Below are 57,671 nucleotides of genomic sequence, written 5' to 3'. Positions count from 1 at the left end.
ATATCGTGTATTTTCTCCTCTGTTGTTGTGTATTTTTGATTTACCGTAGGCGAGTATGACAACCTTAATACATGTACTGGGATCTGATCTCCCTCACCATAATCAAACGGTGCTGACGTTTTTTAATAATGTGATCTGTAAAGAAAAAGCAGTGTCACAGAAACCCCATTTTATGGTGGTGAGCCTCGATGATCAGATGGCCAATGCTTATCCCGAGTTGGATATCGAAGTCTTTGACAGCAAAAAGGCGATCGCAGATGCAGTGATTCGTCGGGCAACATCCAACCGAAGAGAACGTTTTTTCTTCCATGGCCAATTTAATGCACCTATTTGGCTCGCTTTGCTGTTTGGCAAAATTAAATCACACCAGTTTTGGTGGCATATTTGGGGTGCAGATCTCTACGAAGAGTCTAATTCAATAAAATTCAAATTGTTTTATGTATTACGTCGTTTAGCACAAAAGAAGGTAGGGCATGTTTGCGCGACCCGAGGTGACTTGTGTTACTTTCAGCAATTTAACCCTAAAGTCCCTGCATCGGTATTGTATTTCCCAACACGCATGGACCCTGCACTCACCCTAAGTGAACGTCCAGCACGTCAGGGCGATACATTGACAATACTATTAGGTAACTCAGGTGATCGATCAAATCGTCACACAGAGGCGCTGAGAGCGATTAAACAGCAATTTGGTGAGCAGGTCAGCATTATCGTGCCTATGGGTTACCCTGCAAATAACCAAGCTTATATCCAACAGGTCGAAGAAACCGCACAAACACTGTTTGCGGCGGGTCAGGTGAATATTTTAAAAGAACGTATGGAATTTACGGATTACCTGAATTTATTGAAAACCTGTGACTTAGGCTATTTTATTTTTAATCGCCAACAAGGTGTGGGAACGGTGTGTCTGCTGATTCAATTTGGGGTCCCATTTGTCATCAGTCGACAAAATACATTTTGGCAAGATTTGACGGCACAGAATGTCCCTGTATTCTTCTATGGGGATGAACTATCGTTGGAATTAGTTGATGAAGCACAGCGCCAGATGGCGTTGCTGGATAAGCAACATATTGACTTTTTCGCGCCTAACTTTACCGATGGTTGGAAAAAAATCTTAGGTATTGCGGAGGAGAAAGCATGACCTTAGCCGAGTTAGGCGGCTTATCGCTTGTCTACCTGATTTCCATCATTTTTATGGGCACGTTACTCTATAAAGAGTTCAGACGTGTGCGCTTCAATTTTAATATTTTCTTTTCATTACTGTATTTATTGACGTTTTATTTTGGTTTTCCATTGACGTGTGCATTGGTATTTCAGTTTGATGTGGCAGTCGTGCCTGCGGAGTACTTATTGTATGCGCAGCTTGCAGCGACAAGTTTTTATGCCATCTATTATGTAGCCTATAAAACACGCCTAACAAAAAGCGCCACTGTCGCTAAGCGGCCACTGTTCACGATGAATAAAGTTGAGACTCACTTAACCTGTTTATTGCTGATAGCTGTTGCCGTCGTGACAGTGGGTATTTTCTTCTTACAGAATGGCTTTTTATTATTTAAGCTTCAATCATATAGTCAGATATTCTCCAGTCAGGTTTCAGGCGTTGCATTAAAGCGTTTTTTCTACTTCTTTATTCCTGCAATGCTGATTGTTTACTTCCTACGCCCATCCCAGAAACGTTGGGTCTTCTTTCTTGTCAGTACTGTGGCATTTGGTTTTTTAACCTATGTCATCGTGGGCGGAACTCGTGCAAATATCATCATCGCGTTCGCACTATTCTTATTTATTGGTATCGTAAGAGGGTGGATCACGCTATGGATGCTAGTTGCGGCAGGGGTTGCAAGTATTGTCGGCATGTTCTGGTTAGCGCTAAAACGCTATGGTTTGGACGTGAGTGGTGCCGAAGCTTTCTACACCTTCTTGTATTTAACCCGAGACACATTTTCGCCTTGGGAAAACCTTGCCTTGTTATTGAGTTACTACGACAAGATTGAGTTTCAAGGGCTGGCACCGATTGCACGTGATTTTTATGTGTTTATCCCATCGTGGGTATGGCCAGATAGGCCTGATACCGTACTGAACTCAGCTAATTACTTTACTTGGGAAGTCCTTAATAACCATTCTGGATTAGCCATTTCTCCGACTCTCATCGGCTCATTAGTCGTGATGGGCGGTGTGCTATTTATCCCTTTAGGGGCAATTGTCGTTGGGTTAATTATCAAATGGTTTGACTGGATTTATGGTATGAGTCTGAAAGAGTCAAACCGCTATAAAGCTGCAATTATGCAAGCGTTTTGTTTTGGTGCCATTTTTAACATGATTGTTTTGGCACGTGAAGGCGTCGATTCTTTTGTGTCACGAGTGGTCTTTTTCTGCCTGATTTTCGGACTTTGTTTGATTTTGGCGAAATTACTGTACTGGTTATTTGAAAGTGCGGGGCTTATTCGGGCAAAAGCATCTTCTTATCTAAGAAGCCAACGTCGCGAAGACCGCTAAAGGAGCATTATGGAACAGCAATCTATTCCGCAATATAGTATCAGAGGCCACCAAATTTGGGGGTTTAAAGATATGGCACATTTTCTGGATCATCTGTTTGCTGATGGCGAGACTCAGTCAGGGACTCTGGTTGCAATCAACGCTGAAAAAGTCATGACAGCGGAAAAAGATGCGGCATTAAACACCTTGCTTGGCCAAGCCGAATACCTATATGCGGATGGTATTAGTATTGTGCGCGCTATTCGCCGTAAATATCCACAGGCTCAAGTTTCTCGTGTTGCAGGCGCTGACCTTTGGGAGGCGTTAATGGAGCGAGCAGGGAGGGAAGGAACGCCGGTTTTCTTAGTCGGAGGCAAACCTGAAATTCTTGAACAAACAGAAGAAAAATTACGTTCTCAATGGAATGTGAATATTGTTGGTTCACAAAATGGTTATTTTACAGCAGAAGACCGAGATGCTCTGTTTGAGCGTATCCGAGCCAGCGGCGCGAAGATTGTGACAGTTGCGATGGGGTCGCCAAAACAAGAAATTTTCATGCGCGATTGCCGTAAAGTTTACCCTGAGGCATTGTATATGGGGGTCGGTGGTACTTATGATGTTTTCACCGGTCATGTGAAGCGGGCGCCCAAAATATGGCAAAACCTTGGGTTAGAGTGGCTGTATCGCCTGCTAGCACAACCCACACGTATTAAACGACAATTTAAATTATTAAAATTTTTAGCTTATTACTATGGTGGTAAGCTTTAAAGAGCCTTCACGCGCCATGGTATAAGATGCCGTGGCGCGTTTTCTCATCGTTCTTATCAAAAATATCAGACTAACTGCTATTTTATCTTTGTAATAACAAAAACGTTACTTCTGGCCTCTTCTCTCAATTATTTTTATAATCCATCAAAAATATATGCAATGCATGGGCTTTTAGCTTAGTTTAATGCTTATATCATGTTTTTCGGCTATTAAAATAGTCGTTTTATGAAGATAAAATCATACTTATTACTATAAATACTCATAAGTCGTGATTTGTTTTTTGGGTAACGACAGGGGGAATGAATGGAAAGCTCACAACAAGAACGACCTCAAGGATTGCAACGAGGCTTAGAAGCGCGGCATATCGAGCTCATTGCGCTAGGTGGAACAATTGGTGTTGGCCTATTTATGGGCTCAGCCAGCACATTAAAATGGGCAGGGCCATCGGTTTTGCTCGCTTACATTATTGCCGGTATTTTTGTGTTTTTTGTCATGCGCTCAATGGGCGAAATGTTATTTGTTGAGCCAGTAACAGGTTCTTTTGCCTCTTTCGGCTATAAGTACTTAAGCCCATTTTGGGGCTGCTTAACGGCATGGGGCTATTGGTTTATGTGGGTTGCTGTCGGTATCTCTGAAATTACGGCAATAGGTGTCTATGCTGAGTATTGGTTCCCAGACGTCCCTCAATGGATATTTGCGTTGATCGCGGTGGTTTCCGTTGCACTTGCAAACCTTGCGGCAGTTAGGCTCTATGGAGAGCTAGAGTTTTGGTTTGCTATGATAAAAGTCACCACGATTGTGGTTATGATACTGATTGGGTTGAGTCTCATTTTTTTAGGCATTGGCAATAATTTTGAACCGATTGGCCTTGCGAATTTGACGGATCATGGCGGGTTCTTTGCGGGTGGCTGGAAAGGTTTTTTATTTGCTTTGTGTATCGTAGTTGCTTCTTATCAAGGCGTCGAATTAGTCGGGATCACCGCGGGTGAAGCGAAAAATCCACAGGTGACATTGAAAAAAGCGATCAATAATATCTTATGGCGTATTTTAATTTTTTATGTTGGCGCTATTTTCATTGTTGTTACGCTGTTTCCGTGGACGGACGTTGGGCAACAAGGTAGCCCGTTTGTATTGACCTTTGCTAAGGTAGGTATCGCGTCAGCGGCGGCGGTGATAAATTTTGTGGTGCTGACTGCGGCGCTATCAGGCTGTAATAGCGGTATGTACAGTGGTGGCCGTATGTTATATGCGTTAGCCCAAAATAGACAACTCCCCGCCTCACTATTAAAACTGACACGTAATGGCGTACCAGCGCGCTGTGTTGGCTTGACTATCTTATGCTTATTGGTAGGCTCGAGCCTAAACTATATCATTCCTAACCCTGAACAAGTTTTTGTTTATGTGTACAGCGCGAGTGTTTTACCTGGCATGGTGCCTTGGTTAGTGATATTGACCAGTCAACTGCGTTTTCGGCAGCAGAACCAAGACAAGATTGTTGGACATCCGTTTAAATCGATTCTGTTTCCATGGGTGAACTACGCAACGTTACTGTTTTTAGCTTGCGTGATAGTCGGCATGGCGATTAACCCTGATACCCGCTTGTCGTTAATTGTTGGTGCGATCTTTTTATTGACGGTTTCTGCGCTTTATTTCTTACTGCGCACACGCAACCGCGCGAAGAGTCAGTGCTAATTCGCTATCATCATCACGCTGTTGATTGACCAATATTGCGATAAAGAGAGAAAAAATGCTCTCTTTATCGACGAAATGCGCAAAAGGCAAGCAATCGAAAATTTTATTGAAAAAAGGACTAGACAGAACCTCATTAAATCCGTACTATCCACACCCGCAACGGCGTTAAGCGCCCGTAGCTCAGCTGGATAGAGCGCTGCCCTCCGGAGGCAGAGGTCTCAGGTTCGAATCCTGTCGGGCGCGCCATTAAATTAGCGTGCTGCTACGGTTGGCAAAACAAAGTTGTATGTAGTATAATAGCAACGCTTTGAATAAAGTGAAGTTATGGTGGCTATAGCTCAGTTGGTAGAGCCCTGGATTGTGATTCCAGTTGTCGTGGGTTCGAGTCCCATTAGCCACCCCATTCTTTTGTGACATTGCGAGGGTGGCGGAATTGGTAGACGCGCTAGCTTCAGGTGTTAGTGTCCTCAGGACGTGGGGGTTCAAGTCCCCCCTTTCGCACCACGAAAAGAATGTAAAGTAGATATACCCTATCGGCGAGTAGCGCAGCTTGGTAGCGCAACTGGTTTGGGACCAGTGGGTCGGAGGTTCGAATCCTCTCTCGCCGACCAAATTTAAAGAACCCCGCTTTAATCAGCGGGGTTTTTGCATTTAGAAGCGCGCAAAATCAGCTTATTCATTGGTACGAGCTACCTTTGGCACGGGTGTACCAATCATCAATCATTATTCAAAACCCAAAACCCAAAACCCAAAACCCAAAACCCAAAACCCAAAACCCAAAACCCAAAACCCAAAACCCACACCTTCGACATTAACTCCAACGTCAACTTCAAGTGCCAAATAAACGGTAAGCATGACTGAACGTATTTAAATGTCTGTGCGTTAAGAATGACCGTTTATGGTTCCCGATATACTCATTGACTGGTTATCTGTTAAAACAAATGAGACTGAGGGCTTTATGAAGAAAATCATAGCTAATAGACTGTTTATATTTGTTATTTTTTCTATGTATTCGTCTGTGTCGCAAAATAGATACAAACCAGTATCTCAGTGTCGTCAAATGGAGACATATAATACATTGATTTTTAATAGTAAATTATCAAGGTGATTTTGATGTCTCTGAATTGAGACAGCTTTGTTGTTAAAAAAGGATGCTAACACAGCCTCATGTAAGGCAGAGGGAAAATGGCACTATATAAAAACGGCTAGGATTGCGTTAGGCGTGTTTTTTCCGATGAAATGGGATAATAGAAAGAAAAAAGGCCATTCAAAAAAAGTTGGCACGCATTCTGCATTATCTATTGTGTAGATGCTCATTCCACTTATTATGACAGCAATGCTTCATAAACCCAGGAATGATGCAAAGCCGATTATCGGTGCCTATTGTCCAATATAGATGAACAAGAGCTAATCCTCTTCTCATCAACCCGTGGACGAAACGTTGAGTGAGGCACCATCCGTCTGTAGACCTGATTGTATATTTACACCTGCCTTGCTGGCAGGTGTTTTTTTTTATATGAACTCATCGACTAGAGCGATTTCCCTCTGTACAGCATGATGCTGTTACGGAAGGAAATCAGAAATTCATTTGTATGACATTAATTTTTGCGATTACAAAACCACTTGCTGAACCAGCGAGTGAGGTAGGTATAACACAAAATAATAAATGTAATGATGAAAACGTCTTTATTTAGATCAACAGTATCGAAACCAATGATAGAGATAAAAACAAAAGGTGACAGAATTAAAAGTAGCAGGTCGAAAAATACTTGTAGTCGATTCGGGGTTGAAATGATCCAGCGCCAAATAGTTTTAATTACATTCATGTAGATGTCCTGAGTTCGATTAAATCAAAAACAATGTATTATTTATACACTATGTAAATGGTATATTACAGAACAACCGTTATTTTGTTTGATGTTATACAACAATTAGGCGTTTTTCAGTCTAATTTGTGCTTTTTAAATATCATGGCGACTGATAACAGCCGTCAATATAATGTATTTAAATAAGTTTAATTAGGCTAATACTGTTAATCATATTATGAGTGATAAAAATGTTTGATTAAATATGATGGTATTTAGAATAAAAATAGCGGATAAAAAAACTCCACTTATAAAGTGGAGTTTTTCGTTTATATATTTCAAAATAGTTTTTAAGAACGTTCTTTTTTGAGTGAATGCAGTAAGGCTTCTTGACGTATTTTAGCGGCTTCCTCTGCTTTGTGCAGTTTATCGAGGGCATCGGCTAACCAAGCGGCATCATGAGCATCAAAACGTTGCGCTAATGCGGCTTTGAAATAAGTCTCTGCGTGTTCCCATTGCGCATGCTGTAATGCGATTTGCCCCATTGTACTATTGAGTAATGGTGTTGCTCCTGACTGCTTAACCAGTTGCTTTAATACTTTCTCAAGCTGTTCTGGTTTATCGCTACGGAGTCTTGGTGCGAGGAGTAATAAGCGCTCATCATATTGCTGTTTCAAACCATCAATCACAATTTTTTCAGCACTTTCGATATCATCACATTCAATCAAATGTTCAGCTAAGAAGGACTGTAAAGCCGTTTCATGACGGATTTTTCGTGGCTGAGCTTTCCACCACTGTTTCAAGCCTTCACTACCATTTTCAGCCATACATTGATTCATCAAGCCCTTATAAGCTTTCAGTTTTAATGCCTCTAACTCATCTTCGTTATGAAGTTGTGTTTTCGCCATAATCGGTAGCAGTTCAATCAGTGCCTGATAAGCCCCTGAACGTAAGTAGGCTTGTTCAGCAAGACGTAGTACTTCAGGGTGGCGGGGTGCTTGATCGAGAAGTTTATCGACCCCCGTTCGAGCCGCATACACTTCGCCTTCAGCCAATTGAATACGAACACGACTGATATCGACGGGAAGTTGGTCGTTGCCGGCAACTTCGGCGGCTCTATTGAGGTATTGATGAGTTCGATGCTCATCTCCACGCTGTTGTGCCGCTTCAGCGGCAAGTAAATAGTTAATCACTGGCTGCTGAGAAAAATCCGCGTGTTTACTCATCAGTTTTTCAACTTGGTCGAAATCGCCTTCGGCAAGTTTGAGTAAGGCTTTTTGTGTTTGTGAATGCGCTTTATGGTACTTACGCCCACTGACCCAGCCTTTAGTTCGTGAAGTGGTGCTAATAAAACGACGGTAACACCAGCCAAGGAACAGCAGGACAAACTGGAGCAACACAAAGCACAGCACTAAGTTAGTGACACTGGTGGTGATATCATAATCATCTGTACGGATGAAAACATAACCTTGGTGGCCCGCTAAGAGAGGGCCTAAGATAATACCAGCGATAAGCACAATAAAAAGGATCAGTACTTTAATCATAATTACCCCTTCTGCTCATTGGCTGGTGCATCAAGAGGTGCTGCCTCTGAATCTTCAGGTTTTGCGACCGCTTTTTCAGGCTGTTTTTCTTCTGTTGGTGCAGCTTCAGCAGGCGTATTAGCCACTTCTTCTGACTGTGCCAAAAGATTACGAACGCGTGTTTGCATTACTTTTTCAAGTTTAGGTTGGCTTTCTAAAGCATCAGGCATCTCAGTCGCGATCGGTTGATTTATTAAATCATCAACTTCAGCTAAGAAGGCTTTTGTTGCCGGAGCGTTAACATCAAAATAAGCACGAACCCAAGTAGAAACTTGTTCGAGTGACTGTTTATAGGTTTCTTCTTGATATCTAGGCACCGCTTGTGCAGCGATCAACAATTGAGAACGAATGTTTTCACGTAGATAGATATCTTGATTTGGGGCCAATAATGGGGCTTCTGAACCGTCACGAGCACGTACGGTGATAAAATCATTAGTAAAGTTTTTCCAACTCCGTGATAGATTTTGCTTCCAATCCGCGATATCGCTGGAGACTTCTCCTTCATCTTCAGCTTTCACATCACCGCTGTTAATCTCATTGAGGCGCAAGTTATCGACTTCATTACTCAATTGATTCAAACGAAGAATAATACCGTCATAATCGACTTGATTGATCGCCGCTAAGCTAGCAATATCATTTTTAATGGCTTTACGGATATCAAGCAGGCTAGGGTCATTCATTTCAGCAAGACTAGAATCCGCACTTTTTAAGAGTACCGCGGCCGTGACTGGGTCGTGATCATTCCATAATTTTCTTCCTGCCATTTTGACCATAAAATCAGCCTGTGCCAGCAACCAACTTTTAACATCTGAGCTTGAGAGCGTATTAACATGTGCTTGTAGCTCTTGCATATGACGGTTGAGCTGCTCTTCATATTCACGAGTCTGTGTTTTGATTTCTGACTGTGAGGCGAACAGCGCATCCAAGCGCTGGCGGTCAACTTTTTGCTGTTCGGCTAAATCATTCAACTGTTGCTTCAATTCGTTATTTTCATTCACGAGTTGCGCATTACTTTGTTGAGTAAAATAATAAATACCACCACCAATGGCGATGTTAATTGCGATAGCGATGGCACTACCGATGAGACCAGAACGTTTTTGCTCCGAAGACGGCTTAGGTTGGCGGTTTTTTGGGGTTTCCGCGACAGTTTCATTATTAACCGTTTCGGTAGAATTATTTTGTTCCGTCATAAATTAGCATCCCATGTCGGTTGAAAATAAGGCGTCCAATAAAGCATTATTTTCTGCGCTATTTGCCACACAGACCTTTTTCCAACCATTTTGGCGGGCTTGGTCTGCAATCCGTTCGCTGACAACTAATAAGCGGCGATTGAACCACCATGCTTTGGTATTTTCAGCGATTAATTGATTGAGTAAGGCTAACATTTGACCACTACTGATCACAATATCAGTAATATTTGCATTAACCCATTGTTGATTAAACTCTGTTTTATCGTATAAAACAGGGTGTCTCGCATAACATTCACAATACTCAACCTCTGCACCTCTGGAACGTAATGTTGAGGCTAGGAGCTCCCTTCCTCCGTTTCCGCGTAATAGAAGTGCACGTTTACCTTCAAGAAATTGCAATTCAGGAAGGCTAAGTAATGCTTCACTGGTCTCTCCGTGCTCTGGCCAACGGATAGTGCGACCTGTTAACGCCTCAAAATACTGGCCGGTTGAACGACCTATCCCATAGTAGGATAACTTATCTGACCAGTTGCGTCCTGCTTGTTTAAGGGTTAAATGTGCATACCAGACCGCATTTTTAGATAAAAGAAAGACTAAATCGTGTTGATCAAGCTGCTGAAGGCGTGATCCCAGTAAATTTAATTCAGCACCCGGCGCAATACTAATGAGCGGGGAAGCGAAAGCATCGCCTCCCTTTGCTTTGATTGCTGCGATGAGTTCGCAACCAGCTGGCTCAGGCCGCGTGACTAGTACTTTCATGCCGGTGGATTCCCTTGGTAAACCACAGAGAGAATTTCGCGGGCGCCTTTATCGAGTAATTCCTCAGCAAGAGAGATCCCTGCTTGTTTTGCTTGTTCTGGGGCGATTAAACGCTCGCCACGAATGACTTGGCTACCATCTGGCGCCCCCACTAAAGCACGTAGCCAAATTTGGTTATTTTGCCAAATCGCATAGCTCCCAATAGGTACTTGGCAACCGCCTTCAAGGCGCATATTCATAGCACGTTCCGCGAGAACACAGATGGCTGTTTCATCGTGGTTAAGTTTTTCGAGTAGTTGACGAGTACGCTCATCCTCTAAGCGGCACTCAATACCCACCGCACCTTGTCCCACGGCTGGTAAGGATTGTTCAGGCGCTAATGCAGTACGAATTCGCGCTTCTAAACCTAACCGTTTCAGCCCCGCGACGGCCAAAATTATGGCATCGTATTCGCCATTATCCAGTTTCGAGAGCCGAGTTCCCACGTTTCCGCGTAGATCGCGGATAATGAGGTCTGGGCGTAGTTCTCGTATTTGGCATTGGCGGCGTAAACTGGACGTTCCCACTATGCTACCGCTAGGTAGAGCCTCAAGGCTGTCAAAGTGATTAGACACAAAAGCGTCACGTGGGTCTTCACGCTCACAGATCGTGACTAAACCGAGCCCTTCTGGAAATTCAACGGGAACATCCTTCATTGAATGCACTGCGATGTCTGCGCGTTTTTCCAGTAAAGCTAACTCTAATTCTTTAACAAATAGACCTTTTCCACCTACTTTAGCTAAGGGAGTATCTAAAATAATATCGCCTTTAGTCACCATCGGTACCAGTTCAACCTGCAAACCGGGGTGTAGTTGTTCGAGCTTCTCTTTAACAAAGTGTGCTTGCCACATAGCTAAAGGGCTTTTACGTGTTGCAATACGGACGATATTTATTGAAGTCATTTCGTTGCTTTCTCAGGCATAAAGGCCATAGATTAACCATACAATTATCCCTAGTTTTAACATTTTAGCGATGGATTTTCCAGTTAACGACGCTAAAGCTAACGATTCATTAATTGCCTTATTAATAGAAAGCGTCTCTTTTTGATAAGGTTGCTGCGACATAAATCATCAAAAAAAGAAAGTAATGCAAAGGATTGTTTAGCTATTTGTGCGGTTAAAGTCGTAAACAAATTTCAATTTAAGTCAATTTAGTGGTGAAGCGTTCAAGCACAGGCCTAATGCGAAATACGTTTGTGATGGATGCTTGGTGTGTTTTTTTTGAGCAATCAGATGATTTGTTATTATTCCATTGATAAACAAGGGATATTCAGTCGCTATAAAAAATAAAAAGCCTTTTTATACAATATGTTGAAAATTAATTTGTATCAAAAATACACAGATAAAATTATGTGATCTACTTTACCCTTTTGCCGCAAGGTGTTAAATTGATCACGTTTCCGACAATTCATTTGAAAATAAATTTAAACTTACTTTTAATTAACGCGAGATGTCGCTAGGCGGCAGGTCGATAAGTCGCTAGGCGTTGTAAAAACCAGGTAACTAGCGCAAGTAAGCATCGTTAGTAGCGCTGCAACTTGAAGTATGACGAGTAGATATTTCTCTTTATTGGGTGCTGGGTATTCCCAGATTTGTCGTTAAGTTCATTCAGCCAGGCGTATCCCTTGTATCTCTATATTGAAACTCTAAAACAGAGACTTGATGCGATAAACCAACTTCGGTTAGATCGTGCGACAGCGTCAATGGATGAAACCTTCTGTAAGGTTTACAGCCTGCTGCCTGTCTTATTTCATTATCATCACCCAATGATGCCTGGCTATATTGAAGGAAACGTCCCTCATGGTGTGTGTTTCTTCACGCCTGATGATGACCAACAAACATGGTTGTCGCAATTTGAAAAATATCTTCCCTCAGCAGATAAAGCGAATGGTGAACTTCCTATCACAGGCATTTATTCCATGGGGAGTACATCATCGATAGGTCAAAGCCAATGTTCAGATATTGATATTTGGGTTTGTCATCCCTCTTGGTTGGATAGTGAAGAAAAGCGCCTATTACAGAAAAAATGCACATTAATCGAACAGTGGGCCGCTTCTCTTGGCATTGATGTGACGGTTTTTTTGATCGATGAAAATCGTTTTAGACACCATGCGAGTGGCCATATTGGCGGAGAAGATTGCGGTTCAACACAACATATTTTATTGCTTGATGAATTCTACCGTACCGCGGTACGTATGGCAGGTAAAAGGCTGTTATGGACCATGGTACCCGTCGAAGAAGAACATCATTATGATGAATATGTGATGTCGCTGTATGCTCAGGGGGTATTAACGCCAAATGAATGGCTAGACCTCGGTGGATTGGGCGAACTGTCTGCCGCTGAATACTTTGGTGCAAGTTTGTGGCAATTATATAAAAGTGTCGACTCACCTTATAAAGCGGTTTTAAAAAGCTTACTATTAGAATCTTATTCGTGGGATTATCCAAAAGGCAAATTGCTCGCATTAGAATTTAAACGCCATCTCCACGCTGGCGAGATAGTTTGTTACGGTTTAGATTCTTATTGTTTAATGTTAGAACGTGTTACCCGCTATTTAATCGAAATTAATGATACTACTCGCCTTGATTTAATTCGTCGTTGTTTCTACCTCAAAGTCTGTGAAAAACTCTCCAAAGATACTGAAGATGAATGTTCTGGCTGGCGCCGTGATGTACTTTCACAGTTAGTTGAATCATGGGGGTGGGGTGCTGAACGTTTAGAGATGTTAGATTTGCGCAATCAATGGAAAATTGAGCGTGTTCGTGAAGCCCATAATGAGTTACTCGACACGATGATGCAAAGTTACCGTAACCTGATCCGCTTTGCTCGTCGTAATAATTTAAGTGTTAGTGCTAGCCCACAAGATATTGGCGTATTAACCCGTAAGTTATATGCTGCTTTTGAAGCGCTACCGGGTAAAGTGACACTTGTTAACCCGCAAATCTCTCCAGACCTCAGTGAGCCACATCTTACGTTTATTTATGTTCCTTCTGGCCGCGCGAATCGTAGCGGTTGGTATTTGTATAACCAAGCACCACATATTGACACCATTATTGGTCATCAACCGCTCGAATATAACCGTTATTTGAACAAACTGGTCGCTTGGGCTTACTTTAACGGATTACTGACTGAAAATACTCAGGTGTATATGCATCATGGTCAGTCTCAATGTGATGAGAAGAAGTTACTTGAATTGATGCATGACGTTTCGGGGCATTTTCCGATTCGCTTACCGGCCCCAACGCCAAAAGCCTTGTATAGTCCTTGTGAAATCCGCCACTTAGCCATTATCGTCAATTTAGAAAAAGATCCGACACAAGTTTATTCAGACCAAGTGGTACATTTTGATTTCAGAAAGCTAGACGTGTTTAGTTTTGGTGAAGAACAACGTTGCCTAATTGGTAGTATTGATCTGCTGTATCGCAACTCTTGGAATGAAGTGAGAACACTTCACTTTAGCGGCGAACAATGCATGTTAGAGGCACTCAAAACCATTTTAGGTAAAATGCATCAAGATGCTGCGCCGCCAGATGCGGTGGAAGTCTTCTGCTATTGTGAGCATTTACGTGGCCTAGTGAGAACACGTGTACAACAGTTGGTTTCAGAGTGCATTGACTTGCGTTTATCAAGTAATCGCAATGACCCCGGTCGTTTCAAAGCGTTACGGATTGCTGGGCAAACATGGGGCTTATTCTTTGAACGGTTAAATGTTTCAGTTCAGAAACTGGAAAATGCGGTTGAGTTCTATGGGGCCATTTCTCACAATAAATTACATGGTTGGCCTGTCAAATTAAACGCCAAAGAAAATAACCATTTACCCGCCGTTGTTGACGGTTATGCAAGTGAGGGTATCGTACAGTTTTTCTTTGAAAATACCGCAGATAACACAGGCTTTAACATTTATGTTTTAGATGAAGCCAACCGAGTGGAAATTTACTCTCACTGTGAGGGCTCCAAAGAAGACTTAGTACGAGACGTTAGCCGTTTCTATTCATCGTCTCATGACCGTTTTACGTACGGTGCTAATTTTATTAATTTTAATTTGCCGCAGTTCTATCAAATTGTGACTCATAAAGGCAAAAGCCAAGTGATACCCTTTTCAGGCGGAACTTGGCCTTTTGATATTGAAGAGCAGGATGAATTAATGAATGCTGGGCATTTTGATACTTCACCGCATCATCAAGCCCATCATTATTGAGCGGACGAATCGTTAATACTAAAACGTAAAAGGCTCACCGCTTTGCGCGCTAATAGCTTGTGCGAGCATCTCCGTGAATCGTTGCCCTGAACGATCGCATACCCACTCATTATCTTTATAGTCGTAGTGATAGCCGCCGTGTTTCGTGGCGAGCCAAATTTGGTGGAAAGGCTCTTGTCGATTGATAATGATTTTGCTGCCATCTTCAAAACTGAGCGTCATGACACCACCATTCGTTTCACAATCAATATCCGCATCACCGTCATAATTGTCCAAATGTTGTTCAATAGAAGCCATCATTTGATCGGCAAGTTGGTGAAATTCACTGTCATTCACGGTTAATTTCCTATCAGCTTAAATAATTTACTAATAGAAATTATAGGTGTGAATATCAGTGAGGGTCAATCGACGAAAAGGGAGGACGCAGGGTAACTTTCTTTTGAGAATACTAAAACATTTGTTGGTGACTGTTCTTTTAAGCATTATGCTATTGTGGGTAGGGAATAAAATCACGATACAATTGATGAACAATAGTGATTTGCTTAGGCTGCCCTGTTAATCTGTTAACCCTATTCAGACGTCAAAAGTTAGTTTTACAGGCGAAATATAATGAAAAAAAGTTTAGTTGGACTCTCTGCGTTTATTATGTTGTTGACTCTTTCTGGTTGTGGCTTAAAAGGCCCTCTCTATTTTCCACCAGAAGAACAGGCTTCAGCATCACAAACTGAAGATGTTGAACCTAAGGCTCAAAATAGTACCGCGGCAGATTCACGAGCGCCGTCTTCAAATCAACAATAAGCTGCTGCGATGGAGCGGATTATGCAATTTTCTAAAATGCATGGCTTAGGTAATGATTTCATGGTCGTCGACGGCGTCACTCAGAATGTTTATTTTTCTCCTGAGCTGATTAGCCGCCTTGCGGATAGGCATACAGGGGTTGGCTTTGACCAACTGTTGTTAGTTGAGGCGCCTTATGATCCTGATTTAGATTTTCATTATCGTATCTTCAATGCAGATGGAAGTGAAGTTGCACAATGTGGCAATGGTGCTCGCTGTTTTGCACGTTTCGTACGTTTAAAAGGGCTGACAAATAAACAAAAAATTAAAGTCAGTACTCAAGCAGGTCGCATGACATTGACGATCAATGAAAATGACGATGTTTGCGTGAATATGGGGGAACCTGAATTTGAACCTCAGAAAATACCTTTTCGCGCTATCAAAGCAGAAAAAACCTATATTATTAGAGCGTTAGAACGTACAGTATTATGTGGTGTGGTTTCGATGGGAAATCCTCACTGTGTTATTCAGGTTGAAAGTGTAAAAACAGCTGAAGTGGAAATCTTAGGCCCTGTTCTTGAGAGTCATGAACGGTTTCCAGAACGCGTTAATGTCGGTTTCATGGAAATAATCAATGCGAACCATATCAGCTTACGTGTGTTTGAACGTGGAGCGGGAGAAACGCAGGCATGCGGTAGTGGTGCTTGTGCCGCGGTGGCAATCGGTATCCAGCAAGGGTTATTATCAAATCGAGTGAAAGTTGACTTGCCAGGAGGATCCCTTGATATTAGTTGGGAAGGGCCTGGCCATCCATTATATATGACAGGGCCTGCGAGTCATGTTTATGATGGGGTACTACAACTTTAAGCTTTATTTCGCGACTCAAGAAATTGCAAGTGACAGCGTTATTGGCTGTACGCGTTGGCGTTAGCGACCTGTTTTGTGACTGACTAGCGCCTTATTTGCCATCTAACTATACTGGGATTTATTTAGAGTAGACTTAATCATCAAGAGGTTATAATGGATAAACTGAAAATAGAGCCAGATAGCCCTTATCAAATTGATGATCGCCAAGTGGCGCGTTACTTACAGGAACAGCCCGACTTCTTTATCCGCAATGCTTCGCTTGTTGAGCAACTTTCAATACCGCATGCAATACAGGGGACAATTTCGTTACCTGAAGCGGTGATGAATCGACAGCGACTAAAAATCAAACAGCTCGAACAAGATATCTGTTTCATGGTTGAACAAGCGCATGAAAATGGTTTGTTATTTGATGAGTTACTGTATCTTGTCATCGATATGTCAATGGCGCAAAGCCTGAATGAGATGCTCAGCAGTTTAAATCGCTGGGCAAAAAAACTCGGCCTATCAGGGGCATCTGTTCGTTTATTTAGTGATTGTTGGCGGTTGTCTGCTCCTCTTGATGCGCAAGCACTTGTGGTTTCCCGTAGTGCGTTCGAATCTATTCGCCTTCAGCGTTTTGGAGAGAAAACGCATTATTTAGGTACGCTGAATGGCCCTGAAATACAACTGCTGTTGCCGGAAGCTATGAATGTAGGCTCGGTAGCGATTTCTCTCTTTGGTCATCATGGGGAATCAGGAATGGTCATTTTTACTAGCCGAAATCGAGACCATTATCAATCTGGTATGGGAACAGTGATGTTAGAAAAAGTGGCTCAAATTCTACCGAGGTTATTATGCCGATGGATAGAACGCTTATAACGACTCAGCCGGAAGGGCTGATGACCCAAGTCGAAGCATTTTTACGTTATTTACATGTTGAGCGTAGATTAAGCCCTGTCACGATCACTAATTATCGCCGCCAGCTCACGACAGTGACAGAAATGCTCAATGAAATGAAGGTGAGTGAGTGGCAACAGTTTGATGTCGTTAAAGCCCGTAATATCGCGGCTAAAAGCCGTCGAGCAGGCTTGCAAGCAGCCAGTATGGCGCTGCGATTGTCTGCATTACGGAGTTTTTGTGATTGGATGGTACAACAAGGTGAATTACCGGCTAATCCAGTCAAAGCAGTACAGGCGCCAAAAGCGAAAAAGCGACTGCCAAAGAATATGGATGTTGATGAAGTCTCACAATTACTGAATATGGATAGCGGTGACCCACTGGTGGTGCGAGACAGAACCATGTTGGAAGTGATGTATGGCGCGGGGCTGCGTTTATCTGAATTAGTTGGATTAGATATTCGTCATTTAGATCTCGCCTCGGGTGAAGTCAAAGTGATGGGAAAAGGCAGTAAAGAACGTAAAATCCCATTAGGTAAAACCGCGGTGAGTTGGTTAACACGTTGGCTAGAAATGCGTGAGTTATATGCACCGGAAGATAATGCCGTTTTTATTTCGACACAGAGTGGCAAACGAATATCAAACCGTAATGTGCAAAAACGTTTTGAGCAATGGGGCATTAAACAAGGGGTAAATAGCCATATTAACCCACATAAGTTGCGCCATTCATTTGCAACACATATTCTTGAATCAAGTGGTAATTTACGCGGTGTGCAAGAATTGCTCGGCCATGCCAACTTATCAACAACGCAAATCTATACACACTTAGATTTTCAGCATTTGGCTAATGTTTATGATGTGGCTCATCCCAGAGCAAAAAGGGAGAAACCTTAATGCATTTTTACCGTCCGCTGTCACCGATTCAAGCGATAACGTTTGATTTGGATGATACTTTATATGATAACCATCCGGTCATTGATAAAACGGAAGAAGAGGTATTACGTTTTGTCCGTGAATATGATCCACAATTCAGTCATTTTACTCATCATGATTTGTATACTTTTCGTCGCATTGTGGCTGAACAAGAACCGGATATTTGCCACGATATCACCCGCTGGCGCTGGTTATCATCGAAAATGATGTTTTGCCATTATGGATATAGCCGAGAAGACGCTCTAAAAGGGGCGGATGAACTAATGGCTCATTTTACTTATTGGCGAAATCAAATAGATATTCCTGAATCAACCCACCAGATATTAGCTCAGCTTGCAGAAAAATTACCCCTAGTGGCGATTACCAACGGTAATGCAGAGCCAGATGCTTGTGGCTTGGGGCAATATTTTCAGTTTGTGTTGAAAGCAGGGCCGGATGGGCGCTCAAAACCTTATTGTGATATGTATCGGCTAGCCGCGCAAAAACTCGATTTACAGCCTCATGCTATTTTACATGTGGGCGATAATCTATTGACGGATGTAGAGGGTGCTATTCGTAGTGGTATGCAAGCCTGTTGGATTAACGTCGACAATAAAACACTCATGGAAGAGAAAGATGTACGCTTATTGCCGCATGTTGAAATTTCGCAGTTGGCTTCTCTATTGTCGCTGGTATAATCATTTTTCTGTATAAAAACACAGTGGTCGTGGCCACTGTCCTGCTTTGATGGTAATTATGGACGTTTCTTATCTGCTCGAAGGCCTTAATGATAAACAGCGTGAGGCAGTTGCTGCACCACGCACTAACTTATTAGTACTTGCAGGTGCAGGTAGTGGTAAAACGCGCGTATTGGTACACAGAATCGCTTGGTTAATGGCGGTTGAGCATGCATCACCATTCTCGATCATGGCAGTGACCTTTACCAACAAAGCAGCAGCAGAAATGCGCCATCGTATCAATCAGTTGATTGGCTCAAGTGAAGATGGCATGTGGATTGGTACTTTCCACGGTTTAGCCCATCGCTTACTACGTCAACACTATTTGGATGCTGGCTTACCACAAGATTTCCAAATTCTCGATAGCGATGACCAATATCGATTAATTCGTCGGTTGTTAAAAGCGATGAATCTTGATGAAAAACAATGGCCCCCCCGCCAAGGAATGTGGTACATCAACGGTAAAAAAGATGAGGGATTACGTCCTCAACATATCGAATGTTATGGTAACCCGATAGAAAGTACATGGTTAAAAGTGTATCAAGCTTATCAAGAGGCTTGTGATCGTGCTGGGTTAGTCGATTTTGCTGAGTTGTTATTACGAGCCCATGAATTATGGCTCAATAAGCCCCATGTATTGCAACACTATCGTGAACGCTTCACGAATATTCTCGTCGACGAATTCCAAGATACGAACAGCATTCAATACGCTTGGATCCGCGTGTTAGCTGGCGAAACGGGTAAGGTGATGATTGTTGGCGATGATGATCAATCAATTTACGGCTGGCGTGGGGCACAAGTGGAAAATATTCAGCGTTTTTTGAATGACTTCCCTGGGGCTGAAACAATCCGTCTTGAACAAAATTACCGTTCCACTAACAATATTCTGAAAGCTGCGAATGCCTTAATTGCGCATAATAGCGATCGATTAGGGAAAAATTTATGGACGGAAGATGGCGATGGTGAGCCGATTTCCCTCTACTGTGCTTTTAATGAATTAGATGAAGCGCGCTATATTGTCAGCCGTATAAAACAGTGGCAAGAAAATGGTGGTGCTTTGCAGGATTGTGCGATGCTATATCGTAGCAACGCGCAATCTCGTGTGTTGGAAGAGGCATTAATTCAAAGTGCTATGCCATATCGTATTTATGGTGGACAACGCTTCTTTGAACGTCAAGAAATTAAAGATGCACTGTCTTATTTAAGGCTGATTGCTAATCGTAATGACGATGCCTCCTTTGAACGTGTGGTAAATACGCCAACGCGAGGTATTGGCGATCGTACTCTGGATACCGTACGCCAAACCGCACGAGACCAACAATTAACCTTATGGGAAAGTTGTGAATATTTACTTCGTGAGCAAGTTCTTGGGGGCCGTGCCGCGGCGGCTATTGAACGTTTTCTCGAATTGGTCGATGCGCTGGCGAAAGAAACGCAAGATATGCCCTTACATGTACAAACGGATAGAGTGATTAATGACTCAGGTCTACGTGCGATGTATGAGCAAGAGAAAGGTGAAAAAGCACAGGCTCGCATCGAAAACTTGGAAGAGTTGGTGAACGCAACCCGCGATTTTAGTTATCAAGATGAAGATCAGGATTTGATGCCGCTACAAGCCTTTTTATCACATGCCGCATTAGAATCGGGTGATGGCCAAGCCGATGTGAATCAAGATGCGGTGCAGTTAATGACACTACACTCAGCAAAAGGACTCGAATTCCCAATCGTCTTTATCGTTGGTATGGAAGAAGGGATGTTCCCTAGCCAAATGTCAATGGATGAAAGCGGTCGCTTAGAAGAAGAGCGTCGCTTAGCTTATGTTGGGATCACGCGAGCGATGCAAAAGCTGACGATCACGTATGCGGAAAGTCGTCGTTTATATGGTAAAGAAGTTTATCACCGCCCATCACGTTTTATTGCGGAGTTGCCGACAGAATGTGTGGAAGAAGTTCGTTTACGTGCAACGGTTTCTCGTCCTGTTAATCATCAGCGCCTTGGCACACCAGTAACCCAAAATGATTCAGGTTATGCGTTAGGCCAACGTGTACGGCACCCTAAATTTGGTGAAGGTACTATTATTAATTTGGAAGGAAGTGGAGAACATTGTCGTTTGCAAATTGCTTTCCAAGGTCAAGGCATTAAATGGCTCGTGGCATCCTATGCTCGGCTAGAAAATGTATCATAAGTTATTTTTCCCGTAGAGTGTCATAAACAAAATATGGCATTCTACCTAATATACGGTGTGTTTTAATTTCACGAGGCATATTAAAACACATAAAAATAAAATAGATTGTAATTATCAATTAATAATATATTTAAACTCATTTTCACTGTAATTATTTTATTGCTTTTTTATATAAATTATAAATTTGTTTTTTCGATTTTTTGCTTATAGCATGATTTGCGTTTTAATAATCATTAATTCAAGGACGATGAGTGTGAATTGGGCAATTGAAAAAATAAACGATGATCTCATTGGGGATTTTCGTCGCAATACAACATTAAGCTGATCGCTTCCCTTTCTTCAGTACAGGTATAAAGTAGAGTTTCCTGCCTTTTTTCTCCTGAAAAAGAGGTCATCTGACATGAAAAAGACACGTTATACCGAAGAACAGATAGCGTTTGTCCTGAAATAGGCTGAAACCAGCACCCGGGTGGAGGAAGTGTGCAGAACGATGGGTATTAATATTTGCGGCAAGCTCTGAAGCTGCGGGTTTCATTAAATTGGATTCATCGCGATGAATCACAATACTGTGCATTAGCACTGAGGGTGAGTTTATTCGTTTTGGCTAACTGGGTATTATCAAAATTGATGCTTTTCCCTGCTTGGATATGTAACGAATTTGTGGCGTTAATCAGCGAGGGGTGATAATACATTATCTTTAAAGGCAGAAACGGAAATCCCCACTAATTCAATTTGGTTCGCGTTAAAACACAAGGCATTATCACTAGTGCTTTTCTGTGTCGGGTCTACCGTAACAGTATTTTGATTTTCAAGAGCCTCTCGTTGCTGTTTTTCCGATTCTAAGCGCCTTTTTTGTTCAAACTGAATACTGTCTCTATTGGCTGGAAATCATAAGGGCTCAGAATAACTGAGTTCCGTAAAGACGATTAAAGGTAAGAACAAGACAGCAGGGATCAGTTTTATCATAATAAGTGAATACGATTAATCGTACAAAAAGTTAAATTTCGCTTAAGGTAAAGAGTCATTAACCTAATGGCAAGAGAAATCATCAAGAAAGGATATAAAAACTGGATTTGATTACCTTTGAAGGTTAATTCAATGCAAAATATAGCCGTTTGGCTAATTGGTAGATTGTTTTTCTATTATTTATTTTTTGTTGGCGAAATAATTTGCTTTAAGTTGGTTTGGCGAGCAGTAATTACGACTATTTTAGGTAAGGCATCTTTACTACTTTGTCCTGAATTGAATGATAGCGTTAATGAAAAGGGAATATTGGGAAGCAACGAAACGATAACAATGGTTAATGGGTTAAATAGAATGGCTAAGATTTGTTAAACTGACTAATGTTTGGAACGGGCTGCTAGTGGTTAAAATGATCGCTTAACGACGTTTACTGTTCCATTGCTTCCCAAACCCCGGGGGCTAACTTCTATTTGAAATACAATAAAAAACAACGAACAAATCTCTTAAGCTAATATTAATAAAAAAATTAATGCCAAAGATCGCCAAGCAATAGTTACAGCGTTAGAATCAGTTGAAATTGCCGATGCCACCAAAAACTTTAAACTGTTGAGTAAAGGCATGGGGTATGTTGGACCAGCAATTGATGGTTATGAGCTTTTCTTTGTTGAGTTACCTAATGCAATAAAAAATGATAATTAGCGATCTTTTTTTGTTAAAGCAACGATTGGAAGACAAAGATGCTCATGTTGATAGCTTAAAAAATGCCATGCTATTAATCGAATCCAAGCTACTAACAACATCTGAACCAGTTGCATCAGTGCCAGCCAAAAAATCTTGGCAATTCTGGAAAAATAGCCGTTTGGTATCATTTCCATGCTGAAACCCAAACCGCCATTTTGATAACAAACGAGCAATATCAAAAATGGTGTTTTTACGGGTGAAAAGAAGTGGTTTTAGCCCATTGAGTAGATTTTTGAATGAGTGCCTAAGTGGCGTTATGCTTAAGCACCTTTATGTTAAATTCAGATAGAACTTGTTAATTTAGTTTAGGTGATAAATACTGTCCGTATATATCTCATGGATAGGTCACATCAATGCAATGGTTAACTAAAATAACGCTCAGTTCCTCACTATTTTTGCTCCTCGCATGTTCACCAGATGAAAAAAAATCTCTACCTGAAAAAAGTGAATACCTTGCAGGGAATTTGTCGGGATTTAATCATGTGAAAGGAACGAACGTTAACTGGTTTACCGTCAATGGGTATGGTGGGAGAACGGGTGGTTTTACCTGCTGCGTTATGCTACCACCCAAATGGAATCCAAATTTAACGGCTGAAATAGAATGGGAAATAGATCCCAACCCATACCCAAAAAATATTCCAACGTTTGATAGCGGAAATTATCCTGAGTTTGCAAAAAAACACAAAGCTAACTACCGACAGTATCAAACAACAGTTAAGATCCCTGAATACTCAGAAACCTGTGGATTAACCGTGCATTTTTTACCTTGCCAACAAGTCAAGGTAACTACCTCCTGTTATACCATTGACCACCCAGACTACCCAATCAAAGATGCTTTTGACCAAGAGGAACCAGCATCATGCCAGAAATAACACGTTGGGATAAAGTCAGTCATGGCGAATCATGTTGGATGCCTCCAGAGTTTCCAAGCCAAGGACGACTCCCTCTCACACCGAAGCAAATTGAACGTAACTTAAAAAAGATCCGTCAGGATGAAGCGCGTTATCATGATAAAGTGTCAGAAAAGCTAGGGTTTAGAATGAGCATGACATGCTGCCATAGTTTGCATATCAGCTTATTTTTTGACGGTACCAATAACAATGAACCCTATGACACCAAGAAAGCTAGCCCTCCACATCCTTCTAATATTGCGAAGCTATATCATGCCAGTGCCCCTGAAGACAAAAAAGCCAATAGCAGTGGATATTACGCATATTATATTCCCGGAGTCGGAACCCCCTTTCCCGAAATAGGAACCTATGACTATTATTCAGAGGGACTCACGTACGCAAAGGGAGGAGAAGACCGTATCAATTGGGCATTGGTCCAAATTTGTAATACATTAAATATCGCGATTAAGAAAATAAAACTCGATGATAACACCATGAAAAAAAGCGTTCATGCGATGCGAGGGAGTTATGAGTCAGCGATAATTGGCCACCTTTTTACAGGACAGGGGCTAGATGCAGCCAGAACGGCTGACAATAATAATATCAACCGTATTCGTGAAATAGAATCGTTGCTTGAACCACTAAAAAAAGACATCATCACAGCCAGTCCAAAATTAGTCAGCATTAAGCTATTTGTTTATGGTTTTTCCCGAGGTGCAGCAGAAGCCAGAACCTTTTCTTCATGGCTGAATGATATTCTAAAATCCTCAACCCTTTCCCCCCAAGGAACACTTCTGGGACTCGCTGTTTCTATTGAATTTTTAGGTATTCTAGATACAGTTCCTGCAGTTGGTGTTGCCAATATGGCGCCAATCTTCACTGGACATAATGGATGGGCTTATGGGACGCAAAGCCTCCCTAAATCCAGTTTAATTAAACAATGTACTCACCTTGTCTCATCTCATGAACAACGCCAATGCTTTGCGTTAGACTCCATTCGTTACCCTGACGGGACTTACCCTTCAAATGCAGTTGAAGTCATTTATCCCGGAATGCACTCCGATGTAGGAGGTGGATACCCTGTTAATGACCAAGGAAAAGCCCGTGAGAGTGATGGTGAACTTCTGTCACAAATAGCCCTACACGATTTATATGCATCAGCCATCGATGCAGGCGCACCGCTGGCGATCCATCCCAGTTATATTAGGGATGAATTAAAGGAACGTTATCCTTATAGAGTAATGCAGCCTAGTACAATTAAAGAATTTGTAATATCAGATGAATTAATTACCCGATTTAATGCATGGCGAAAAACTGTAACCCTTGAAACACAATCACAGCCAACACAAAGTGAACAAGGCTATTCCCCTGTACGTTTTAAATACGCCCCGCTTGAAGATGCAGTCGAAGAACAGATGGGATGGATGACCGCATGGCGTATAGCCAGATATGCATCCTCTCGGCAAGAGTCAATCAATTTATCACACCAACCTTTTTTCCAAGCCTCAACATTGCCCGATGGAGCCCAAATCGCTCCATGGGATACGCGATTTCCGGATAGAGCTGAATATTACATCAATGAAGCCAAAGAGACTCATGACGCTAAATTAAAACAAATACAGGTCGAAAGGGAAAAAGAAAAAACTCGTCATAACGATGATTGGACGCCTCCTCCACAATTTATCGGAGAGCCATTGTTCGATGAACAGAATAGCAAAGGACAACTATGGGAAGCATCGTTGGAGTTTAAAACCGATTACGATAATCAACCCAGCATTGACTATCTCAATGTCACTCGAAAAACCATGGTTTTTAAAGCGGCAGACAGGGCTGTTAGAAAAGCGACGTATCTCGTGTTAGGTCATGATCCTGAAGCGGAATATGCTCGTTTAAAACAACTCGCCACACTCATTTATCAAGATACAGTCAAGCCGGTTCTCGATAACCAAAACGATCACCCACGCATCAAAAATGTTTTTACTGACATAAAAAAAGTAATTGCATTATATGATGACCAAATCCACGATTCTCGTGCATGGTTTATGCATACCGAAGCGGGTATCTCCGAAATGTTAGGTGATTACTTTTTATTTCGAATGATTTACTTTGGTAATAAATGGAATAAATTAACCCAAGTCGTCAGTCTTGATTTAGAACTTACGCCCAATCTTTTTGAATTTGATTTATCCAAAAACGCGAACGATATTGAAGTGTTTAAACATGGTGAAGAATACGTTTTAAAAAATAGAAACAGTGGGCATGTGTATACAATCCCAAATAGCACCATATCGGCTCCTACCTCAGATTTCCTGTCTGAAATTGGTGCGTTAGAGCTTTCAAGCGATAAGATACGCCACGAAAAATTCATGGAATATGTTTCCACATTGCCAAATGTCATTAAATTAACTTAATCATAATGGGAATCGAAATATCTCGATTCCCATAAGACCCATTATGTTAAATAAAACTACAAATCGAAGAAAAAGAGGCGGATAGACATACCCGCCCAAAATAAAGGCTAAGAAACAAAAGTGCCATTCGCTATTTTTTGTAGATTTGCATATATTTGAGCCTGTCTATCATCTTTCCGTTGCTGAACCAACGGTTTCAATTGAGCAATAAACTCATGAGTTGAAGCAGGTAATTCGTTTTCATTAACGATAATTTCTTGTCCAGTCTGGCGATGATATATTTTAACCCCATAGGTTGGGTGATGAGTAAAAACAGCGTGTTTCTGTAAATTTTTATCCACGCCCATTAAATAATTACCATCAAAACGCAATAAGACGGCCTTATTCCATTTATCCCCAAAATAAATCATTCTTGATAAAAAATACCCTCCAAACGGCTCTCTCACTCCACTCTCGGAATGCATAAACCAAGCTCGAGAATCATGAATATAGTTATCATAGAGATCAATTAAAGAACCTATTTTTGGATCTTTTTTACCCGTGAAATACGGTAAAAAAGATCGTTCATATTTATCATTCCCATTATCTTTAAAAATAAAATATTTGACAGCTTCATTTTGGCGCGTATAAACATACGCATTGGTTAACAATAACGGGTCAAGAATCTGTAGTATTCCCGCTGTTAACGGTACTGAGCCAGCAAAACTGCTGTCCGTGTTTTCTTCAATCGTACAGGTTTTTTCATTAATGGGGTGCTTGGTCATTTTATATTGAAGCGTTAATAGTGGTTCAGGTCGAGGTCTACGCACATAATCAGCGGCAAATTCTAACGCTGCTTCCCAGAGTTGTCCTCGTGCATTAGTGGCATCAAATAAAGGTGAACCAATTAAATCACCACCTGGAAACCAATCTTCATTATTTCTATGTTTAGCTATCTCATCATTACGCTTTTTTTCAGTGAGTTGAGCATTACATGCTAAAAGAGATCATTCCTCAGCCAACGCATTATACGCTTGCTTTCCATACCCTGATTCATACGGTTGAGCCTGAATTTTGGGGTGTTGAGAAGCCTGCTGAAAAAAAGGTTGTGACGCGATGTTCATCGGGGATGAGAGAGGGGATGCAAAACGCATAATTCGCCACCCCGTAATCCAACTGAGTTGATCTTCCATGATTTGTTCTAAGCACACCGTTTCAAACCGAAATGGGGAATAGATAGGACTGTCTGACAAATCAGACTCTTGTTGAGTATCAATCAACGTTGTTGATAGCCAATGGTTAAACGTCGAAACCAATTTCGGGGATACGTTAAATTCTTCACGATTAGAACCATCCATATTTCTAAAGGAATACCACTGCTGATAATCGGCAGATAGCTGATTAAACGTATCAGGATGAACGGCTAATGGGGCGCCAGCTTCAATCGCGGCCGCGTACATATCGTGCAGCGCGATTTGAGACAATAACGCCCCCGCATCATCTCGGGATTTACCTTGGTCGCCCATCGGATACCCCCCTCCCACATCCGAGTGCATGCCGGGGTAAACCACCTCCACCGTGTTAGGTAAATAATTTCCCTCCGCCGTCCGAATTGAATCGAGTGAAAAGGCTTGCCGCTGTTCATTGGCCGCGACAAAGTGACAACATTTTTTAATCAACCCTGATTGCGGTAAGGGTTGCGTTTGCCCCGCCCAACCGTTATGCCCTGTAAATCCCAGCACGACGTTGGCTATCCCTACCGCAGGAACGGTATCAAAAATGCCTAAAAACTCGACCGAGACCTTGACACCCAATAGCGTTCCCGCGGGAAATCCTAACAGATTGGACGATAACAGTTCATCTAACCAACTCACAAACGCTCTGGCTTCCGCTGCCCCACGAGAAAATCCATAGACAAACAATTTAATGGCGACAATTTTACATTGAGAGTCGGGTACTTTTTTCTTAATCGGTTCAAGTAGTTTTTCTATGGCATGTAAGCGTGCCGCCTGATGACTATTATTTGGCGAAACTGCAGCTAAATAGGCTTGATTAATTTTTTCTCGGTCAAAAAACATTGGACCTGTTGCCGCCGTCGCCATTATGGCGTCGTTTTGAGATAGATCTAGTTTGGATGAATTCATCGTTTCAACCGCTTTTTTCATAAGACCATTACCGATGAAATTTTTTGTCACCGTATGATGTAATGTATTACACAGTTGAACTAAGCCCCAATTAATACGGTCTTCTCCCCCAACCGCAAACTGCAACCCCGAAGAATAATAATCATACGTCCCAATTTAAGGGAATGGCGTACCGACGCCCGGAATGTAATAAGCATAAAAACCACTCTCATTCGCCTGACGGTTTTCGGGGGCACTGGCATGATACAGTTTAGCCACATTGGATGGATGCGACGGTGTACTGCTTGTGTCGTTCGGCTCATTGTTATTGGTGCCATCAAAAAACAAGCTGATATGTAAACTTTTACAACACGAATTTTTTAATTTCCGATAACAGTCACTCCGATGTCGAGATTCTTCTTGTCTTATTTTTTTCAATATTCTTAATTAACTGCTCTTTTGTCAGTTTTAACCGCCCATCGAGCGGGAATTCAGGGGGAACCCAACAAGGGCCACCTTGGGTTGAGATTTGGTCTTTTTGAGGGGCGATAATCATTGAGGACATTGTGCGGGCTCCGGTTGGTCAAAAGGGTCTTTAATGGGGTGGTTTGGATGCTCAATGCCATGGCACGTCGCGGTAACTTTCACTTGTTGGCACGGTAAGAAGTGGACTTGCAATCCACAGGAATCCGTATATTCCGGGATAGTCACGGTGGTCTGATATTGTCGGTAATTGGCTTTATATTTTTTTATATAATCTTTGTAGTTGGGATCACTGTATTCAGGAAAATCGGAGGGAAAAGGGTCAGGATTAACTTCCCACTTGATATTGACCTGCATATTGGGTTGCCATATTTCAGGTAGCATGATGCAGCACGTAAACCCCCCGGTTCGCCCCCGATAACCATTGACTGAAAACCAATTAATCTTCGTATCCGCGACATGGTTATACCCCAATAAATTTGCCCCCACATAGGCGATTTTATCTTTCGGTTTATCGTCGGGCGAACACCCTAAAATAAAGAGTGGAAGAATGAAAAAAGCTAAAGTAAATGCTCTCATGTACATAATCCTGTCCATTGGAAATGGAAAACAGTATCATACACTTAAGGTAAATTATCTATTCCTGAATAAGAATAATTGGAGTGACATCATTGGTTCTTATAAGACCCATTGTGTTAAACGGGTGTGTTTAGAGACTAAAACACCAGGTTAGATATCATAAAACCGCCTAAGTGCGATTTTGAATTGCTAAAAGTATCTCATCCCCCTGAAAGTTTATAACGGTTTCAGTTGCAGTTAAGCGTATTTTTAACATCGCCAGAGCTGACTGAAAAACTGACCTGAAATCGTTGAAAAGCACAAACTTGTTTTGTGGTGTTCGACGATTTTACCAACCGAGTAAAACGAGGACGGTAGTGTTATTTAAAATAAGCAGAATAGTTAATGATACACACAGGCGATTTTCGTGATAAATAGAGGCTATATCACTTTAAAAATTGATAGAAGGTTACAATAGATGTGAATGTACAAACCACCTCACGTAGGTGAATTAATCACTGAAACGTTGAATGAACTTAACCTAAGCATTGATATTTTAGCTGAAAAGCTAAAAATGACTGTATCCGAAACTGAACAGCTTGTTAATGGTAATCGAGTCATTACATTACAAATTGCGAAGCGTCTATCAATGACTCTCGGTAGCAGTTCATCATTTTGGTTAAATATTCAAAAAAATTATTACAAACGCTCCTCTATTGAGAATGAATTTTTTTGAAGATATTTAACCCATCAAATTCTATTTTTTGTATTTTAATATCTGGTCATATTCAGCCAAAATTTAAACTTAAAATAAGCACAGCTATTAATTTTGAACATCAATTGACATAGGTTTACACGAAAAAGCTGATGCATCAATGCATCAGCAGCGCATCAGTTTGATGCGTGAGAACAGTAGTTACAGTTTAACTCTCTATATCACATATGATGTGCAACCATTTATTTCATACTTACCCATAGGAAATATAAAGTTTCAACATTTTATATCCTGCATCAATTCGTCATCGGAATGATGCAGAAATGCATCAGTTCTATGTTTACATAGCCATAACAATTAAAAATAAACTTCATATTTATCAAAAAAATACTATAAAAATTCCATTTTGCGTATGGTGTGTGTTTGCAAGAAACAAAAATTGGTGAGTACAAAATATTTTTAGTGCCTGATAAATAGTTTTTGATGGGTCACAAAAGAAATTTTAATCATGAGCGCAACAATATGCGTAATTGTCCTCTCGTGTTTCATTTTAATTCTTACTTTAAAGCTCCTGTAACGTCCTCTGTTTGATTTAAACACCCTAACTAAGAGGTGTTTTATGATGATTGGTTATTCTAGTGGCTTAAAATTGATTATAGAGCGTTTAACATCCACTAACTGGATTAATGTGAGCAAAGCGAACTGAATAACACGGAAATTTCAGCGACGCTGTGGCGGAATGGTCGAAGACAAAAGAAATGTTCAGCAATCTTCCTGAGCAACGCGAGGGAGCTACTGTAGTATTTTTAGGTATGTTTTGAAAGGAGCAAACATTGTTTGCGACATCTGTTTAACTATCTCGTAAAGTGATGTATCTGACAAAAATGGTTGAGTTATTCACAGGTATTCCCCTTTTTAACTTGTTTTTTTGTTTTTTTATCTTGTTTTCTGATCTTGTTTTCTGACGGCTTTATTTCTTTAAAATCAATACACTATATACCCATAGGTCGGAAAAATTACGGTAGCATCCACATAATTAGGTCTGATAAAATAAAAACTTGCTACCTTTAAAATAGGCCTGTAGATGTTATAAAACATATAACTTATTGGGTTTAACATGAGTAACTTAATCGCGTACAAATCAAATGCCCTGATTGAAGCTAGCTACAAGCTAACTCTTCAAGAGCAAAGAGTATTGTTGATGTGCATAGGTAAGTTGAATCCGCAAGATGAACAGCCAGAAAAAAATTCCAATTAACTGCAAATGAGTTTTTTTTGGCATTTCCTGATATGGGAAAAGAAAATGCTGAACGACACTTACAATCAGCTATAGATCGATTATGGGACAGATCTATCATTATAAATTGGAAGAATAAAAAAGAAGAAATCCGTTGGATCCAAGGAAGGGCTAAATATTTTACTGGAGAGGGAAAAATAGAATTAGTTTTTTCAGATTTGATTATGCCATATTTAACTCAATTAAAAGGCCAATTCACTAGTATTGCTGTTAAAAGTGTATCTGCTCTTAAAAGGACATATAGCATACGAATTTATGAATTATTAATGCAATTCAAGAAGACAGGTGATCGACTTATAAGCGTCGATGACTTCCGGTCTATGCTCGGATTGGAGGAAAAATATAGTCAATTTAAAAGATTAAATGACGATGTCATAAAACCGGCGATTCAAGAATTAAATGAAAAAAGTGATCTAATGGTTTTAGTTGATACTGTCAAAAAAGGTCGTAGAGTTGTCGCTTTACACTTCCAATTTAAAGAAGATAAACAAATAAAAATGGCAATCTAATGGCTCAGGTAAGTATTTCAGAAGCAGCTAAGCTAACAGGAAAAAGTCGCAGGACAATACAACGTTATGTCGTGACAGGAAAACTATCATTGTCACCCATGATAATGACAGCTCAAAATTAGAAAATGAGTTGCTGAAAAAAGAAATTGAGTTTTTAAAGCAACGGTTAGAAGACAAAGATGCTCATATTGATAGCTTAAAAAATGCCATGCTATTAATCGAATCCAAGCTACCGACAACACCTGTACCAGCCAAAAAGTCACGGCAATTCTGGAAAAAATAGCTGGTTGGCGTCATTTTTACCGCGAAACTGAAACCACCATTTGGATAACAAACGAGCAATATCAAAAATGGTGTTTTTACGGGTGAAAAGAAGTGGTTTTAGCCCATTGAGTAGATTTTTGAATGAGTGCCTAAGTCGGATTACGCTTAAGCGCCTTTATGTTAAATTCAAATAAACATTGTTAATTTAACTTAGGTGATGAATACTGTCCGTATATATCTCATGGGTAGGGCACATCAATGCAATGGTTAACAAAAGTCACGCTCAGTTTCTCATTATTTTCGCTCCTCGCATGTTCACCAGATGAAACTCCATCTCCTTCTAAAAAAAATGAATACCTTGCAGGGAATTTGTCGGGATTTAATCATGTGAAAGGAACGAACGTTAACTGGTTTACCGTCAATGGGTATGGTGGGAGAACGGGTGGTTTTACCTGCTGCGTTATGCTACCACCCAAATGGCATCCTAATTTAACGGCAGAAGTCGAATGGGAAATAGACCCCAACCCTTACGCTAATGTACCTAATCCAGTAGGAGATAAGTTTTTAGAATTCATGAAACAACATGAAGCAAATTATCGACAGTATAAAACAACGGTCAATATCCCTGAATACTCTGAAACCTGTGGATTAACTGTGCATTTTTTACCTTGCCAACAAGTCAAGGTAACTACCTCCTGCTATACCATTGACCACCCAGACTACCCAATCAAAGACGCGTTTGACCAAGAGGAGCCTGCATCATGCCAGAAATAACACGTTGGGATAAAGTCAGTCATGGCGAATCATGTTGGATGCCTCCAGAGTTTCCAAGCCAAGGACGACTCTCTTTCACACCGAAGCAAATTGAACGTAACTTAAAAAAGATCCGTCAGGATGAAGCGCGTTATCATGATAAAGTGTCAGAAAAGCTAGGGTTTAGAATGAGCATGACATGCTGCCATAGTTTGCATATCAGCTTATTTTTTGACGGTACCAATAACAATGAACCCTATGACACCAAGAAAGCTAGCCCTCCACAATGGTGTTTTTTACGGGTGAAAAGAAGTGGTTTTAGCCCATTGAGTAGATTTTTGAATGAGTGCCTAAGTCGTGTTACGCTTCAGCATGTTTATGTTAAATTCAAATAAATATTGTTAATTTAACTTAAGTATTGAATAATGCCATTTATCACCCACGGACAGGTTACGATAATGGCATGGTTAACAAAAATCACCGTCTTATTTCCGTTATTATTCATACTTAGCGGATGCTCGCCCGATAAAAAAAACGAACAACTCGCAGGCAACATTTCGGGTTTCAATCACGTCAAAGACACGTCCATTAACTGGTTTTCTGTTAATGGTTATTATGGTCGGGGTGCCGGCGGCTCCTGTTGCATCATGATCCCTTCCCAATGGTCACCGGATCAAACCGTGCTAGTCGAATGGGAGGTTGATCCCAACCCTTATCCTTCAGATTCCCCCGGTGTAACAGACCCTAAATTTGAAGACTACATGCAAAAACATGAAGCCAACTACCGGCGTTACAGTAAACGTGTCGAAATCCCGCAGTATGATGACCCTTGTGGGTTACAAGTGCATTTTTTACCCTGCCAAGAGGTCAAAATTACCTTGTCTTGTTATGCGCTTGATCACCCAAATTATCCCATAAAAGAACCGAGCTACATGGAGGAGCCAACCGAATGTCCAATTTAAGTCTCTTTATCCCAATAGAGAGCCAAATTAAAACTCTCATCTACCCGATCAAAAAAATTATGGACAGCCAACAAGTGACTCATGGTGATCCTTGTTGGGCGCCGCCGTTGTTTCCGGAGCAAGGGCGATTACTGTTATCCATGCCTCAGGTTACCAATAATCTGTATAACGCACGAAAAGAAGAACGACAATACCAACGCTCGGACATAAAAAAACGCATGGCGTGTGTCAAAAATGTGCATGTCAGCCTGTTTTTTGATGGCACCAACAATAACGAACCTTATGACACCAACAAAGCCGAGCCACCGCACCCCTCTAACGTGGCAAAATTGTACCATGCCAGTGCACCAGAGGTTAAAGAAGCCATTTCTGCAGGTTTTTACGCTTACTACATGCCCGGTGTGGGTACGCCATTCCCCGAAATTGGCACCAATGAATACTACAATCCCGGGTTAACCTATGCTGCCGGCGGGGAAGCCCGTGTCAGTTGGGGATTAATTAACCTTTGTGACACGTTGTTTTATGAAGTTACGAAAATTCGACTGACCACCGCAGAGCGTCGTGACGCATTGGAGAGCATGAGTTCGAACACCAACTATGAAAGCACCACCATGTTCGCCTTAAGTGATTACAACCAGATTCCTGGGCTCCTAAAATGACTGGCGCCTATCAAAGACAAAATCGCTCGTCATGTTCCGAAATTGATAACATTGAAGTTGTATGTGTACGGGTTTTCTCGTGGGGCTGCCGAAGCCCGCACCTTTGTGTATTGGGTCAATCAATTATTGGAAAAACTTCCGACATTTTCAGATATCCCAGAGGCTGAAAAAACCCTCTATGGTCTTCCGGTCTCCGTGGACTTTTTAGGGGTGTTTGACACTGTGCCGGCGGTGGGGTTTGCCAATGTTATGCCCATGTTTAGTGGGCACAACAGTTGGGCGGGGGGCACTCAGCAACTGCCCAAATCGTCACTGGTGAAAAATTGCTGTCATTTCGTAGCGGCACATGAACAACGTCAGGCTTTTGCGGTTGACTCGGTGCGTACCCCAGAAGGCATTTACCCGCCCAATACCGTGGCAGTCATTTACCCCGGGATGCACTCCGATGTCGGGGGCGGTTACCCCCAAGGTGACCAAGGCAAAGCGCGAGACAGTGCGGGAGAGTTGTTATCCCAAATCGCTTTACACGACATGTACGCTGCCGCGTTCGATGCGGGCGCCCCATTGGCGATAAGTGAAACGCTGTTTTCTACCTTACATCGAGATTTACAAGAACAGTATTCTTTTCGAAAAATGACATTAGCTTCGGAAAGAGAGTTTGTTTTATCTAGTTTATTAATTGAAAAATTCAACACGTGGGTTCAACACACGTTACCTGAAATCATGCCTGCAGGCGAACCCACTAAAGCCGCGTACACGCCCATCCGATTTGCCACTCATGACCTTGAACACGTCATGGAAGCGCAATTGGTGTTAATATCCGCGTGGCGGATTGGTCGTTATGGCTCTGCACAAACCGAGCGAATCAACCTGACACAACAACCTTTTTTTCAGGCTGCGCCTCAACATGCCGATATCCATGCCCAACCGTATGAACCCGCGTTTAATCACCAAGCGACTGAAGCCATCATCACCGAATACAACCTTAATGAACAAAAAATAAATAAAATAAAAAGGGAAAGGAAAACAGAACAAGACCTACACTACTTGGATGTGAAAAATTGGGTGGCAAAAAATACAGGAACACCGCTGTTTGATGCCACCAATGCACGAGGGCAACTTTGGGAAGCCGCCTTAGAATTTAAAGCCGATTACGAAGATATTTCACGCCCAGCACCTCAGATCGATATGTCGTCACGTAAAACCCAATCGGAATGTTTAAAAGATATTCAACAATGGGTCGGTACCGCATTAGACAGCCAGTGTGCTGCTTTTCCTAAATACAGCTTTCCCACGATAACGGTGTCAGCACAAGCCGCATTGCTACAAAATTTAGACGGTTCGGTAGAACGAATTGTTCAAGCGATCACTTACCAAGATGAACGAGGTGAGTACGAATATTTAAAAGAGGTCAGTAGTGAATTATTCCGAAAAGTGATCTCCCCTTATCTTTGGGGAGTGACGCCCAAAAACACGGCGATGGACAACCTCATCGCGTTGTTTGATGACCATATTCATGATTCAAGGGCGTGGTTCATGCACTCCGAAAGTGGGGTTCGTGAGCCGTTTGGCAGTTATTTTCTGTCGCGGATGATTTATTTTGGGGATCATTGGAATAAAACCATGACGCTGATAATTGAAAACAACAAATTGGTTCAGTTCCCAGCAACACCCGCAGCACAACTCGCACTGTATTACCTTCCCACGTATGGGTTGAGAATGATAAACCTGCAAACAGGTGAAACGGCTAGCCTTGACGGAATATCAGGTGCACCAAAAACTAACCAAATCATGCCAGTAATACGCGATATTTTAGTGAAATATCAGCAGACACGGAGAGAAGAACTCCGACAAAATCTCATGGATTTTTTAACCCAGAGTGGCGATAAAGTGATAACACTCGATAAAGAATAAAGAGACAACCCAATCGGAGCAACAACGGTGATCCAGATAAGACCCATTTAGATGCGATAATCATTGAGGACATTGTGCGGGCTCCGGTTGGTCAAAAGGGTCTTTAATGGAGTGGTCTGGGTGTTCAATGCCATGACACGTCGCGGTGACTTTCACTTGTTGGCACGGTAAGAAGTGGACTTGCAATCCACAGGAATCCGTATATTCCGGGATAGTCACGGTGGTCTGATATTGTCGGTAATTGGCTTCGTGTTTTTTTCATATAATCGCGATAATTCGGATCACTATATTCAGGTAAATCGGTAGGAAAAGGGTTAGGGTCCACTTCCCACTTGATATTGACCTGCATATTGGGTTGCCATATTTCAGGTAGCATGATGTAGCACGTAAACCCCCCGGTTCGACCCCGAAAGCCATTGACTGAAAACCAATTGATATTCGTGTCCGCGACATGGTTATACCCCAATAAATTCGCGCCCACATAGGCGATATTATCTTTCGGTTTATCGTCAGGCGAACACCCTAAAATAAAGAGAGGAAGAATGAAAAAAACTAAAGTAAACGCTCTTATGTACAGATCCTGTCCATTGGAAATGGAAAACAGTATCTTATACTTAAGGTAAATTATCTATTCTTGAATTAGAATAATTGGAGTGAAATCATTGGTTCTTATAAGACTCATTATGTTAAACGGACGAGTTGGCTACTCAAAACCGCCTTCTTATATCCATTAAAGCCCCTAAAATCAATTTTAAGACACGAAAACTCTATCAAACCATCCAATGGGCAACGCTACAACACTCGCAGTTGGCTGCGCATGATTTTATGGATAGCGCAACGCGAGCATTGATTAAACGATTTAATCGTGAAGTAGGTGCAGGCTACCATTCACTGAAAGATAGTCAGCATCGTTTGGCTGAGATCAGTGAGCAATACTTATCTTCTCGTATTGATATGTTGACTGCTTATCAGCAGGACCTCAAATTTGTTACGGCAAAATATAAAGGTTTAAATTCGTCCTTATTGAGTGAACAGATATCGCTATTCCATAAGGGAGAGGACGCGGTAAGCTTATTGACAGGTATGACTGAGATGCATGACCGAATTGGATCATCATTGACGTTTTGCTTGGGTAAAACAGTAACTTGCACAACGGTTTCTGGCTAATTTTTTAAGCGATTAATACTCAGTGAGTAGCGATCTTTTAAGCATAGAAAGCGTTCATCATGGCCGTGATGAACGCGATAACATGATGAATATCACTCACTCATCTACCAATAGTTTTGTCATATTAAAACTCGGCTTTATGGTTAGTCACATTGATTTAAGAGTCTAATCATTAAGATTTAAGTTTTTAATTTTAAATTTTCCATTCAGTGAAGTATAAAATCATACCGAGTAACCATTCTAATATTTATCATGTCATTGAATAAGTTAATTGATTCTCTTTCTACACAAGGTTGGTATGTGTGGGATGACTTTTTGAACCTGTCAGAAATACAGGCAATTAAAAGCTGCATTCCTGAAAAACTACACGACGCTCGTATTGGTAACGGTGAATCGTTACAAGACAATAAAACGATTCGTGGTGACCAAACTATTTGGCTAGAGTCTGAAATGGGGGCACCTATTGCAGAGTATATGGCGAAAATGGACGTTATCCGCCAAGCATTAAACCAACAATGCTACATGGGGTTACGTGACTTTGAGACGCATTTTTGCCGTTACCCAAATGGCGCGTTTTATAAAAAGCATGTCGATAATTTTCAAGGCCAAGGCCGACGCAAAGTGACGACGGTGCTTTATATGAATGAGGCGTGGCAGCGAGGTGATGGTGGGGAATTGGTTGTGTATGATCATCAAGATAATAAACTGTTTCAACTTGACCCTTTAGCGGGGCGGATGATTGTGTTTATGTCTGAAGAGTTTCCTCATGAAGTTCTCCCTACCCAACAAAAGCGTGAAAGTATAGCCGGTTGGTTTTTAACCGAAAAAATACTTTAACCTTACTGACGAATGCCACCTCCTCGCGGAGGTGGGCTGTAAATGGATTAATTAATTCGTTTAAATGCTTGTCCAGAAAAGGTAATATTCGCATTTCCTCTTTCTATTTGATAATGCGCATTATGTCGTTGCTTATTCAATTCCGATGCTTGCTGATCTTGGTATTCATTTAAACGCCAATAAATAAGTTGCTTAGCTAATTTCTTATTCGCATGCTGACTACGTTCAGATTGCACTTTGACACTGATCCCAGTTGCAAGATGTTTTGCTCTTACCGCTGAGCAAGTTTTATTAACATGCTGCCCACCAGGACCTTGAGCTTTTATAAATTCGAATTCAATATCACTCTCTTCAATAGCTTGAATAGGTGAAAAGCGGATCACATTAATAAACCAATTTTTCCGTTTATGGTTGGGCCTTAAGGGGCTTGGACATTGCCACTGTAGTGTACCAGACCATAACTGAGCTAGCTTTTCAGCGTCATGCCCTTCTAAAGAGACCAACGCAGATTTTAAACCGTGTTTTGATGCGACAGTGTCGAGTAGATCAACCGTCACTTGATGTTTTTTAGCTTCAACGAAAAAGCAAGCTAACGCTTTTTCAACGACAATACAGCACTCCTCGGGGCCTTGTGCAGAAGAAAATTGTAATAACATTACGCACATTCCCCACTGGTTTTGTAGGTCAGTAAGGGGCGTAAACGTGCGATAACCTCAATTAACCCTGCTCCCACCATGCTTTCAATCACGGTTTCAATCGACTTATAGGATTGTGGTGCTTCCTCATAAATCAATTGTTTATTAGCACAGATGACTCGGCTACCTAATGCAGTTCGCGCTAGCTGTAATGGGGTATAGCGATGAGACAGTCGCCCCTTACACTCCGTACGCATCCATTTGCGACCCGCACCGTGAGCCAGTGAATTTAAGCTAACCTCACGGGGATGAGGCAGAACTAAATAACTGAAATCGCCGCGTGATCCTGGAATAATGACCATGCCTTGGTCAGAAGGGGTGGCACCCTTGCGATGTAGCCAACCTTGTATACCGTTAAGAGTGCACGGCTCAACCAAATTATGATTAACATCAAGGACCATTTCCCCCTTAGCCTTGACCTGCTGCAACATACATAAACCAATTAATTGGCGGTTTAATTCGGCAAAAGATAATGCATTTTGGTGTGCCTCTAAATAGGCTTTCGCTTCATTTGAAGACTCTTCAAGGCCATTGTGTCCATAGTTTTCAACATGCTGACGTAATATGGATTGGCCTAATCCACGAGAGCCACTGTGCACAAGCAGTAATGCACATTTTTTATTTAAACCGCTTTGGGTAATCGACTCGTCGCTAAAGATTTTGTCGATGATTTGAAATTCAGCAAAGTGATTACCGCCGCCAATGGAGCCGAGTGAGGACATAAAATGATGGGATTTCATCTCATGTGGAACATGCTCATTAAGCCATTCTAAGGGAGCGCTATCCGGCATTGTGGATAACTGTTTTTCAAACTTATCCAAGTTTAACTTAGTGCTCTTGATATCGGTTTGAAATAAACGCATTCCACAACCAATATCATTACCGACCAATGCGGGATAGAAGCGCTGTGCTGAGAAAAATGCAGCACCAATTGGGTAACCACGACCCGGATGTAGATCTGGCATACCGACCACAGAAACCATGTTAGGGAGTGCTGCGGTTGTTTGTAATTGTTGGATCGCTTTGCTTTCAATCCACGTGTTTTCTGTTGCGATATAACTGACGTGTTCGCTGACAGAATGAATGATATTGCCCATAAGTCATTAACTCATTTTTAAGGAAAAAATAAGGTGATTTAGCAGGCAAGAACTGGAGAGATAGAGAGACTATTTCTGAGTACGCCCGCAAAGAGTGTGATGAATTGTTGTCATAATGTTCCTCCTTGCAGTGTGTGGGTGAGTAAAAAAACGAGCGGATAATAACGAGGGGGATAGGGGATTGCAAGCAGTTTTCACAATGGTGTTGCTGATTAAGAATGCTTTACTCTGTGTAGAACGGCTTACTGAAAGGCAGTAAGCCGTCTAAATATTAATTAAATATTAAGCTATTGTGCGACATGGACGGTCTTTCCGCCAATAATCGTACGCAATACTTTTACATTTTCGATATCATCTGCTGGGATTTTAAATACATTGCGATCAAGGACGATCATGTCTGCAAATTTCCCGACTTCTAATGAACCAATCACATCTTCTCTGTGTTGAGCATAGGCAGAATCAATGGTTGCTGAACGTAGAACTTCAGTCACGGTCATATCACGGTCATTATCCAGACGGGGTGCTGGGTTACCGTCAATGTGACGCCCGCGACGAGTGGCTGCGACTTTTAAATCATACCACTCATCAAAGTCATCAATTGGCCAGTCACTACCGAAAGCAACTACCGCGCCCGCATCGATAAACTTCGCAATCGGTTCCAATTGTTCGAAACGCTCTTCGCCTAACATCTTGCGTTCAAAGGCGGCCAGTTCAGGTGTGGGGGCTGCCCATTGAAAGGAGAGGCAAGCAATAGTGTTGAGGCGTGCAAAACGTTCATAATCTTTTGGATGTACCAATTCATTATGAGCAAGACCTGGGCGAATATCTTTTTCTGGATGCGCTGCGCGCATCTTTTCAATCGCATCCAGCACGATAGAAACGGCTCCCTCACCAACGGTATGTAAATGGGGGTCGTAACCTGCTGCTGCAATTTTTTCCATTAATTCATCCAGAATTTCAGCAGTAAAATACAAATCACCGTAGTTATCGGTTTCAACCCAGTTCGGTGCTTCGTCAGTGCCTTTATTGATACGATAAGGTTGGAGCAATGAAGCCGTCATGGTTGGGTATTGCAATACGCCATCGACAAACATTTTGATATTACGTAGACCAATCCCCGGTGCTGGCGTCCAATCAGCTTGGTGCCATTTTTTGGCAAAAGCAACGGCTTTATCCACCGCGGCCGCAACGGCTGCGACATTAGGCGTATCATCTGGCGTAATTTCTCGAGCCGCTTGAAAACGCACCGTTAGTTCGCCGCGGCGTTGGAGTTCCGCGAACGCTTCTAACTGCTGTTCGGAAACACGCGCATCCATAACGGTGGTCACGCCTTGCTGGTTGAGTACTTTTTGCACTAATTCAGCGACTTCAACCGCTTGGTCATCACGAATTGATGGAATACTATCCGCGGCACGCATCGCCGGAGCATCTTCTAAAATGCCATTTAGCTCGCCATTAGCATATTTACCGATTTTGCCATCAGGTGGCTCAGGGGTATCTTTGGTGATACCAAAGAGTTCTAATGCACGGCTATTGGCTAATAAGGTGTGGCAGTCATTGGAAAATAGGACGACCGGACGCTTTGTCTTCAGTTTATCCATGTCTTCGCGATACATATCGATGCCTGCGGGTAACATGCCTTGACGTAGCCATGCAGTGACTTTTAGCCAATCATTTTCACCTGTACGAGGATCTTTATCCAAGTGTTCTTGGACGCGCTGAAGAATTTGTTCAATAGTCAGCGATTCATAGTTGAGGTGACACCCAAATAATTGAATACCGCCCCAAAATGGGTGCATATGACCATCGATGATGCCTGGCATCATCATCTTACCTTCTAAATCGATACTTTCAGTTTTCGGCCCAACATATTGATGTAATTCATCAGAGGTACCGCTCGCGATAATATAGCCATCTTGTACGGCAATGGCATCTACAACACTATCTTGTTTATCAGCAGTGTAGATATAACCGTTGAAATAAATGACATCAGCAACTTTATTATTCATTTCTATCACAGTCTTTATCAGGGGCTCGGTATAGGTAGAGCCAGAATAACAAAGGGGAAGGCATCGCTCCCCCAAGTCTACAATTATATGAATGTCACTCTAACTACTTCGAGGCACAGCTGGGTAGCAACAGTATGCGACATCTATACGTGATTCTAGTCAATACATACGTTAGCTCGAAATAGCGAGAGTTAATTGATAATCATATTCGTCTCATCGTCAGAGATTGCTGGTGGACTACGTCTGAAACCCTGTGTCAGCAATGTCAGATAAAACGCGCCTGCCGCAAGCCAGCATAGGCCAACCGTAAAGGCTTCTTTATCTAAACTTGTCCATAACCATAAGGTCAGTATGACACCAATCGACGGCATAATCAGGCAAGTGATCAGTTTTTTACCGTTTAAAGCCTCTTTACGGTCGATATAAAAGTGTTTGATAACCGACAAGTTAACAAAGGTAAACGCAATCAATGCACCAAAGCTGATCATTGACGCTACCATGCTTAACGACAGTACCAGTGAGAGTAGTGACGCGATAGCAACAAAGATAATTGAATACACCGGCGTATTCAGCCTTGGGTGCAGGTAAGCAAATATAGAGCGTGGCAATACACCATCACGACCCATAGCATAGAAAATACGCACAATACTGGCTTGTGACGTCATTGCAGAGGCAAACACACCGATCACATAAGCGGTGATAAAGCTGGATGCCATCATGGCTCCACCAACTTGTTTCATGACTGCAAGGCTAGCAACATCGGTATTCGGAATAAACTCTTGCCACATAGGGTAGCTTAAGTGTGCGCTATACGAGATAACCACAAATAAGGTGCCAGCAATAAAGACGGTATAGATAATCGCTTTAGGTAGGGCGCTGCGAGCATCCTTTGTTTCTTCCGCCATTGTTGAAATGGCATCGAAACCTAAGAAGGCTAAGCAGAGAACCGCTGCTCCCGCAAATAAACCAGGAACCTGATCTGCTGCCAGCGTAATCGGCGCGAGTAGTGCTTCAGTATCTAGCACAAAGTTTGTTTTGAAACTCAGATATAAGAAGACCGCAATAAAGACAATTTGCATGGCGATGATCAGCATATTCATGGAGGAAACTAATTTTATCCCCAAAATATTCATCAAGCTGACAACGGCAATTGTCGTGCAGATAATCACTGGCATTGGAATGCTCGGGAATGCTTCATGAACGAAGATCCCAATAGCAATATAGTTAATAATTGGCAGAAATAGATAATCGAGCAATTGTGCCCAACCGACGAGGAAGCCCAGTGTACCGCCAAACGTCCTTTGCACATATGAATAGGCAGAGCCTGCTAGCGGCAGTGCACTTGTCATTCGGCAATAACTCATCGCAGTAAATAGAACAGCAGCCAATGTCACAAGATAAGCGATAGGCAAATGGCCTTCACTTAATACAGTCACTTGGCCATAGGTGGTGAAAATTCCGAGTGGCACCATATAAGCCAGCCCGAAAAAAACTAACGCAGGTGTGGTCAGTACACGTTTCATTTGAACGGTATTCTGTTGCATTTTTAAGCCCTTCCCAAAAGCCCTTAACAACTATCAACTCCATAGGCGGAGTGAACCTAAAATGCAGCTATACTCGTTAATACTTCAGTTGCAGCGTTATGTTAATAAATGGTAGCTATGTTCATTTGAACAAGCAGCATCACTTTCTATGCTATTAGCGGTGCATTCATTGATGTTTAACTGCATCTAGAATTATGTGAGTATATAACCTGAGTTATAACGCTACATTATTGTATTAAAATAAATTTTAGAGCGAACTCATATTCAATTTCAGAAAACCTCGCACCAGGACATTTGATAAATCATCTGTCATCGTGCGCACTTTAATGAAACGTCAGTGATGAATCGGACCATCACCATCCGCTGGGGTGAATACAAGCGGCGTACAATATAGATTCGATGTTCCTTTAACGCAATGATTAATTATTAAAAAAATAAATATTTTTTTAATTCAATAAGTTGGTTTGATTTTAATGTGGGTAAATAAAAGCTCATTTTGGATAAATATAATAATAGCTTGTTTGAGAATTAAATCAATGTGTCACATGCTTTTCTAAAATGTTGATTTTTATTGGATTTATTGTTTATTTGAATGAAAGTATTAGAGCCATTGCCAATGACAGATGATCATTTCTCTATTGATGTGAATAATAGGTACTATTAATCGTAAATAGGTTATTTGTAATTTATTTAGGTTGGGGAAATCATTTATCTAAATGATATAACTTTGTCGATTGTCTATATGCATAAAGTAAATTAACAAATGAAGTTCCATAAAATGAAACCCTGACCTTCTAATTAATAAATAATAAAAGGCCAGGGTTTCGATAATTGCCTTTAAATAGGCAATTTACTGAATTTATCTTCGTAACCTACGTTGTGTGTAAAGTGCATCCAAGGTAAATAAAATTAATGCAACCCAAATAAAACCAAAAGTGACTAACAATTCTGATGTCATTTGCTCACCATAGATAAATACAGCGAGTAAGAACATAATTGTTGGTCCCAAATATTGGAAAAATCCAAGTGTTGATAAACGTAAGTGGTTTGCTGCTTCAGTAAACAGTAACAAAGGCACCGTTGTAATCACACCAGCGAGGATTAATAACACATTTAAATGCCAATCATTCATTGTCATATTGCTAGTCGGACTATCCGCAAAGAATAGTAAGAAAATGATGCCGACAGGTAATAACCAGAGTGTCTCGAATGTCATGCCAATTTGAGCATCAACCCCCAGTTTTTTACGCAATAAACCGTAAGTTGCAAAAGTGACCGCAAGGCTTAACCCAATGATCGGCACTGAACCAAATTGCCATAGTTGGATCAGCACTCCCATGAGCGCTAAACTGACAGCAATCCACTGCATGCGGCGAAAACGTTCTTGTAGAAATAGCATGCCAAACAAGACGTTGACTAAAGGGTTTATAAAATAGCCTAGGCTAGCTTGTAACATATGACCATTATTGACAGCCCAAATATAAATTAGCCAGTTGGAAGCAATGGTTACCGCAGTGACACCCAAAATCAGAATTTTTTTAGGGTGTTTTAACACTTGGCGCATATAGCTCCAATGCCTAGTGGCCGTTAATAAGACCAACATAAAGAAAAATGACCAAATAATACGGTGAGTCAGTATTTCTTCTGCTGGCACCTCTTGGATGGTTTTAAAATAAATAGGTGCGACGCCCCAAATTAAATAGGCGCCCAAGGCGCATAAGACACCCTTAATGGTGTTTTGTTGGTTCATTATTGACTCTGAATTCGAATAAACGGCTAAAAGTAAGTCGATTGAGATATCGAGCCAAAGAAAATATTGGCTCGATTTATGACCTTATTAATGTGACATTGCTCGAGTTTTTTTACAAGTCATTAGTTGAGTAAGTAACTAAATTTTTACTTTTTATTTTCATCCAATTAGATAAGTCGCAGTGGCTGTAGCAATATGCTGATTACGTTCATTATGTAATTCACAGCGAGTCACGGCAATTTTATTACCGTCGCGCAGTAAACTTGCACTAGCCGTAAAAACTTCACCGCGACCAGGACGTAAATAATCAACTCGTAGATCGATGGTGCCCATTTTTGACATTTTCTCAACGATATCTTGATGGATTAATGGGGTGATACGTTGAAGAATGCGATTAATACATACCATGCCGCCGGCAACATCTAATAGGGATGCGATCACGCCACCATGCAGGATATTTTGTGTGAAATTGCCTATCAATTCTGGACGATTATTAATGGTCAGTTGGACAAAATCATCGCTCATATGTGCTAATTCGATGCCTAAAAGGTGATTAAAAGGCATTTTATAGATAAATGCATCACTCATGAGCTTACTGGCTTCTTCTAATGTGTAAGTATGGTCATTCATCTGCTTTATTCCTTTAAAAATATGTGAACAATAAGTTACCACTATGTATAAAATATGTCTCTAGCAAATGAACGAATAATCTTTCAGCAGTTATCAGATTTTATGTGTAAAATGAGAAAAACTTTTTTTGGGAATGTACAAAATAGGAATAACAGAATGCGCATTTTTCACAAATTACTTAGTGTAGTGCTCTGTTTTTGGTCCGTATCATTATTTGCGGCAGAAAAATCGGATACGCCAAATTCGCAAGAAGTTACAGATAACAAGCCAATAAGAGGGAGTATTATTTCGGGTTTATTACAAAATTACGATAATCCTTTTGTACTTTATCCATATGAGTCTAACTACATTATTTATACTTATACTTCATCAATAAATAAGGAAGCGATACAAACCTATAATTGGGGTGATGATGCTTTACATGACGAAGTAAAATTTCAACTGAGTTTAGCTTTTCCTTTATGGAGAGGGATTGCGGGGGATAACTCCGTCTTAGCCGCATCTTATACGCAACGTTCTTGGTGGCAATTAAGTAATAAAAAAGAATCTTCACCCTTTCGTGATACTAACTATGAACCGCAAATTTTTATTGGTTGGGCGACTGACTACCAGTGGGGGGGTTGGACGTTGCGTGAATTAGAAACGGGTTTCAACCATGAGTCGAATGGCCGTTCTGAGCCGACGTCACGCAGTTGGAATCGTATTTATGCACGTGCTATGGCCCAAAATGGTAACTGGCAAGTCGATTTAAAACCTTGGTATCGCATTCACGAAAGTGAAGGAAGTGATGATAATAAAGATATCACCAAATATATGGGCTATTACCGGTTAAAAGTAGGTTATGCCTTAGGTGATAGTGTATTTACGGCAACGGGGCGTTATAACTGGAATAGTGGCTATGGTGCGGCTGAGCTAGGTTGGAGCTATCCAATCACCAAGCATGTGAGGTTCTATACCCAATTATTTAGCGGTTACGGCGAATCCATGATCGATTATGATTATCGGCAAACTCGCTTTGGTATCGGTGTGATGCTAAATGATATGCTTTAGTCGTTAGCACTTATTTGTTAGCATACGACAACCTTAATTCAAGCGATACCTTGAAAGGCTTCGGGCACTAACCCACTATTTAGACGCTGCTCTCTGACGGGCAGCTATCAGTTTGTAATTTGAGGATCCGCGTGTCTACTGCAGAAGTGATCTCCCAGTTTTCACTTGCTGAAAGTATACTCAACAGTACTTTCGGTTATCAGTCTTTCCGCCCTGGGCAGGAAGCCGTTATTCGAGCAATTTTTGACCATCGTGACTGCTTAGTACTCATGCCAACAGGAGGCGGTAAGTCTCTGTGCTATCAAGTGCCTGCTCTAGTCAAGGAGGGGGTGACGCTGGTGGTTTCCCCCTTAATTTCATTAATGAAAGATCAGGTCGATCAATTACGACTTCATGGCATTAGTGCGGCTTGTTTAAATTCTTCTCAGACCGCCCAAGAACAGCGTGAGGTCATGGATCTGTGCGCGCAAGGTGTTTTGAAATTACTGTATATCGCCCCTGAAAGATTACTGACTGACTACTTTCTAAACCAACTGGCTAATTGGAATATAAGTCTATTGGCCGTCGATGAGGCTCATTGTATTTCACAATGGGGCCATGATTTCCGTCCTGAATATCGTGCCCTTGGCCAATTGAGACAACATTTTCCCGATGTGCCAGTGATGGCATTAACAGCAACGGCAGATGAAACAACACGAGCAGATATTGTTCGCTTGCTCGATTTACATGACCCGTTGATACAAATCAGTAGCTTTGATAGACCGAATATTCGCTATACCTTAGTAGAAAAGTATAAGCCACTGGAACAACTTTGGTTTTTTATTAAAGCCCAGAAAGGCAAGGCTGGTATCGTTTATTGTAATAGCCGTAGTAAAGTGGAAGAAACCGCCGAACGCTTACAAAAACGGGGGCTAAGTGTTGCAGCGTATCACGCGGGATTAGATAGCCAGCAACGCGAGTGGGTTCAGGATGCTTTTTTAAAAGACAACTTGCAAATTGTTGTGGCAACAGTGGCATTTGGTATGGGGATCAACAAGTCGAATGTGCGTTTTGTTGCACATTTTGATATTCCTCGCAATATTGAAGCCTATTACCAAGAGACTGGACGTGCCGGACGTGATGGGGTTGAGGCGGAAGCAATCCTTTTTTATGATCCCGCTGATATGGCATGGCTACGCCGCTGTCTCGAAGAAAAACCCGCGGGTCTGCAACAAGATATTGAACGGCATAAACTAAATGCGATAGCCGCATTTGCCGAAGCACAAACTTGTCGTCGATTGGTACTACTCAATTATTTTGGCGAAAATAGGCAGTCACCGTGTGGGAACTGTGATATCTGTTTAGACCCTCCAAAACAGTATGATGGTTTAGTCGATGCACAAAAAGCGCTCTCGTGCATTTATCGTGTTGGTCAACGTTTTGGTATCGGCTATATTGTCGAAGTATTACGTGGGGCGAATAATCAGCGTATTCGGGAATTAGGCCATGACCAATTACCTGTTTACGGTATCGGAAAAGAGCAAAGCCATGAGCATTGGGTGAGTGTGATCCGCCAATTAATTCACCTTGGCATGATCACACAAAATATTACTCATTTCTCCGCATTACAACTTACTGAAGCAGCTAGGCCGATTTTACGCGGTGAATCATCACTGCAATTAGCCGTTCCTCGCGTTTTAGTAACAAAAAGCCGTAATCAGCAAAACAAAGTTTATCGGGGCAACTATGATAAGAAGTTGTTTGCTAAGCTACGCAAATTACGTAAATCTATAGCCGATGAAGAAAACATCCCCCCATTTGTGGTTTTTAATGATGCAACACTGATTGAAATGGCAGAGCACTGCCCTACGTCTTCCTCAGAATTGTTGTTGATCAACGGCGTGGGAGAACGGAAGCTAGAACGCTTTGGTGATGCCTTTATGACATTGATTCGGGATCATCTTGAAGGTTACGAATGACGAAAGGATAAATATAATGACCCCTGAGAAGCTAAAAGAGAGCTGGTTAAATCGAGAAGCTCAATTTGCTGCGTTTACCAACGGGCCTCTTTTGGATTTCTGGATACAGCGAGAGGAAGCTGAATTTTTGGGGGTAGATGATGTGCCTATCCGTTACGTTCGTTTTATCAATTCTCAGCACAGTAAAGCCATTGTGATCTCTCCAGGGCGTAGTGAAAGCTATGTGAAATATCCTGAAGTTGCTTATGACTTTTATCATCTTGGCTTTGATGTCTTTATTGTGGATCATCGAGGGCAGGGACGATCAGGACGTATGCTTGCCGATCCACAAAAAGGGCACGTTGAAAAGTTCACTGATTATATCGATGATTTTGCAAAGTTTATTGAACTTGAAGTGCAATGTCGGCATTATCTCAAATGTTATGCCTTAGCCCACTCGATGGGAGGAGCGATCCTAGGAGGCTACTTATTGCGAGATAAGGTGACTTTTGATGCGGCTGCGCTTTGTGCGCCTATGATTGGGATTAATTTACCTATACCACATTGGCTAGCCAGCTTTATTGTTGATAGGGCAGAATTACACCAAAGTGTGCGTAATGAGTATGCGGTATCGACGGGTAAATGGCAGCCATTACCTTATATGATTAACGTCCTGACACACAGTCAAGAGCGCTATCGGCGTTATTTGCGTTATTATGCCGACTATCCTGACTTGCGTCTTGGAGGGCCAACTTATCATTGGCTAAAAGAAAGTTTTGCAATTGGTGATGAGCTGATTGCAAGAGCGGGAGAAATTGATGTACCACTGATGCTACTAGAAGCAAGTGAAGATAAAGTGGTCAGCAATCGAGAGCTACAGGCTTTTTGTCAAAGTCGGCAAAAAGCACAAACAGGAAGAGAAGAAAAATTACCTCTCGTGATAGAAGGGGCACACCATGAAATCCTGTTTGAAGTGGATGCACTAAGAGCGATGGCACTTAATGCAATCTGTGATTTTTTTGAGCAGTATTAGTTAGGAATGATTTATGAAATATCCTGTTGTTGCTTCTGATTTGGATGGTACGCTTTTATCTCCCAATCATGATTTGACCTCTTTTACCAAGGAAACGTTGAAACAGTTAGTCGAAACACAAGATATCCATTTTGTGTTTGCAACGGGCCGCCACCATGTGGATGTTGCACAAATTAGAGATGGTTTAGGTATTGATGCTTATATGATCACCTCCAATGGTGCTCGAGTTCACAATACAAAGGGCGAACTGATTTTTAAACATAATGTTGATCCTGACATTGCACATGAATTGTGCTTGATGGACTTCGATAATCCTGATCTTGTGACTAACTATTACAGTGGTGATGACTGGTTTATTAACCGCGAAAGCCCTGAACAAAAAGAGTTTTTCAAAGAATCCGTGTTTCAATATACCTTATTTGAGCGCGATAACTTTGATACTTCTGACGTGTGTAAAGTCTATTACACGAGTGAAGATCACGACTTGTTAGTCGATTTACAAAATCGGATCCGTGAGCGTTGGCAAGACCGCGTCAATGTGACATTTTCATTACGTAGTTGCCTTGAAGTGATGGCTGGAGTGGTCTCTAAAGGTGAAGCGTTGCAACAAGTTGCGGCGTTGCAGGGCTATCAAGTTCATGATTGTATCGCCTTTGGTGATGGGATGAACGATAAAGAAATGCTGACCTTATCAGGTAAAGGCTGCATTATGGAAAATGCTCATCAAATGCTCAAAGATGAATTACCACAACTTGAAATTATTGGCTCTAATGCAGATGATGCGGTAGCAAACTACCTGAGAAAACTGTATCTCACTCATCCTGTTGGTTAACTGACAACACGAAAAAGAGATTATTCCAAATTAGAGGCAAATTATACTGCCTCTAATTATTTATACTCGATATTGGCGTTAACATAGTCAATAGCATCACGGATAAATATTCCTTTATTAAATCGGATTTATATAAAAACATAAAAATAGATTTTATTTTTATTTGAGAAAAATAAAAGAAGGAAGTGTTGTGAGTACGGAAAGCTGGGTCACGCTATTGTAACATCCCGTGGCCATAGTCAGTCATTCAATACGATTCATGGAATAATCACGCAGAAAATAAATGCGTTATTGCAATAGCGGTTGCATAAAATAAGGGGACGGGTAGAGATACATCGCTTAATACTGTCTTACTGAATGGGTGAGGTTAAACCATACTCATTGATGCGCACTATAAATAATTCTGTCTTATTTTTTTAGAGAACAGTCTGTTTTTATTTAACTTGGTCAGGAAATACCTCAGTTTCTATAATAAAAGTAAAAAATGTGCTAAATCAGTAATAAACTCAATTTTCCTATTCTTTCTGTATGAAAGTCGCATTAAACTATGACGAGTCGGCTGTGAGTTTAGGCTATAGTCAAACCGCAGCCTGCCGATAATAATGGATCACACTGTTTTCTCAGTCGGTATTTTGCACTGTTGAGGGTTGTTTAGGATGAAAAAAATTGCGTTAGCGCTCTTATTAGGTTCTGTTTGCTATAGTTCACTGTTACTTGCCACGCCGTCGACAAAATCGGCACCTCCTCAACAGACCATAGAGCAAATTACGCAGTTAGCACAAAAAGGTGATCCAACAGCGCAATACCTTCTAGGTCAGCGCTATTTTAAAGGCAATGGCGTTTCTCAGGACTCAAAAATTGCAGCGGAATGGTTTATTAAAGCAGGTGACCGAGGTAATTCTGATGCACAATTCCAATTAGGTACGATGTATGTGAATGGTTTCGGTGTGCGTCGAGACTACGATAAGGCGATGCTTTGGTATCAACAAGCCGCTAAACAAAATGACACCCGTGCAGAAACCAACATGGCGATGATGTATGCACAAGGGCTTGGTGTCGCACAAGATCTCGAAAAAGCAGCTTATTGGTTTAGGAAAGCAGCGCAAGGTGGCAATGTCATTGCGCAATTCCACATCGGCCAAATGTATTCAATTGGTAGCGGTGTTGATCAGGATAATGAAAAAGCCGTGTTTTGGTTCCGTAAAGCAGCTAAACAGCGTGATGCAAAAGCGCAAGATCGTTTAGGTGTCATGTATTCAGAAGGGAAAGGCGTCAAGAAAAACCTGCAACAGGCTTATGCTTGGCTGGCAACCGCAGTTTATAGTGGTAATAAAGAGAGCCAGAAATTGCAAAATAAAATTGCCGAGCAATTAAATGAAAATGACTTAAAACAAGCACAGCAACTCGCTGAGAATTATATTCAATCCTATGGCGCTAAGGCGAGCTGACGAACAGTAAACTCAGTGGGATATGATCCGATATCCCACCATGATAATGATCGATAGCACGAGATAGGCCCAACTCATACGATAAAACCGATTGTATCCCCAGCCTCTACGTACATTTAACTGTAACGCTTTGGTTGATAATTTACTCACCAACATGCGATAAACCACAATATAGAGTAGGGAAAGCGCTTGCCATAAATAGAGTATATAGACGGCAAATGATTTTCCGACGACTAACAAGATAATCAATGGGATCAGGAAAAAGAGGATCGAGCCAACTTTATCAAATTGAGTGACTCGTAATAAAACCTGCTCATCTTGTGGATCAATAGGTGCTTTCATTTCACTACCTTAAAAATTAGTATCATGGTCAATAACCTAAGTTATTGACCATTAAGTTCTGCGGTTATAGCTCTCCTGATTTACGTGGAGGATTGCGACCTGCAAGATTATTCGTTGCACTTTGTAATGCATTATCACGTATATCCACGCGTGCTTGGAATGGAGGGAATGGCAAGGTAATCCCTTGTTCTGCAAATGCCGCCAATATATTTTGATGGATTTCGTGCCGTGCTGGTAAGCGGTGCCCCATTTCGCCAGCATAGACGCGTAATTCGAAAATCTGAATACCCTGTTGTAAATCGACCAAATAAACTTCAGGATTCGGGTTATCCAATATCATGCTCGAACGTTCAGCCGCGCTGAGAATGATGGAGGTGACTTGCTGGCTGTCTGCATCCGCAGGAGCAGGGATAGTCATAACAATACGTGTGATGGTGTCAGAGAGAGACCAGTTGATAAACTGTTCTGTAATAAAGGCCTTATTGGGCACAATAATTTCTTTTCTATCCCAATCAGTCAGGGTGGTCGCACGGGTGTTAATCTTAGTAATACTACCCGTTAAATTGCGTATGGTGACGGTATCACCAATTCGGATAGGTTTTTCAAACAAGATCATTAGACCGGAAATGATATTGGCAAAGATCTCTTGTAAACCAAAGCCTAACCCAACCCCCATGGCGGCGACTAACCACTGTAATTTCGACCAATCGATCCCCAACATAGAGAAACCAACAATGGTGCCTATGATAGTGAGTGAGTACTTCGTCAGTGTGGTTATGGCATAACCCGTGCCAGGGGTTAAATCTAAATGCTGTAACACCGCTAACTCAAGCAATGCAGGTAAATTTCTGACTAATTGCGTGGTGACAATGATGATCAAGATGGCGATAAAAATCGATCCCATCGTGATTGGTTGCACAGTATCAACACCATTAATGGTAGAGGTGACATCCCACAAGCGAATATTTTCAAGGAACGAAAATGCAGTGTGCAGCTCAGACCATAGCCAAATCAGAGAGACTAAGGCAATCATCGTAAGTATCGAACGTACTAAGCCGACGGATTGTGCGCTGATCGCATCAAGGTCAATCACTTGCTCATCAATATCAATACTACCTTCTCCACTGGCGTTTGGCTGTTGTGAGTCATCCTCTCCTTTTGCCCGCTGGGCTAAGATGTCTGCACGACGCTGTTTGGCGCGTTCAAAGGCGAGTTTACGACGCTGAATTGACATCCAACGGCGGATAGTATGATAGATAATTAATAACACAAACCAGATGGCAACCGAGGTTTCTAAACGACCGAGCAGGGCTTGAGAAGTTGAAAAATAACCTAACAGAGAGAAAAAGGCAGCGACGACTGGTGCACCGAGTAGCATCCACCATAATGCCTTGTTGATGAGATTATCGCCTGAGCCATGTCTATCAAGGTAGAGTGGAACGTGTGTGCGACGCAAGTTATTGGTCATTAAACTCAATGCAAAGCATAGTAACAAGAAACAGAAGCGACCAATGGTTGAGGCGAATTCTCTGTCACTGTAATACTCAAAAGTAATCAGCGCCATCATCAAGGGGACAATAACGAAAATAGCGAGGCGATAGTAACGCATCGCACGTTTTACGGCATCTTTATCCCAGCCGAAGTGTGCAATAAATAACCCTGTGGGGCGAGAGAAGGTTTCACTGATCATAAACAGCCATAGCACCGGCGTCGTCGCGCTGACGCCATAACCTATCGCCGCCGCCATCGGGTATTGCCATGCACTTTGTAACCCGTAGCCAATGGCGGACCACATCATCGGGAGTGGTAGCGCCACAATGATAGACCAAAAAATGGTTCGTACAGTGAGGTAAAAATGGTCTTGGGTGACTTTACCAATACGTAAGCTAGCGCGATCAAGAAAATCCTGATAATGCTTACGAGTGCTAATACTGAAGATAACTAAAATGATTGAGCCGAGCAGATACAAAAAAGTATCTTGGGTCGTCAGCATCACCTTTAAGGCACCGGTCAGTTGCGATAAGGTGTCTAAAGAGAGCAACTGGGTAATATCAGTGATCAGTAAGACAGGATAGTGGAGCGTTACTGGCGGTGCGTCAGCGACCCAAAACAGATAACGGTGTGAGGCATCTTTTACATCTTTCAATGCATCGGTGAGCTGGCTAGTGGCTACGTTTAATTTCGTTAGCTCAAGCATTTCAGTATCAAAGCCTGAAATCAGTGCCGTGAGCAGCTCTTTACGCGTTTTGATCAGCGATGAATAAACTTGTGCTTGTGCTGGGCTTAAATTATTTTCAGTTTCTTGTGTGGCAGTATCCAGCTTGGATAGCCGATCAAGCATGTCTTCATAGTTTAGCCTTTGCACACGTAAGTCAGCCATATCACGGTTAAGCTGTTGGCTTTTAGGGATCTCAGGTAGGCGTGATAGCTGAGTGCGTAAGGCTTCTCCTAACGTACTTGAACCATCAAGCCATTGTGCTTGTTCACGAATAGTGGTGAGTGCTTGGCGTGCATCTTGGATACCCGAGGAAATTTCTGCTTGGCTAGTACTGATGTTGTTCATGCGAACCGCTTGGTCAGTTAGCTCTTGTGACAATTTGCGGTTAATATCAATTTGTTCTTTTAGAAAAGGGGTCAGCTCGCCTTGCTCAGCCAGCATTTCAGTATGCTCAAGGGCTAATACGGCTTTTTGCTGACGTAACGTGTTTTGCACTTCACGCAATTTTTGCAGTTCAAGTTCTAGCCGGTTATAGCGTTTTTTATTGATCTCTAATGTGACACGGGAAATCTCTTGGCGGTTATTGGCTGATAACTGTGCCATTTCCAATTCATTAACTTCGGATTTGCGAGCACTTACTTCTGCTTGAGCAAGGATTGACTGCGCTTCCGCTAATGGTGTCGAGGGCGTACTTAGCGATTGTAAACGAAAAGCCGCTTCAGAAAGCAAGCGTCGTGACTCTGACAACTGCTTGGGAAGCGCACTGAGTGACTCACTAATCTCACGTCCTTTATCTTGTTCTTGCTGAGTTTTTCTTCCTTGTTCAAGTAGTTGGCTACTGACTTGAATAATTTGTTGTTCAAGCTCAGACAAACTGATATTGGCAGGGATAGCCGGTGGCTCATCACTTTCATTGAGCAATTCTTGCCTTAACCCTTTAATAATTTTAGGGAAATTATCAATGGCGTCTTGGTAAGACTTGGCTCTAGCATCCGCTTCATTGGCTTCACTGATCCAGTTGAGAGCGCCTTGTAAAGCTTGCGCTATCTCCGCATCTTTGGGATTTTTGCTAGGATCTAGTTGAGACAGCTCCTGCTTAATCTGTGCTTCATTTAGCGTGGTATTAGGAGCCCCAGCCGCAGAAAAGGCGATTAGCAGGCTGAAAAAAAAACTGATAATCAAGCGCACAGTCGGGAGCTCCTTCAAATCATTAATTGAGTATTACTGAGTTTCTGTTTGTTCAGCGGTAGCCGCCGCTAAAGTGTCATTTGTGACCGTTTCAGCTAATAGCTCACCCATACGGGTAGCATAACCTGGGATCAGTGAAGAATTGAAACGGATTGTATTAGCCTCGAACAGGTTGATAACGGTTGAGCCAAGTTTGAAACGACCCATTTCCTCGCCTTTTTTCAGGAATACCGCATTTTCAGTTAATTGGTCTGGATAAGTCCAACGCTGAATAATACCTTGGCGTTGATCATTAACGCAGCCACTCCAGACGGTTTCAATACTACCGACAATTGTTGCACCAACTAAAATTTGTACCATCAGACCTATCTCGGTTTTAAACACACAAATCAGGCGCTCATTACGTGCAAATAAATTCGGTACATTGGCGGCAGTGAGTGGGTTCACAGAGAAAAGATCCCCAGGAACATAAATCATTTCGGTTAATAAACCATCACAAGGCATATGAACACGGTGATAATCACTTGGAGATAAGTAAGTGGTAATAAAGTCGCCGTGACGAAATTTTTCTGCCAACTGATAGTTACCCGCCAGTAAAGCTTCCACCGTATAATTGTGACCTTTGGCTTGGAAAATGTGACCGTCTTGAATTGGGCCTAATTGGCTGACAGCGCCATCAGCAGGTTGGGCTAATTGATGTTGACCTTCAACCAATGGGCGAACTTCGTCTTTCAATGGTCGTACAAAAAAATCATTAAACGTGGCATAAGCGGTGAATTCGCTTTTTTGTGCTTCACTCATATCCACTTTATAGGCTTTAGCAAATAGTTTTATGGCCCACTGAGTGATGAAGCCAGCTTGCTTGTTGGCAAACCAGCCCGCAAGTTGTGTAAGACCTTGTTTTGGTAATAAATATTGTAAACGTATTTTAATCTTATCTAGCACGTTAACCTCAAATTCGAAAAGGCCAGTTAGCAAAAAGGCGTTATTGTACCTTTGCTTTTTTAAATAGGCTATTTTGTTTCGATGGGCTTAAAAATCTTTACCTTTAGCCTGTGCGTCCATAAAAAAATGTAAGCACATACTTACGTTTTAAGCCGGTTTATTTCTCTTTCCCCGTGAAATTACCACGCGGTTTCACTTGCTCCATGCTTTCTAAAATACGGTGGTAATTTTCAAAGCGTGATTCCGCGATTTTCCCATCTTCTGTTGCTTCACGCAGTAGGCAGCCGGGATCATCCAAATGTTTACAATCTCGGAACTTACAGCCACCTAAATAATCTTTAAATTCGACAAATCCTTTGGTGACTTGTTCCGTTGAAAGGTGCCATAAGCCAAATTCACGTACGCCCGGAGAGTCGATAACGTCACCTCCATGAGGGAAGTGATACAAGCGCGCCGTTGTTGTCGTGTGTTGGCCCAACCCCGAGGTGTCAGACACTTCATTTACTAAAATAGCTTCCTCATTATGTGGTAATAATGCATTCAGTAAACTGGATTTACCCACGCCGGACTGCCCCACAAAGACCGATATTTTGCCTTCTAATAAGTTAGTGAGCGCTTCCATTCCTTCGTTGGTATGACTGGATACCTCGAGGACTTGGTAGCCAATATCGCGATAAATCGTCATCAGCTCACTGACCCATTCGCGGTTCTCTTGGTCTAACAGGTCAATTTTATTCAGAACAATAATTGGTTGAATACCAACGGTTTCACAAGCCACTAAATAGCGGTCAATAATATTGAGAGAAAGTTCCGGTAGGATTGCCGAAACCACCACGATTTGGTCAATATTCGCAGCAATGGGTTTCAGCCCG

General features: G+C 41.7%; 51 protein-coding genes, 4 tRNA genes and 2 pseudogenes (2 of these 57 running past the window's edge). 36 read left to right on the top strand and 21 right to left on the bottom strand.

What is annotated here, in order from left to right; all coding sequences use genetic code 11:
- The 9 genes from wzxE to G3341_RS18285 form a co-directional block, all read left to right on the top strand.
- A protein-coding gene (gene wzxE / locus G3341_RS18325; RefSeq protein WP_163863280.1) for a lipid III flippase WzxE crosses the window boundary here: on the top strand, nt 1-59 show its 3' end. The gene continues 1,192 nt to the left of window position 1, outside the view; 59 of the gene's 1,251 nt are visible here — the last part of the coding sequence; the start codon falls outside the window, past its left edge; the stop codon is at nt 57-59.
- A complete protein-coding gene (locus G3341_RS18320; protein WP_154624227.1) occupies nt 56-1,138 on the top strand; it encodes a TDP-N-acetylfucosamine:lipid II N-acetylfucosaminyltransferase in 1,083 nt (360 codons plus the stop codon). Before wzxE ends, G3341_RS18320 begins: the two co-directional genes overlap by 4 nt.
- A complete protein-coding gene (gene wzyE, locus G3341_RS18315) occupies nt 1,135-2,490 on the top strand; it encodes an ECA oligosaccharide polymerase (RefSeq protein ID WP_154624228.1) in 1,356 nt (451 codons plus the stop codon). Before G3341_RS18320 ends, wzyE begins: the two co-directional genes overlap by 4 nt.
- Nucleotides 2,491-2,499: 9 nt before the next feature.
- Nucleotides 2,500-3,237 (top strand): lipopolysaccharide N-acetylmannosaminouronosyltransferase, encoded by a 738-nt coding sequence (gene wecG, locus G3341_RS18310; protein ID WP_154624229.1) that lies wholly within the window; start codon nt 2,500-2,502, stop codon nt 3,235-3,237.
- 303 nt (nt 3,238-3,540) lie between these two features.
- Nucleotides 3,541-4,929, top strand: coding sequence for a bifunctional threonine/serine APC transporter ThrP (thrP, locus tag G3341_RS18305; RefSeq protein ID WP_163863278.1), 1,389 nt, complete (start codon nt 3,541-3,543; stop codon nt 4,927-4,929).
- Nucleotides 4,930-5,098: 169 nt separating this feature from the next.
- Nucleotides 5,099-5,175, top strand: a tRNA-Arg gene (locus tag G3341_RS18300).
- Between the two features lie 81 nt (nt 5,176-5,256).
- Nucleotides 5,257-5,332: transfer RNA gene (locus G3341_RS18295), tRNA-His, on the top strand.
- A gap of 15 nt (nt 5,333-5,347) precedes the next feature.
- Nucleotides 5,348-5,433: transfer RNA gene (locus tag G3341_RS18290), tRNA-Leu, on the top strand.
- A 30-nt stretch (nt 5,434-5,463) separates the two neighbouring features.
- A tRNA-Pro gene (locus tag G3341_RS18285) sits at nt 5,464-5,540 on the top strand.
- A gap of 987 nt (nt 5,541-6,527) precedes the next feature.
- On the opposite strand, the gene G3341_RS18280 is transcribed toward G3341_RS18285, so the two are convergent.
- From G3341_RS18280 to hemC, 5 genes are all read right to left on the bottom strand, one after another.
- Nucleotides 6,528-6,755: a hypothetical protein gene (locus G3341_RS18280; RefSeq protein ID WP_154622326.1), complete on the bottom strand. Its 228-nt coding sequence runs from the start codon at nt 6,753-6,755 to the stop codon at nt 6,528-6,530.
- Between the two features lie 329 nt (nt 6,756-7,084).
- Nucleotides 7,085-8,278: a protoheme IX biogenesis protein HemY gene (gene hemY / locus G3341_RS18275; protein ID WP_163863276.1), complete on the bottom strand. Its 1,194-nt coding sequence runs from the start codon at nt 8,276-8,278 to the stop codon at nt 7,085-7,087.
- A 2-nt stretch (nt 8,279-8,280) separates the two neighbouring features.
- The gene (hemX, locus tag G3341_RS18270) at nt 8,281-9,507 is read right to left on the bottom strand and encodes a uroporphyrinogen-III C-methyltransferase (RefSeq protein WP_163863274.1); all 1,227 of its coding nucleotides are present in this window, start codon (nt 9,505-9,507) and stop codon (nt 8,281-8,283) included.
- A gap of 3 nt (nt 9,508-9,510) precedes the next feature.
- Nucleotides 9,511-10,266 carry a uroporphyrinogen-III synthase gene (locus G3341_RS18265; RefSeq protein WP_154622905.1) on the bottom strand — a complete coding sequence of 252 codons (756 nt, stop codon included), beginning with the start codon at nt 10,264-10,266 and terminating at the stop codon, nt 9,511-9,513.
- Nucleotides 10,263-11,207: a hydroxymethylbilane synthase gene (gene hemC, locus G3341_RS18260; RefSeq protein WP_154622904.1), complete on the bottom strand. Its 945-nt coding sequence runs from the start codon at nt 11,205-11,207 to the stop codon at nt 10,263-10,265. Before hemC ends, G3341_RS18265 begins: the two co-directional genes overlap by 4 nt.
- A 722-nt stretch (nt 11,208-11,929) precedes the next feature.
- Between hemC and G3341_RS18255 the strand changes: the two genes are divergently transcribed.
- Nucleotides 11,930-14,503, top strand: coding sequence for a class I adenylate cyclase (locus G3341_RS18255; RefSeq protein ID WP_163863272.1), 2,574 nt, complete (start codon nt 11,930-11,932; stop codon nt 14,501-14,503).
- Between the two features lie 18 nt (nt 14,504-14,521).
- Here the strand turns inward: G3341_RS18255 and cyaY are convergent, their stop codons facing one another.
- Nucleotides 14,522-14,839, bottom strand: a complete 318-nt coding sequence (gene cyaY, locus G3341_RS18250; RefSeq protein WP_163863270.1) for an iron donor protein CyaY — start codon at nt 14,837-14,839, stop codon at nt 14,522-14,524.
- Between the two features lie 273 nt (nt 14,840-15,112).
- On the opposite strand from cyaY, the gene lptM reads away from it, so the two are divergent.
- The 8 genes from lptM to G3341_RS20995 all read left to right on the top strand — a co-directional run bounded on the left by lptM (nt 15,113) and on the right by G3341_RS20995 (nt 22,518).
- Nucleotides 15,113-15,301, top strand: coding sequence for an LPS translocon maturation chaperone LptM (lptM, locus tag G3341_RS18245; RefSeq protein ID WP_154622902.1), 189 nt, complete (start codon nt 15,113-15,115; stop codon nt 15,299-15,301).
- Between the two features lie 21 nt (nt 15,302-15,322).
- On the top strand, nt 15,323-16,147 hold the full coding sequence (dapF, locus tag G3341_RS18240) for a diaminopimelate epimerase (protein ID WP_163863267.1): 825 nt from the start codon (nt 15,323-15,325) through the stop codon (nt 16,145-16,147).
- Nucleotides 16,148-16,300: 153 nt separating this feature from the next.
- Nucleotides 16,301-17,005 carry a DUF484 domain-containing protein gene (locus G3341_RS18235; protein WP_154622900.1) on the top strand — a complete coding sequence of 235 codons (705 nt, stop codon included), beginning with the start codon at nt 16,301-16,303 and terminating at the stop codon, nt 17,003-17,005.
- The gene (xerC, locus tag G3341_RS18230; RefSeq protein ID WP_163863266.1) at nt 16,987-17,916 is read left to right on the top strand and encodes a tyrosine recombinase XerC; all 930 of its coding nucleotides are present in this window, start codon (nt 16,987-16,989) and stop codon (nt 17,914-17,916) included. Before G3341_RS18235 ends, xerC begins: the two co-directional genes overlap by 19 nt.
- On the top strand, nt 17,916-18,632 hold the full coding sequence (yigB, locus tag G3341_RS18225; protein WP_154622898.1) for a 5-amino-6-(5-phospho-D-ribitylamino)uracil phosphatase YigB: 717 nt from the start codon (nt 17,916-17,918) through the stop codon (nt 18,630-18,632). The genes xerC and yigB overlap by 1 nt, the downstream gene beginning before the upstream one ends.
- Nucleotides 18,633-18,681: 49 nt before the next feature.
- Entirely contained in the window at nt 18,682-20,856 is a 2,175-nt protein-coding gene (uvrD, locus tag G3341_RS18220; RefSeq protein ID WP_163863666.1) for a DNA helicase II, read from the top strand.
- A 1,098-nt stretch (nt 20,857-21,954) separates the two neighbouring features.
- Entirely contained in the window at nt 21,955-22,191 is a 237-nt protein-coding gene (locus tag G3341_RS18215; RefSeq protein ID WP_163863264.1) for a hypothetical protein, read from the top strand.
- A gap of 141 nt (nt 22,192-22,332) precedes the next feature.
- Nucleotides 22,333-22,518, top strand: a complete 186-nt coding sequence (locus tag G3341_RS20995; protein WP_163863664.1) for a colicin-like pore-forming protein — start codon at nt 22,333-22,335, stop codon at nt 22,516-22,518.
- Here the strand turns inward: G3341_RS20995 and G3341_RS18205 are convergent.
- On the bottom strand, nt 22,515-22,694 hold the full coding sequence (locus tag G3341_RS18205) for a hypothetical protein (RefSeq protein WP_154624384.1): 180 nt from the start codon (nt 22,692-22,694) through the stop codon (nt 22,515-22,517). The genes G3341_RS20995 and G3341_RS18205 overlap by 4 nt on opposite strands.
- Before the next feature lie 219 nt (nt 22,695-22,913).
- On the opposite strand from G3341_RS18205, the gene G3341_RS18200 reads away from it, so the two are divergent.
- On the top strand, nt 22,914-23,432 hold the full coding sequence (locus tag G3341_RS18200; protein ID WP_163863262.1) for a DUF3304 domain-containing protein: 519 nt from the start codon (nt 22,914-22,916) through the stop codon (nt 23,430-23,432).
- Nucleotides 23,420-25,861, top strand: a complete 2,442-nt coding sequence (locus G3341_RS18195) for a T6SS phospholipase effector Tle1-like catalytic domain-containing protein (RefSeq protein ID WP_163863260.1) — start codon at nt 23,420-23,422, stop codon at nt 25,859-25,861. The genes G3341_RS18200 and G3341_RS18195 overlap by 13 nt, the downstream gene beginning before the upstream one ends.
- A gap of 107 nt (nt 25,862-25,968) precedes the next feature.
- Here G3341_RS18195 and G3341_RS20920 read toward each other — a convergent pair.
- Together G3341_RS20920 and G3341_RS18185 are read right to left on the bottom strand one after the other, a co-directional pair.
- A pseudogene (locus tag G3341_RS20920) lies at nt 25,969-28,528 on the bottom strand (T6SS phospholipase effector Tle1-like catalytic domain-containing protein).
- Nucleotides 28,516-29,025 (bottom strand): DUF3304 domain-containing protein, encoded by a 510-nt coding sequence (locus G3341_RS18185; protein WP_244316451.1) that lies wholly within the window; start codon nt 29,023-29,025, stop codon nt 28,516-28,518. Before G3341_RS18185 ends, G3341_RS20920 begins: the two are co-directional and overlap by 13 nt.
- Nucleotides 29,026-29,488: 463 nt before the next feature.
- Here G3341_RS18185 and G3341_RS18180 point away from each other — a divergent pair, with 463 nt between their 5' ends.
- From G3341_RS18180 to G3341_RS18145, 9 genes are all read left to right on the top strand, one after another.
- Entirely contained in the window at nt 29,489-29,740 is a 252-nt protein-coding gene (locus tag G3341_RS18180; RefSeq protein ID WP_154635762.1) for a HigA family addiction module antitoxin, read from the top strand.
- A gap of 1,096 nt (nt 29,741-30,836) precedes the next feature.
- Entirely contained in the window at nt 30,837-30,977 is a 141-nt protein-coding gene (locus G3341_RS20915) for a replication initiation protein (protein ID WP_269723526.1), read from the top strand.
- Nucleotides 30,978-30,994: 17 nt separating this feature from the next.
- A complete protein-coding gene (locus tag G3341_RS18175; RefSeq protein WP_255427386.1) occupies nt 30,995-31,525 on the top strand; it encodes a replication initiation protein in 531 nt (176 codons plus the stop codon).
- Between the two features lie 130 nt (nt 31,526-31,655).
- Nucleotides 31,656-31,808 carry a hypothetical protein gene (locus G3341_RS20780; protein ID WP_230085890.1) on the top strand — a complete coding sequence of 51 codons (153 nt, stop codon included), beginning with the start codon at nt 31,656-31,658 and terminating at the stop codon, nt 31,806-31,808.
- 239 nt (nt 31,809-32,047) lie between these two features.
- Nucleotides 32,048-32,563 carry a DUF3304 domain-containing protein gene (locus G3341_RS18165; RefSeq protein ID WP_163863256.1) on the top strand — a complete coding sequence of 172 codons (516 nt, stop codon included), beginning with the start codon at nt 32,048-32,050 and terminating at the stop codon, nt 32,561-32,563.
- Nucleotides 32,551-32,937, top strand: coding sequence for a hypothetical protein (locus G3341_RS18160; protein WP_163863254.1), 387 nt, complete (start codon nt 32,551-32,553; stop codon nt 32,935-32,937). The genes G3341_RS18165 and G3341_RS18160 overlap by 13 nt, the downstream gene beginning before the upstream one ends.
- Nucleotides 32,938-33,000: 63 nt before the next feature.
- On the top strand, nt 33,001-33,504 hold the full coding sequence (locus G3341_RS18155) for a DUF3304 domain-containing protein (protein WP_154624351.1): 504 nt from the start codon (nt 33,001-33,003) through the stop codon (nt 33,502-33,504).
- Nucleotides 33,492-34,163, top strand: coding sequence for a DUF2235 domain-containing protein (locus G3341_RS18150; protein ID WP_163863252.1), 672 nt, complete (start codon nt 33,492-33,494; stop codon nt 34,161-34,163). The genes G3341_RS18155 and G3341_RS18150 overlap by 13 nt, the downstream gene beginning before the upstream one ends.
- Nucleotides 34,164-34,226: 63 nt before the next feature.
- Nucleotides 34,227-36,077 carry a T6SS phospholipase effector Tle1-like catalytic domain-containing protein gene (locus tag G3341_RS18145; RefSeq protein WP_163863250.1) on the top strand — a complete coding sequence of 617 codons (1,851 nt, stop codon included), beginning with the start codon at nt 34,227-34,229 and terminating at the stop codon, nt 36,075-36,077.
- 60 nt (nt 36,078-36,137) lie between these two features.
- Here G3341_RS18145 and G3341_RS20885 read toward each other — a convergent pair whose 3' ends face one another.
- Nucleotides 36,138-36,296 carry a DUF3304 domain-containing protein gene (locus tag G3341_RS20885; protein WP_269723531.1) on the bottom strand — a complete coding sequence of 53 codons (159 nt, stop codon included), beginning with the start codon at nt 36,294-36,296 and terminating at the stop codon, nt 36,138-36,140.
- Between the two features lie 124 nt (nt 36,297-36,420).
- A pseudogene (locus G3341_RS20880) lies at nt 36,421-36,558 on the bottom strand (DUF3304 domain-containing protein); the annotation flags it as partial.
- A gap of 218 nt (nt 36,559-36,776) precedes the next feature.
- Here G3341_RS20880 and G3341_RS18135 point away from each other — a divergent pair.
- Both G3341_RS18135 and G3341_RS18130 read left to right on the top strand, forming a co-directional pair.
- The gene (locus G3341_RS18135; RefSeq protein ID WP_163863248.1) at nt 36,777-37,244 is read left to right on the top strand and encodes a hypothetical protein; all 468 of its coding nucleotides are present in this window, start codon (nt 36,777-36,779) and stop codon (nt 37,242-37,244) included.
- 252 nt (nt 37,245-37,496) lie between these two features.
- Nucleotides 37,497-38,081 carry a 2OG-Fe(II) oxygenase gene (locus G3341_RS18130; protein WP_154624355.1) on the top strand — a complete coding sequence of 195 codons (585 nt, stop codon included), beginning with the start codon at nt 37,497-37,499 and terminating at the stop codon, nt 38,079-38,081.
- A gap of 47 nt (nt 38,082-38,128) precedes the next feature.
- Here G3341_RS18130 and prfH read toward each other — a convergent pair whose 3' ends face one another.
- The 6 genes from prfH to G3341_RS18100 all read right to left on the bottom strand — a co-directional run bounded on the left by prfH (nt 38,129) and on the right by G3341_RS18100 (nt 45,806).
- Nucleotides 38,129-38,737, bottom strand: coding sequence for a peptide chain release factor H (gene prfH, locus G3341_RS18125; RefSeq protein WP_163863246.1), 609 nt, complete (start codon nt 38,735-38,737; stop codon nt 38,129-38,131).
- The gene (locus G3341_RS18120; RefSeq protein ID WP_163863245.1) at nt 38,737-39,873 is read right to left on the bottom strand and encodes an RNA ligase RtcB family protein; all 1,137 of its coding nucleotides are present in this window, start codon (nt 39,871-39,873) and stop codon (nt 38,737-38,739) included. The genes prfH and G3341_RS18120 overlap by 1 nt, the downstream gene beginning before the upstream one ends.
- Before the next feature lie 287 nt (nt 39,874-40,160).
- On the bottom strand, nt 40,161-41,882 hold the full coding sequence (locus G3341_RS18115; RefSeq protein ID WP_154624358.1) for an amidohydrolase: 1,722 nt from the start codon (nt 41,880-41,882) through the stop codon (nt 40,161-40,163).
- 191 nt (nt 41,883-42,073) lie between these two features.
- Entirely contained in the window at nt 42,074-43,426 is a 1,353-nt protein-coding gene (locus G3341_RS18110; RefSeq protein WP_154624359.1) for an APC family permease, read from the bottom strand.
- A gap of 859 nt (nt 43,427-44,285) precedes the next feature.
- On the bottom strand, nt 44,286-45,176 hold the full coding sequence (rarD, locus tag G3341_RS18105) for an EamA family transporter RarD (protein WP_154624519.1): 891 nt from the start codon (nt 45,174-45,176) through the stop codon (nt 44,286-44,288).
- A 159-nt stretch (nt 45,177-45,335) separates the two neighbouring features.
- Nucleotides 45,336-45,806: a thioesterase family protein gene (locus G3341_RS18100; RefSeq protein WP_154624518.1), complete on the bottom strand. Its 471-nt coding sequence runs from the start codon at nt 45,804-45,806 to the stop codon at nt 45,336-45,338.
- Nucleotides 45,807-45,962: 156 nt separating this feature from the next.
- On the opposite strand from G3341_RS18100, the gene pldA reads away from it, so the two are divergent.
- The 5 genes from pldA to G3341_RS18075 all read left to right on the top strand — a co-directional run bounded on the left by pldA (nt 45,963) and on the right by G3341_RS18075 (nt 52,106).
- Nucleotides 45,963-46,856, top strand: a complete 894-nt coding sequence (pldA, locus tag G3341_RS18095; protein WP_154624517.1) for a phospholipase A — start codon at nt 45,963-45,965, stop codon at nt 46,854-46,856.
- A gap of 131 nt (nt 46,857-46,987) precedes the next feature.
- A complete protein-coding gene (gene recQ, locus G3341_RS18090) occupies nt 46,988-48,814 on the top strand; it encodes an ATP-dependent DNA helicase RecQ (protein ID WP_163863243.1) in 1,827 nt (608 codons plus the stop codon).
- A gap of 16 nt (nt 48,815-48,830) precedes the next feature.
- Entirely contained in the window at nt 48,831-49,826 is a 996-nt protein-coding gene (pldB, locus tag G3341_RS18085; RefSeq protein WP_154624515.1) for a lysophospholipase L2, read from the top strand.
- 13 nt (nt 49,827-49,839) lie between these two features.
- Nucleotides 49,840-50,658 carry a sugar/pyridoxal phosphate phosphatase YigL gene (gene yigL, locus G3341_RS18080; RefSeq protein ID WP_154624514.1) on the top strand — a complete coding sequence of 273 codons (819 nt, stop codon included), beginning with the start codon at nt 49,840-49,842 and terminating at the stop codon, nt 50,656-50,658.
- A gap of 656 nt (nt 50,659-51,314) precedes the next feature.
- The gene (locus tag G3341_RS18075; protein WP_163863241.1) at nt 51,315-52,106 is read left to right on the top strand and encodes a tetratricopeptide repeat protein; all 792 of its coding nucleotides are present in this window, start codon (nt 51,315-51,317) and stop codon (nt 52,104-52,106) included.
- Between the two features lie 12 nt (nt 52,107-52,118).
- On the opposite strand, the gene G3341_RS18070 is transcribed toward G3341_RS18075, so the two are convergent.
- The 4 genes from G3341_RS18070 to rsgA form a co-directional block, all read right to left on the bottom strand.
- Complete coding sequence (locus G3341_RS18070) at nt 52,119-52,448, bottom strand: hypothetical protein (RefSeq protein ID WP_163863239.1); 330 nt, start codon at nt 52,446-52,448, stop codon at nt 52,119-52,121.
- A 64-nt stretch (nt 52,449-52,512) separates the two neighbouring features.
- On the bottom strand, nt 52,513-55,854 hold the full coding sequence (gene mscM, locus G3341_RS18065) for a miniconductance mechanosensitive channel MscM (RefSeq protein ID WP_163863237.1): 3,342 nt from the start codon (nt 55,852-55,854) through the stop codon (nt 52,513-52,515).
- 33 nt (nt 55,855-55,887) lie between these two features.
- Entirely contained in the window at nt 55,888-56,799 is a 912-nt protein-coding gene (gene asd, locus G3341_RS18060; RefSeq protein ID WP_163863235.1) for an archaetidylserine decarboxylase, read from the bottom strand.
- A 157-nt stretch (nt 56,800-56,956) separates the two neighbouring features.
- A protein-coding gene (rsgA, locus tag G3341_RS18055; RefSeq protein WP_163863233.1) for a small ribosomal subunit biogenesis GTPase RsgA crosses the window boundary here: on the bottom strand, nt 56,957-57,671 show its 3' portion. The gene runs 338 nt beyond the window's last position; the window shows 715 of its 1,053 coding nt (coding positions 339-1,053); the start codon falls outside the window, past its right edge; it ends in the stop codon at nt 56,957-56,959.

Origin of the sequence: Providencia vermicola (assembly GCF_010748935.1) — a bacterium.
GTDB lineage: Bacteria > Pseudomonadota > Gammaproteobacteria > Enterobacterales > Enterobacteriaceae > Providencia > Providencia zhejiangensis.
The sequence above is the reverse complement of the archived record's forward strand: the minus strand, read 5'-3'. Positions and strand labels throughout refer to the sequence as shown.

Bases quoted from the DNA above. Each gene is read 5' to 3' on its own strand.
- hemC (WP_154622904.1), bottom strand. From the start codon at position 11,207: ATGACTTCAATAAATATCGTCCGTATTGCAACACGTAAAAGCCCTTTA.
- yigB (WP_154622898.1), top strand. From the start codon at position 17,916: ATGCATTTTTACCGTCCGCTGTCACCGATTCAAGCGATAACGTTTGAT.
- G3341_RS18165 (WP_163863256.1), top strand. From the start codon at position 32,048: ATGCAATGGTTAACAAAAGTCACGCTCAGTTTCTCATTATTTTCGCTC.
- uvrD (WP_163863666.1), top strand. From the start codon at position 18,682: ATGGTAATTATGGACGTTTCTTATCTGCTCGAAGGCCTTAATGATAAA.
- G3341_RS18130 (WP_154624355.1), top strand. From the start codon at position 37,497: ATGTCATTGAATAAGTTAATTGATTCTCTTTCTACACAAGGTTGGTAT.
- prfH (WP_163863246.1), bottom strand. From the start codon at position 38,737: ATGTTATTACAATTTTCTTCTGCACAAGGCCCCGAGGAGTGCTGTATT.
- hemX (WP_163863274.1), bottom strand. From the start codon at position 9,507: ATGACGGAACAAAATAATTCTACCGAAACGGTTAATAATGAAACTGTC.
- G3341_RS18185 (WP_244316451.1), bottom strand. From the start codon at position 29,025: ATGAGAGCATTTACTTTAGCTTTTTTCATTCTTCCACTCTTTATTTTA.
- G3341_RS18075 (WP_163863241.1), top strand. From the start codon at position 51,315: ATGAAAAAAATTGCGTTAGCGCTCTTATTAGGTTCTGTTTGCTATAGT.
- G3341_RS18110 (WP_154624359.1), bottom strand. From the start codon at position 43,426: ATGCAACAGAATACCGTTCAAATGAAACGTGTACTGACCACACCTGCG.
- lptM (WP_154622902.1), top strand. From the start codon at position 15,113: ATGAAAAAAAGTTTAGTTGGACTCTCTGCGTTTATTATGTTGTTGACT.
- G3341_RS18120 (WP_163863245.1), bottom strand. From the start codon at position 39,873: ATGGGCAATATCATTCATTCTGTCAGCGAACACGTCAGTTATATCGCA.
- yigL (WP_154624514.1), top strand. From the start codon at position 49,840: ATGAAATATCCTGTTGTTGCTTCTGATTTGGATGGTACGCTTTTATCT.
- G3341_RS18205 (WP_154624384.1), bottom strand. From the start codon at position 22,694: ATGGAAATGATACCAAACGGCTATTTTTCCAGAATTGCCAAGATTTTT.
- G3341_RS18320 (WP_154624227.1), top strand. From the start codon at position 56: ATGACAACCTTAATACATGTACTGGGATCTGATCTCCCTCACCATAAT.
- G3341_RS18200 (WP_163863262.1), top strand. From the start codon at position 22,914: ATGCAATGGTTAACTAAAATAACGCTCAGTTCCTCACTATTTTTGCTC.
- pldA (WP_154624517.1), top strand. From the start codon at position 45,963: ATGCGCATTTTTCACAAATTACTTAGTGTAGTGCTCTGTTTTTGGTCC.
- G3341_RS18070 (WP_163863239.1), bottom strand. From the start codon at position 52,448: ATGAAAGCACCTATTGATCCACAAGATGAGCAGGTTTTATTACGAGTC.
- pldB (WP_154624515.1), top strand. From the start codon at position 48,831: ATGACCCCTGAGAAGCTAAAAGAGAGCTGGTTAAATCGAGAAGCTCAA.
- G3341_RS18155 (WP_154624351.1), top strand. From the start codon at position 33,001: ATGGCATGGTTAACAAAAATCACCGTCTTATTTCCGTTATTATTCATA.
- G3341_RS18115 (WP_154624358.1), bottom strand. From the start codon at position 41,882: ATGAATAATAAAGTTGCTGATGTCATTTATTTCAACGGTTATATCTAC.
- G3341_RS18215 (WP_163863264.1), top strand. From the start codon at position 21,955: ATGCAAAATATAGCCGTTTGGCTAATTGGTAGATTGTTTTTCTATTAT.
- G3341_RS20915 (WP_269723526.1), top strand. From the start codon at position 30,837: ATGAGTAACTTAATCGCGTACAAATCAAATGCCCTGATTGAAGCTAGC.
- wecG (WP_154624229.1), top strand. From the start codon at position 2,500: ATGGAACAGCAATCTATTCCGCAATATAGTATCAGAGGCCACCAAATT.
- G3341_RS18160 (WP_163863254.1), top strand. From the start codon at position 32,551: ATGCCAGAAATAACACGTTGGGATAAAGTCAGTCATGGCGAATCATGT.
- G3341_RS18150 (WP_163863252.1), top strand. From the start codon at position 33,492: ATGTCCAATTTAAGTCTCTTTATCCCAATAGAGAGCCAAATTAAAACT.
- G3341_RS18195 (WP_163863260.1), top strand. From the start codon at position 23,420: ATGCCAGAAATAACACGTTGGGATAAAGTCAGTCATGGCGAATCATGT.
- G3341_RS18180 (WP_154635762.1), top strand. From the start codon at position 29,489: ATGTACAAACCACCTCACGTAGGTGAATTAATCACTGAAACGTTGAAT.
- G3341_RS18235 (WP_154622900.1), top strand. From the start codon at position 16,301: ATGGATAAACTGAAAATAGAGCCAGATAGCCCTTATCAAATTGATGAT.
- xerC (WP_163863266.1), top strand. From the start codon at position 16,987: ATGGATAGAACGCTTATAACGACTCAGCCGGAAGGGCTGATGACCCAA.
- G3341_RS18100 (WP_154624518.1), bottom strand. From the start codon at position 45,806: ATGAATGACCATACTTACACATTAGAAGAAGCCAGTAAGCTCATGAGT.
- thrP (WP_163863278.1), top strand. From the start codon at position 3,541: ATGGAAAGCTCACAACAAGAACGACCTCAAGGATTGCAACGAGGCTTA.
- wzyE (WP_154624228.1), top strand. From the start codon at position 1,135: ATGACCTTAGCCGAGTTAGGCGGCTTATCGCTTGTCTACCTGATTTCC.
- rarD (WP_154624519.1), bottom strand. From the start codon at position 45,176: ATGAACCAACAAAACACCATTAAGGGTGTCTTATGCGCCTTGGGCGCC.
- G3341_RS18280 (WP_154622326.1), bottom strand. From the start codon at position 6,755: ATGAATGTAATTAAAACTATTTGGCGCTGGATCATTTCAACCCCGAAT.
- G3341_RS18265 (WP_154622905.1), bottom strand. From the start codon at position 10,266: ATGAAAGTACTAGTCACGCGGCCTGAGCCAGCTGGTTGCGAACTCATC.
- hemY (WP_163863276.1), bottom strand. From the start codon at position 8,278: ATGATTAAAGTACTGATCCTTTTTATTGTGCTTATCGCTGGTATTATC.
- dapF (WP_163863267.1), top strand. From the start codon at position 15,323: ATGCAATTTTCTAAAATGCATGGCTTAGGTAATGATTTCATGGTCGTC.